Raw genomic sequence first — 57,671 nt, forward strand, 5'->3', positions numbered from 1 at the left:
AACGCGCCGATGGTAGTGTGGGGTCTCCCCATGTGAGAGTAGGTCATCGCCAAGCGCCTAATTATCTCATTGAGATGTAACCAAGCCAGCTGAATAAGCTGGCTTTTTTGCTTTTATAATCTGTAACATTATTTGCACTAATAGCAATGCTGCCGACTGTAAGTATTGCTATTAGCTTTGTTGACGAGTCTTTTTTTCCCCTCAATACACAAGCTTTACTTCCAGATTTTTTCACTATTCATCGATAAAAAAAGCAGCCAGAAGGCTGCTTTGAGGTGGTGCTTTTGCATTAGTTTCGCATTAGGTTGCTTAAGCTTCTTTTTTAAGCCACTGGGCAGCACGTTTAGCGAAGTAAGTTAAAATACCGTCTGCGCCTGCGCGTTTAAAGCAGAGTAGGGACTCCATGACGATGGCCTTTTCGGCTAACCATCCATTCTGGATTGCAGCCATATGCATGGCGTATTCACCACTGACTTGATAGGCGAATGTTGGCACTGCAAGTTCAGTTTTAACGCGATGCACTATATCTAAATACGGCATACCTGGCTTAACCATCACCATATCGGCTCCTTCTTGGATATCGAGTGCGACTTCATGCAAAGCTTCGTCACTGTTCGCTGGATCCATTTGATAGCTATGCTTATTGCCACCTTTGAGGTTACCCGCTGAGCCTACGGCATCACGGAATGGGCCGTAGTAGTTTGAAGAGTATTTTGCCGAGTAAGCCATGATTTGGGTGTTGACGTGCCCTGCCGCTTCTAATGCTTGGCGAATCGCGCCAATGCGGCCATCCATCATGTCCGATGGTGCAATGATGTCAGCTCCAGCATCGGCGTGTGACAGTGCTTGCTTCACTAAAATCTCGGTGGTGATATCGTTAAGGATATAGCCCGTTTCGTCTATGATGCCGTCTTGACCGTGAGTGGTGAAAGGATCTAGTGCCACGTCAGTCATGATGCCTAGCTGTGGAAAGGCTTTTTTTAGCTCGCGCACTGCACGTTGCACTAGGGCATCTGCGTTATAGGCTTCTTCTGCCATTAATGTTTTTTTCTCTGCAGGTGTCACAGGGAAAAGTGCGATCAATGGGATACCTAACTCAACCAGTTCTTCAGCTTCTTTCAGTAGCAAGTCTATCGAGTAGCGCTCAACACCGGGCATAGAGGCTATTTTTTCACTGCGATTAGTGCCTTCTAGAATAAACATTGGGTAAATCAAGTCATTGACCGTTAGATGATTTTCGGCCATGAGGCGACGGCTAAAATCATGTTTACGCATGCGGCGCATTCTACGCTGAGGGAAGGCACTGGTAATGATATTCACATTTGACTCCTAATTAGGTACTGGTCTTGCTTGATCCGACAAATACAAGCTGACTTGATTACGTCCACCGTTTTTTGCTTGGTAGAGGGCTTTATCTGCTTGTTCTAGTAATTTAGTACTGTGTTGATCGTGGGTCACGATATCGGCACTGACTCCGATACTGATAGTCAAAGGTATCGCTTCACCTTCCCATTCAAAATGAATAGAGGCAACAGCGTCTCTTATTGTTTCAGCAACTTGGAGAGCACCTTCTGCAGTTGTATTAGGAAGGATGATAGCAAATTCCTCCCCCCCAAAACGTGACACTAGATCCGTTGGCCGTTTTAAATGGTGCTGTAATGTTTGAGCTATTGTACGTAATGCTTGATCGCCTGCAAGATGACCGAATCTGTCGTTGATCAGCTTGAAGCGATCAATATCAAGCATTAACAGTGCTATGGGTGTTTCTTGTCTGCGACTGATCCGGCTTTCAGCGATCAAACGTTTATCAAAGGCACTGCGGTTTTTGACCCCAGTTAAACTGTCGATAGTGCTTTGTTCTGTGAGCTTTTGATTCACCTCATGCAATTCTCTGAGGGTGATTTCCAGTTCTAAAGTCCGCTCTTGCACCATTTGTTCGAGTTTCTCATTGCTCTCGGCTTCCGCTTTTAGGGCTTCTTCCCGCGCACTACGAATTTTCTGTGCTTGTTTCAAGGCTTCTTGCTGGATACGTAGTTTAGCTTTGCGCTCATCGTTATAGCGGATGGCGAGCACCAGAGACATGAAGATAATTTCAAAAGTCAGCCCAAGCATCACAGGCGTTTGCGGTTTTAAATTTAAGTCGATCACGCTGAGATAAAGCAAGCTACTGATGCAGGCGCCTGTCAGCATACTCACCCAGCCAATAGTGTACATACGTGCCAGTTTATGGCCATTGATAGCCTGAGTAATGGCAAAGACCATCAGGACTAGGCTGAGTACTGCAACGGAAATGATCTCAATATAGAGCGCCGTTCCATATTGGATAAATGGTGTGGCGAGTCCAACACAGAGGATATACACAGCACTATAGCGACAAGTGAGTAACATACGGCGGTTTAAATATTTGAGCTGTAATATTTTTTCAGTAAACATTAACGCAAATGCCATAACGATTGGCAGTAAAAACGGCACCATAACTTGCTGCAATAGCGGCCAGTCTGGCCAGAGGAATCGGAAGGCAAAACCGTTAATCGTGGCAACGAGTAAGGTCATGCTAAGGACATAGCCAGAGTAATAGCTGTAGCTGAATGAGCCCGATGCTATGGCGATAAAAAGGCTAAAAATGCCAATTGCGGCAAGTACACCAAGTTGGAATCCATGCTCAACGGCGGTAGATTCGGCAATTTGAGCTAAGTCATTAGAAGACCATAGGTTTAATGGTACTGCAGCACTACCTTCCGTTTGAATATGCAGATAGAAAGTATGGGAGTCATCTGTGTTGATCTTGAAAGGATATAGGAAAATATTGCTCAAGAATGGTCGATCCTCATAGGGGAATATATCACCCATCAGCACAGTATTCATGAGTTTATTATTGACTAAATGGTAGATAGTTACCTTGTCTAACAAAGGGTTATCTAGCGCTAAAATGCGCGAAAGTGTTTCGTCAGGGCTGGTTAAGCTGAAACTGAGCCAAAAATCATGGCCGCTGAGTTTTTGAATGTCTTTATTGGTAAAGTTATGCCAATCAGTTTTTGGCAAAGCTTGTATTTCGGCCAGTTCTTTTGCTGGTGTAGGGTGGCTGACCATTAACCAAGGCGTAAGGTTTAAAGGTGTCGTGGTTGACTCGTCAATGCTCAATAGGGTTGCCAAGGCCTGTGTTGGGTATATCCATAGCCACAGCAAGAGTATGAGTGGCATGTTTTTGTTAAGCATGGATTCGATCCAAATTAAAAAACGCTAAGCTATTTTGGTAGCAACGTTTTGCAAACTCATCCGCATCTTCTCCGCGTAGGTTTGCAATATAATTTGCGATATAAGGAAGGTATTCGGGCTTGTTTTTGCTCGATTTAGGCTTGGGCCGCATACTACGGGGGAGTAGGTAAGGGCTATCTGTCTCGATTAAAATGCGATTCTGCGGAATAAAGGGAACGAGTTGCGCTAGTTCTTGGCCGCGTCTTTCATCGCAGACCCAACCTGTTATGCCTAAGTGTAAATCTAGGTCAATATAGGCTTCCATCTGTGTGTGAGTGCCAGTGAAACAATGCAAAAGCGCGCCACTAAGCTGTGGGCGATATTCCCGCAGGATAGCAATAAAGTCTTCGTGGGCATCGCGTTCGTGCATTAGCACCGGCATTTGCAGTTCAACGGCTAAGGCCAGTTGGGCAATAAAAGCTTGGCGCTGGATAGGTCTCGGGGAGAAATCACGATTGTAGTCTAAACCACATTCGCCAACGGCAACCACTTGCGGTGCGTGACAGAGTTCAGCTTGTCGAGCGTTTGAGCCATCATGCCAACCACTGGCATGGTGGGGATGCACACCAGCAGTGCAGTAAAGTTGGTTAGGATATTGCTCGCATACAGCAATGGCTGCCGCACTTTCAGTTAAATCGCTGCCAATAACAATTAACGGCGAAACCCCTTGGTCCGCCGCCGCTTGTATTATCGATACAGTATCTTGTTCGAGTGCGCTGCCAAGTAAATTGACAGCGATATCTATGTATGAGGGCATTATTTTAGACGTTTTACCCGAACCTTGGCATTGCGATCATCGGTTCCCATTAAAAAAGAACCTAAAGCGGCTTTTTCAATATAGACAGTTTCACCTTGCTTAACATTGTACTTACGGCCATCAGTTTGTTTCCATACCTGACCGTTAGTGAAAGTCACTTTAATGTCTCCGTAGGCATCTTCAGCTATAGATTGAATCTCTAAATAAATCTTATCGACAGTATTTTCTTGAACACGCTTGGCTTCCATCCCAAAGTCATCGGCAATTTTTGCCGCTGGTGCTTGGGGGGCGGTTGCCACTATCGCTGCTGCAGTCGTAGGGACTGCAACTGTTGCTACTGTAGCCGGTATCGCTTGAGTGCTAATGGTGTTAGGTGTCATGCCTTTTAGGCTTTCTGCTAGCTTGTCATAGCAAATCAAGCGGTCGAGTTTATCGGCGGTTGCTGCACATTGGGTTAACTGTTGTTCAATGCTGGCATTTGCTTGGACAGATACAAGCATGATCGCTGCCGTGATAAGGGTTAAGCGCATGAGAATGTTCCTTATTATATTATTCCCCTAACGCCTTCGAGGACGTTAGTCGTTTGTTTGTTCAGTATCTTCGTCTGACTCGTCATCTGGTTTGCTGTAGAAACGAGCCGCTAATAAACCGCCTTCGAACAATAACAGCATTGGTACAGCAAGCATAGTCTGGGAAATCACATCTGGTGGGGTTAATAGCATGCCGACGACAAAGGCGCCCACTATGATATAAGGACGTTTTTGCTTGAGATCTTCAGGTGTAGTGACACCTGACCAGCAGAGTAAAACAACGGCAATGGGGATTTCAAAGGATAGACCAAAGGCAAAGAACAGCTTCAGAATAAAGTTAAGGTAACTGGTAATATCTGTCGCAACTTGAACTCCCTCTGGCGCATTGTTAGCAAAAAAACCAAAAACAACAGGGAATACAAGATAATAAGCAAATGCAATGCCGAGATAAAACAATAAGGTACTGCTGAATAGCAGTGGCATCACTAAGCGTTTTTCATGTTTATATAAACCCGGTGCCACGAAGGACCAAATTTGAAATAACACGTAGGGCACTGCCACAAAAAATGATAAAACGAGGGTTAGTTTGAAAGGTGCAAAAAATGGTGCAGCGACATCCGTCGCAATCATGCTGCCACCAAGAGGTAAAGACTGCATTAAAGGTATTGCCATGTAGTGGTAGATATCATTTGCCCAGTACACACTACAAATGAACACTAATAACACACTGGCAATGGATTTTAGCAGCTTGGACCTAAGTTCAAGCAAATGGCTGATAAGTGGCTGCTGTTGCGACATGAATTATCCGTTGGCTTTCGGGTTAGAACTGGTATCCACGCCCTGAGATGCCTCACTTGAAGCAGCGGGAGAGGCCGATGTTGGACTCGCCTCTGCAGTGGCTGTTGGATTAGTTTGGCTAGCTTGAACTGGATTCACTTGAGCAGGTGTGTGAATTTGATTCTCAGGCGCAGGGGTGTCTTTTGATGGATCCTGAACCTGATAAGGGCGGTTCACTGACTGTGCCGCTTGCTTTAGTTGCTCAATAGACTCTTTGAGTTCAGGTGAGAGGTTAGATAAACCTTTGCTCTCTGCTTTTTTAAGATCGGCATGCAACTGCTCGATCTTCAGCTCCTGCTCAAGTTCTTCTTTTACCGAGTTCGCCATGCGTTTCATCGCACGGATCCAACTCGTTACCGAACGCACCGCAACCGGTAGACGTTCGGGGCCAAGAACCACTAGCCCCAAAACACCGATCAGCAGCAGCTCCATAAAGCCGATACCGTCAAACATAAAGAGTTACGCCTGTTCTTTGTTAGACTCAGGTTTCTTTTCAGTCGCCTGTTGAGTTGTTTGCGCTGTTTTAGCCGCTTCGGTGTCTTCTAATGCCTTCTTGTCTTCTTCTGAAGACATGGCGTTTTTGAAGCCTTTAACCGCACCACCTAAATCACCACCCAAAGAGCGTAATTTCTTAGTTCCAAACAACAAGACAACGATTAACGCAACGATAAGCAGTTGCCAAATACTAATACCACCCATGAAGGTATCCTCTTAATTGATATCGGTTCTATTATGAACCTCTGATTAATTAGTGCTAGCTAAAATTTGCGATTCTTTGGCCTAGATCGCCATCCTACAAACCACAATATCATGCCTGAAATTAGACAAACATAAGGGGTCCATAGTGTAGCGTCTCTATTAATCAATAACGTGCCACAGATCAATAAAACGGCAGAAGTGATAAGCAAGTAGTTACTCTTGTGTGCCTGCTGCTGATATTTCAAATACTTATCTAGCATTTGTTGCTGAGAACTCAGCAATTTCCTGCCTAACTTAAGATTATCGTAAATTAGTTCAGGGAATTCAGGTAGTTTATCAGCCCAATATGGCAGTTTTGTGGATACCTTTTTAAACATAGCTTTAGGACCGACTTGGTCGGCCATCCACTGCTCTAAAAAGGGTTTGGCGGTTTGCCATAAATCCAACTGCGGATACAGCTGACGGCCTAAGCCTTCGATGTAGAGTAAGGTTTTTTCCAACAATACCAATTGCGGTTGCACCACGATATCGAAGTGGCGCGCAGTGCGGAATAATTCCAGTAACACATGACCAAAGGAGATCTCGTCGAGCGGCTTGTTGAACATAGGTTCACACACCACTTTGATGGCCTGTTCGAAAGCTTGTAGATCGGTTTTTTCCGATACCCAGCCAGACTCAATATAGAGCTGGGCGATTCTGTGATAATCGCGATTAAAGAAGGCGAGGAAATTCTCGGCGAGATAGCGCTTATCGACTTCGCTGAGTGTGCCCATGATGCCGCAGTCGAGCCCAATGTAGTATGGGTTCTCAGGATGATCGCGGGAAATAAAGATATTGCCCGGATGCATGTCGGCATGGAAAAAGTTATCGCGGAATACTTGGGTAAAAAATAGTTCAACACCGCGCTCGGCCAATAACTTAAAGTTGGTACCTTGCGCTTTAAGTGCGGCAATATCCGAGACAGAAATACCGTAAATACGTTCCATCACCATCAGGCGTGGATAGCAAAACTCTTCATACACATAAGGCACATAGAGCGCATCTGAGTTGAGGAAGTTGTTGCGTAGTTTGACTGCGTTTAAGGCTTCGAGCTTAAGGTTTAACTCGCCTAAAATGGTCACGCGGTAATCTTCGATCACTTCAGCAGGGCGCAGTCGGTTACCTTCACCGAGGAGGTATTCAATCAGTTTGGCAGTTTGCGACATCAACTGCAGATCGGCCTGGATTTTAGCTTCTACATTAGGGCGCAGCACCTTAAGTACGACGTCTTTACCGTTAGATTTGAGGGTCGCGGTATGCACCTGAGAAATAGAGGCTGAGGCCAGTGGTATTTCATTAAAGTCATCAAATAGGGATTCAATCGGCGCTTTTAGCTCAGCTTCAATCGCTTGGCGGGCAAGTGCACCATCAAAGGGCGGCACTTTGTCCTGTAGCATGGCCAATTCACTGGCCCATTCATCGCTGAGTAAATCGCGGCGGGTTGAGAGCATTTGTCCAAGCTTGATATAAACGGGGCCGAGTTCCTGCATCGCCAATTTTAAGCGTTCGCCACCGGGCTTATTTTTATGCTTATTGCGGATCCAGAATAGGCTGTTACGGGCGAGTTTAAAGTACCAAGGTGTCATCTTTGGCGGCAATACGTCATCTAGCCCGTACTGAAGTAAGGTCTTGATGACGTGGTAACCGCGGCGGATACTGGCAAAGGTCATGGCTTAATTTGGTCTCTTAATTGGGCAATCCGTTGTTCAATCGCGCGAGTGTCGGCAACTAAATCATCCATTTGATCGCGAAAGTGCATTAACTCAATTGGGTGCGGTGCGAGGCGATACTCTTCAACTGCGAGTTGCCCTAAGTGGGAGCGGGTTTTACGCAACACTTCGAGTGCAAAGTCTTTTACCTGATGGCTAGAACAGATGAGTTTGTGAGTGGGGCCATCACCTAAATAACGGGAAACTGGCTCGGCAAAGTCAAACTCGATACCGCGTAGATATTGGCTAAAGCTTTGTAATAAATTGAGATCGCCCTCAAGCTTGAGTTTATCTTGCTTGATTAGTTCAGTTAGGTTGGCGCCTTCGGACACGCGGTAAAGCGTCGTCGCATCGGCATGTAGACTGACATCGACATCGCCTTCATAGCGGCTCAGTACTTGGATCTCTTTGGCAAACACTAAATAGAATGGCCAGCTGAGCTGTGATAATTGGATACGAAACACTTTGCCATGCAACTGGCGCTGGCGCGAATAATCGTCGCCCGCTTGGGCCTGAAGTTTTTTCAGACCCGTTTCAATTGCGGCGCAGGCAAGCAGCACAACTTCTTGCGGCATCATTAGAATTTATAACCACGGTGCAATGCGACAATGCCGTCGGTCATGTTGGTGTAGTCGACTTGTTCAAAGCCTGCATCAACCATCATTTGTTTTAATGTGTCTTGATCTGGGTGCATGCGGATCGATTCAGCCAGATACTCGTAGCTGTCGGCATCTTTAGTGATGAGTTCACCCATCTTAGGTAAGACTTTGAAGCTATATAAATCATACACTTTACGCATAATTTCATGCTGAGGCTTAGAGAACTCTAGCACTAATAACTTGCCACCGGGCTTAAGCACGCGATTCATTGAACGCAGCGCCGCATCTTTATCGGTCACGTTACGCAGACCAAAGGCGATGGTAATGATGTCGAAGTGGTTATCGGGAAACGGCAGTGCTTCGGCGTTGGCTTGCACATAACTGACATTGTTGACTATGCCCTTGTCGCGCAACTTAGTGCGCCCGACTTTTAACATGGAATCGTTAATGTCAGCTAAAACTACTTCACCTTTATCACCCACTAAGTGAGAGAATTTTGCGGTTAAGTCACCTGTACCGCCGGCCAAATCGAGCACTTTCATGCCAGGGCGGGCGCCAGAGACTTCAATGGTGTAACGTTTCCAAAAACGGTGAATGCCGAAGGACATCACATCGTTCATTATGTCGTACTTAGCGGCAACAGAATGAAACACGCCGGCAACGAGTTCAGCCTTTTTATCGGCCTCTACGGTTTTGTAACCAAAGTGGGTACTTTTAGATTCGCCCTCAGACATCAATGTGTTCCTATTGTTTTGCAATGTATTAGTTGCGAGTGTAAGCCATCGCCTGCATTTGCTGAATCTTTGATCTATCACTCTGTGATCGAGCTAGTAAACTAACTGCAATGCCTTAGCTTGATGCACTCCTGAACAGTCGTAGGATTAAGTGCTTAGCGACCACGTAAAATGGACTGGCATTAGACCACAATATCAGGATTTGGTGAATAGCTTAGCGCCCAGTTGGGTGCAACTGGTGATATTCATTGTGCCAAAAATTGCATGCGAGCCTGCACATAAGCGTAGATAAGCTCGCTTAGGCTTTGGCCAACATCCCTAAAACCGGCTTCAATCCCAGCTTCGTGGCAACTTGGTGCAGCCTCGGCTAAATGCAAATAAGCACATGGGCAGTGGCGAGCGATATAACTGACATAATGCGCCGCATCGAGTAATGGCACACCTGCAGCGGTTGAAGCGCTACTGGGCATTTTAGCGATAGCATCTACGTCAAGTTCTAATCCTACGGGTAAACCTGTGTCATTTAGTTTGGCGGCGATTTCAAGTAAAGCTTGGTTAAGGCTGATTTCACGGCGAACCCAAATTTGTTGCAAGCTATGCCAAGTTCCCCCAAATTCGCTGAGTTGGCTTAGGTTTGCTTCGCTGTTTTTTAACTCGTGTAAACCCAGTACATGGTAGCAACCTAAGGCGCCGCGATCGGCTGCGTAACTAAAACCATTGCCGCTGTGACGGCCTTCAAGCAAACGAAAATCCGAGTGAGGATCGAGATTCACCGCGGCGACTTGGCGTTGGTAGTGGCCGTAGGTTGCCATCAACAAACCATAGGCATTGTTGTGGCCGCCGCCGATGAGTATGGGTTCTAAACCCGCTTTTAAAATCGCACTGACGATACGGATCACGCGCTCATCGAGTTGTTCCACTGCATCGCGTAATTCATCTAAGGTGACGTCACTATTAGCTGTTGTATTGCTCGCGGTTTGTTGTTGCAGATCGGCTGTATTCACTTGGCCTAACACTAGGCATTCGGCGCCAGAAAGAAAACGATTCGATTGTAAATTGAGCCATTGGCGCATACTGGTTGTGAACGCATCGGTTGCACCGCCGCGGCCTAAATTGGCACGTGGGCCTATATCTTCGCCAACGCCGATAATGGCAAAGCTTGCACCGTGGGCTTTTGCAGTGGCGAGTATGGTCTCTAACATGTGTTCGTGATTGGCCAGATGGACGCATTGGCCTAGCTTAGTTTCGCCAGTTCTTGTGCTGACGAGTGAGGCGATATCGGTATGGGTAAAAGGAATAAATTCAGGCATAGATTGATATTCTTATTCGGCCAGAGTCGAGCTATTGTGGCCAGAGTAGGGCGAGGATTCAATGGGGAAACGCTGAAAATAGTGAATAAAAAAGCCAGCTTAGCTGGCTTTCTTGACTGAAGAGTGAGATTACTCAATGTCGAGTGGTTCAGGTGATAAAATCACACCTGTGTTATCAGCATAAATGTGATCACCGGGTAAGAAAGTCACACCGCCAAAATTGACTGGAATTTCCACTTCGCCTACTGAATTGCCATCAGCACCCACTGGAATAGAGGCAAGGGCTTGAATACCAATGTCTAATTCTTCCAATGCATCCACATCGCGTACAGAACCGTAAACGATAATGCCTTCCCAGTTGTTGCTGACCGCAAGTTCTGCGATAGCGCCATCGATCAGCGCACGGCGTAATGAGCCACCGCCATCAATGAGTAAGACTTTACCTTGACCATCCTCTTGTAGGACTTCGGTAATTAGGCCGTTGTCTTCAAAGCACTTGATGGTGCTAATAGAACCGCCAAAAGAGCTACAACCACCGTAGTTACTGAACATGGGCTCGACTACATCTACGACATCTAAGTACATGTCACATAGTTCTGAGGTGTTGTATTCCATATTTACACTCCTATTGATCCGCGTTGCGTACAGTTTAGCGAGTTTACGCCAGTATAAAAGGGATTATTGAAAAGAAAAGTGTTATCAATCACGGTATTGTTGCCACTTGGCTGTTAACACATCTGTAGTAAATTTTCGTCACACTATAGAATTTATTTGGTAAAACTTGATATTGGTCATTAAATAACGGTTTTTTATTACAACTCTGTTGCGCGTTTTGGTATTATATCCCAAGTTTAAATTAACTTACTTAACTTAATTTGCTTTAGGGGCATGGACCCCCCGTTACGCTTATGGACGGTAGAGGGCCTTCGAGAGGTGCCTATGGAAGCTGTAAATACGATTGAAATTATTGGTTATTTTGCCTCTATAATGGTGGCGATCTCTCTAATGATGAAGAATATCATTTGGTTGCGATGGTTGAATTTTGTAGGATGCACTCTGTTTGTGGTTTATGGGGTGTTTATTTCTGCTTGGCCTGTGGCCGGCATGAATGCGTTTGTTGCTTGTATTAATATTTACCATTTGACAAAAATTTACCGTGCTAAGGCAAATACTCCCGCTGCAGCCTAAGTTTTATTGGATTGTGTTGCTCTTGAGATTAACGTTTAGAGCAACACAATATCCTGTCTCAGTCCTATCGCTATTCCTAAATAAATCCCTTAGCCCCAGCATAACGTCTCTAGAATCCTTCTAGATCAAAACCTCAGCCATGCTTCTTGTCATAAAACCTTCGAGCAGATGTCACTTAGCCGTCACAGGTCTTTCTTAGTCTCAAGCTATCTAATAGTGCTTTAGCTAATGTGATTTAGGTTTAACTATTAGCAAACAGTAAATTAGCCGTGAGCAGTCAATAACGAATTCAATCGTGAATAGAGCCTTGGTGAGTCGGTTGGTTTCAGACTAAGCACTCTAAGCGTCGTCGAGAGAATGCACAGATTAACATCACAGTAAAACTCGCTGGTATGCCAGCAAGGAGCCTGTTTTATGTTGAGTTACGTTGCAGACTTAGATAAGCGAATGTTTTGCCATATCGTGAGCTTCACCCAGCACCATGGTTTATATGCCCATGCAAAGCGGGTGTCAGCGAGTGGCGATGGGCATGTGTATTTATATTTGTCCGTGGGTTTGATGCTAACGCACGCTCAAGGACAGGCTCTATTTAATTTGATGTTAGCGAGTTTTTTGGTTGAGTTACCTCTGTATTTACTATTGAAAAATAGTATTCGTCGGACACGGCCATGCCATGCATTAGTGGGATTTGAGAGTGGTTTTGAACCATCGGATCGTTTCAGCTTACCGTCTGGTCATACAGCTGCGGCCTTTGTGATGGCAACGAGCGTGGCACAAATTTATCCTGCGGCGGCTCCTGTGGCGTATTTATGGGCTTTTAGCATAGGGGGCTCACGTATTGCACTTGGCGTGCATTATCCCTTAGATATTCTGGCGGGAGCCTCATTGGGAATTGGGTCGGTATTGCTGGTTCATCCAGTGATTTAATTCAAATATGCGCCTGTTAATCATTTCATTAGTGGGAATTCTCCTTCACTCATCAGTTTAAGGATACGTAATGCGAATACTCTACGGAGTTCAAGGCACAGGGAATGGCCACTTAAGTCGTGCACGCGTCATGGCTAAAGCATTGATGAAACAAGATATTGAAGTGGACTTTCTATTTTCGGGGCGTAAGCCTGATCAGTTTTTCGATATGGAGTGCTTTGGCGATTATCGCGTTCAAGCGGGAATGACGTTTGCGACGCACTCCGGGCGCGTGAATGTGCCACAAACTGTCCGGCAAAATTTGTCCTTGTCGTTATTTAAAGATATTAAAGCATTAGATCTTAGTTGCTACGATTTAGTACTCAACGACTTTGAACCTGTGTCGGCTTGGGCTGCGCGGCGCCAAGGCGTGCCATCCATTGGTATTAGCCATCAGGCGGCGTTAACTCATCCGGTGCCAAAACTCGGTAGCACTTGGTTTAATGAGATGCTGCTCAATTATTTTGCTCCAGTGGATGTGGCGCTGGGGTGTCATTGGCATCATTTTGGCTTCCCTATTTTGCCGCCTTTTGTCGAAGTGGATGCCAGCCCATTCGAACACACGCATCAGATTTTAGTTTATTTGCCTTTTGAAGATGCGGATATGATTGCTCACTTTCTGTCTCACTTTACTGATTATCAGTTTTTGGTATATCACAGCCAACAACCTAAAGGCCAAGTTGCTGAACATATTAAATGGCACGGTTTTAATCGTGAGGGGTTTAAGCAACATCTTGCCAGCTGCGGCGGTGTGATAGGCAATGCGGGCTTTGAGCTTGCCAGCGAAGCATTAACCTTAGGTAAAAAACTCTTAGTCAAACCACTGATTGGCCAGTTTGAGCAGTTATCGAATGTGGCGGCGTTACAACTTTTAGCGGCTGCAGATAGCATGATGAGTCTCGATGTGAACATAGTTAAGCGCTGGCTTAAAACGGCATCGCCTAATCCAATCGCATATCCAAAGGTGGGGGATACGCTGGTTAAATGGATTAACGGTGGCGACTGGCACAATAGTCAGCCGCTGTGCCAAGAGTTATGGAGCCAAGTCACGCTTCCCGATACTTGGCGTTAAACAGCGTTGCTGTTCAGATGAAAAGCAACTTAGGCACTAGCTGGCTTAATTGCGTTAGCGTATAATTTCGTCAATTTTGCTGTTAGTCCCTTTCAGCACGTCTATTTTGGCCTAGCCTGGCCGTTAATTATGTTGTTATAAATGAGCCTGAAAAAGTTTACTCAGTACAAGTTACTGTTTTTAATGTTGTTATTACTTTGTGTCCTACTTCCTTTTATTCCAGATCAGGCTTACCACATCCCCGGCCCTGATATCGCTAAGCAAAATTTTCATGTGATTGAGTTTAATGATAAAGGTCAGCCCCACGACGAAAGGCAATGGCAAGGTTTAGAGACGCGAATTTTACACCCAGAGCCTGCACAGATCCCTGAATTATTGATTTTTGTCCATGGCTGGCATCATAGCGCTGAGCCTAAGGATGAAAACTTTATTGCCTTTGAGCAGTTTTATCAGCAAATGGCCGCGTCCGATACCCAGCGCAACTTGTTGGGTTTGTATATTGGCTGGCGGGGCGATAAATACGATCCTTTTTGGATCGATGGCTCAGATGATGCAAAAAGTTGGATAGAACCCTTAGATTTTCCTACTATTTTACAGCGTAAACGGGTTGCTAAACGTATCGGGCAGTTAGGTCTATCACAGCTGCTGGATAAGCTTGATAGCTTAGTAACACAGCATAAACTGCTGCGTTACACTGTGATTGGCCATAGTCTTGGCGGTGCTGTTGTTTTGCATGCGAGTAAAGATCGCATCAAAGCCGCCATTGATAATCAGCAGGATAATCCTAATTTATTCTTACTGTTAAATCCCGCCGTACCTGCTAAAGAGTATCAGCCATTAGATACGTTGGTGAGCTTAGATAGACAAAAACCGAGTATGGTGGTGTTGCAATCGAAGGGGGATTTTGCAGTAAAAGAAGCCTTCAATTACATCAAGGACGGCGAGCGCGCTGTCGGGAACTCTTGGGCTATTACTCACGATATTGACAAATGCTCTGGTGGCAATTGCACCACGCCAATGAAGATGCCTTCGGCCTTGATGGCGCACGATCAAATCCCTGGCTGTATGATGACGCTGCCTCAATCGGGCTGGAAAATTCGTGCTCGCCTGCAGGCTCGTCGTACCGTGCAAACCTGCCCCGATGCCAATATGCAAGCCGTATGGGTACTGGCCGTGTCTGACGAAATCGTCTCTGGGCACAATGGCATTCTCACTCCAGAGCATGGTAAAGCCTTGTCTGAGGTGATGCGTATGATTGATTTATATCGAAATCAATTACCTAAACATGCGGTGGAAAGCCCTGCAAACCAAGATCTCGGCACCTTAGCGCCAGAGTCAGAAGCTGCAACATCTACCGAAGGTGAAACGCCTGTGCCACAAGAGCCAGTGATTATTGTCGAGCCTTTACCTGAAGAGCAGAGTTCACCGACACCTAAGGTTAATGCACCATTGCAGGAGCCAAACGTATCACAGGAACAAGATAAGCCTGCTGCGACTGAGGCGTCACCCGCGCCAATTAAAGCGCCGGAATCAAAGCCTGAGGCTAAGCCAAATGACGGCGCAGAGTCTCAACCTAAGGTTGAAACTGAAGGCATAAAGTGATCGGTAGCTGTACGGAGTAAGTGATAGGGGATACATCTAGTGTTGTATGTCATTGAAAATAGGTAATAAGCTGGTGAATAAACTTTATGAGTCAATATGAGAGCTGAGTTAAGAGCAAAAATCATCACTGTTTGTCATAAAAAAATTGAGACTAAAGGCGATAATGTCGGCCTCTCATTTTACGCTTTCTTTGCGAATAAAAATGATAATCCAGAGCTACTTATGGAAGCCGCAACTTGGTGGATTCAAACTCATCGTTTAGACCATTTTGTTAAGGCTCATAAGGTGATAGAGATGATCCAAAAGGAATCGGAAGAATAGACTCTAAAGCTGTTACTGCGGATTTTTGGTTTGCCACCTGCGCCAAGTAAAAGTGATTAGTGCGGCGAGTATCAGACTGACCATGGCCCATGTGGGGTATTTATGCTGGTGGTAAAACGCCAGCATGGGAGCGATTTCATCGCGGATTAACACTGGGCCTAATCCAAAGAGCGTCACCCAAATGCTGGTGGCGAGAGCATTGCCAATCACAAATTGTTTTAGTGGCATTTTAGCGAGACCGCAGCCGATAAACATAAATTGTTTTAATCCCTCAACAAAACGACTCAGCACTAAAGCGGCAATGCCATATTGACCGATAACGCTGTGGATTTTATTTTCCAATGGCGGCTTTATCCACCCTTTTTTGAGTAATACGTCGCCAAAGCGCCAGCCGATAAAATATCCTAAACAGTTACCGCAGAGTGCTCCGCAAGCAGCGACGATTAATACCAATGGCAGTGACATTTGCCCTGTAGCGGCTAATAAACTGGCGACAATTAATAAGGATTGTCCTGGCGCCGGAATGCCAAAACCCTCGACAGCAATCGCGACAAATAGCAGAACATAACCATATTGCTGCAGCCAAGGCGTGAGTTCTGTGATGATATGTTGTAGCGCTTCTGGCATAGATGAAAGTGATCAAATCAATGTGACGATAGGGTCATCATACTCGCCAACTTCTCTGGTTGGATAGATTTATGAGCAAAGTTTCATGCCCGTTTTCATTTGCAGTGATTAGCAGGGCTAAGGCACTGAGGATATCAATTTTGTCTTAAAAATATAAAAGGCCGAATTGAGTTCGGCCTTAATACGCTATTACTGTTGCGATTCGGCGACGATATTATGTCTAGGCGAATGCTGCTTGTAGCTGTGGTACAACTTGTTTCTTACGGCTTAATACGCCGTCTAACCACACTTTGCCATCAACGGTATCTTTACCATAGGCACGTTGGGTCAGCTCCGCATCGTCAGACACAATCAACAACTCTGAACCTTCTTTCATGATGTCAGTCAGCAGCAATAAAACGCTGTGGCGGTTACCTTCCACTTTGAGCGCTTTGATATCGGCTTCTAGCTCGGCCTTGATATCGTCAAATACTGACAGGTCGATCACTTCTAACTGGCCGATACCGACTAAGTTACCGTTCATGTTGAAGTCTTTGAAGTCGCGCATTACTAAGTCACGTGCTGGTGTGCCTTGCACGGCTGATTTCACTTTGAACATTTCCATGCCCAGTTCTTTGAAATCTTCAACTCCGGCAATTTCAGCTAATGCTTCAACGCAGCGAATGTCTGCAGTGGTGCAAGTCGGTGATTTGAAAATCACGGTATCGCTCAAAATGGCGCACATCATGATGCCAGCGATATTTTTAGGGATAGCGACTTGGTAAAAGTCGAACATCATCTTGATCACTGTGTTGCTGCAACCCACTGGGCGGATCCAGCATTCTAGCGGGGTATCTGTGGTCAGATCGCCAAGTTTGTGGTGATCGACAATCCCGACGATGGTCGCTTGGGCGATATCATCCGGTGCTTGAGTCAGTTCTGAATGGTCAACGATATACACTTGCTCACCAGCGTAGCTGGTTTTGTATTCTGGAGCTTCGAAGCCGAAACGTTCCAAAATAAAAGCAGTTTCGGGTGACAATTCACCTAAACGTGCGGCAATGGCTTCTTCACCGATTTGGTTTTTTAAATAGGCTAACGCGATAGCACCGCAGATTGAATCTGAATCGGGGATCTTGTGACCGACAACGTAAATGGGCATTTCAGGGACTCTCCTTTAAATTTGTGACAATTTTAGCAATATTTGGCTTTAATCGGAAATAGCCAAAGCGCATATCACTGCGCTCTTCAGTTGCTATTTCTCTAAAAATCGAACGCTCAGGTTCGGCAAAGATGGCTTAAGGTTTAGATCTTCACTTTTATCACGACTTTACGCACCGCCGTGGCGATATCGCCTGTGCCGGGCATATGCATGTCACCGGGGAAAAATAACGCAAACATGCCTGCTTTGAGTTTGATATAAGAGGCATTGGCTTGGTTTGCCTCGTAATCAAACTCGGCGTAATCGTGTTTTTCAAAATAGGGTTTCGAGGGTGTTTGCTCCGCTAGTGGCAAGTAACCAAACTCTTCTTCACCGCTGAAAACATATTGCACATCGATATATTTTTGATGAACTTCAAAGGGTTCTGTCGACTTATGCTTGGTTTGATAGTCATTCACTATCACAAAAATATTGTCGCCATCGAGGGGATAATTGCCTACGGGTAGCTGACTAAAGTCGGTCGTCGCTAGATGTTCTAATGCAGTCGCAAGCCGAGGGCTTAACGATTGATAAATATGGCGGTTTTTTAAGGTATCGACGATCATCGGCTACTCGACATGGTGGAAGTGAAATGGGCGAATGGTAAAGATTATAATCCGATCACCACAGTTAGGACATAAGCTTTGTCGATTGGAAGCAGGTCTAAACATGTCGGCATAAAAAACAGGCCATTGAATGACCTGTTTCTACATCAAGTATGGCTAAACTTAGCTAAAACGAGTTTAGTAAGTGTATTTGGCTTCTAAAAAGTAGTAACCACCATTAAAGCCAAAAGGTGTATTGGTTAATGGGTATACAAAGATACCATTGAAGTTATTGTTATCAGGTCGTTTTTCTGGATACACATCAAACAAGTTTTGCACCCCAGCGGTAAAGCTTAGCGCATTGGTGGCGGCGTATCTTACCGACAGATCCATCACCCACTGATCGCTATAGTTCACATCACCCGTTGAATAACCTTCACTGTAGTCACCAAAGTAGTTTAAGCGGATATTGGTTTTAAAATCCCCGAGTTCATGGGTCAGCCCAATACTGCCCGTGTTATGCGGCGTAGCAGACGTCATGCGGGTTCTTTCTATACTATCAAAGAGTTTCTTGTCTAATCCGCCTAAAATAGACGGTAGATTGATGTCTTGGATCTCGGTTTTATTATAGGCATAGGCTAAGTTCGCCCGTAAATCGCCCCAAGTGCCAATATCAAAGTCTTGGCTAACAACAAGATCGACCCCGCGAGTTCGGCTATCGACGGCATTGACGAAGAAGCGTGCTGAATCAGCATTGGTACCTGCTAGTGCGGTCGCAACCGCGGGGCTATCAGCGGGTCTTAGAGCGCCAGATAAAATGATGCGGTCATCAATCTCTATTTGGTAAGTGTCGAGCGTTACCGCTAGACCAGCGTTATTGGTATAAACAAGACCGAGACTAAATGATTGAGATATTTCAGGTTCTAGCTCGTTAATCCCAAGTGCCTTTGTTACTGGTGATAAGGTGTTGAAAGTACCTGATTCAATAGGAACCAGTTGCCCCGTCACTGGATCGGGATTAAATAACGTCGAGATATTGCTGAAGTACAGCTGTTGTACGCTCGGCGCTCTAAAGCCTGTATTGATAGTGCCACGCAGGGCTAAGTTGTCGGTAAAATCGTAACGACCCGCGAGTTTCCAGCTCGTGTTGCCGCCAAAGTCAGAGTAGTTTTCGTAGCGTAGCGCTGCCGCCCAGTAAAACTCGTTGGTTAATTGGTTTTCAAGTTCGGCATAAATGCCTGTGTTATCGCGCGTTTCATCAACCTCAGACTCAGGGGTAAAACCGGTGAAGCCTTGGCTACCCGCTGCTTTGCCATTATTGCCACCATTGATATACGAATCTTCTTCTCCGGCTTCAATTTCATAGCCGTTTTGGCGCCATGAAACACCGGTCGCAAACAGAATTTCAGAATCGTTTATAAAGGCAAAATAACGGGAAATATCCAAATTGATATTGGCTTCACGGGTCGATAACGTTCCTGCGTCGAACTCGGTAGGAGTTTCAGGGCCTAAGGAAGCATTTAAGGTATTGACGATATTATAGTTAAATGAATTCTTGCCATATCCCACTGAGGCATCAATATCCCAGTCACTCAGGTTGAATTCATAGCCTAGGGTAAGAGACGTATCGATAATTTTGGGGTTAATTTGTGGTAAAAAACCGTCGGGATACACTTCGGGTAAGTTACGGGCATCGAGAGCTAAACGGTAAAAAGCACCCGATTTAGTTTCACGTTGGCTAATACCACCAAAGGCATACAGTTTTCCGTCGGTAGATATAGGCTGAGCCGCATTGATAAACAAACCGACATTATCATATTCGGCATCACCAACGTGGTGGCTCTTACGGTTAAATGTCGCTTCGCGCGGATCTGTTGAGCCATCTGCTAACTTAGGGTATTGCTGCCGTGGATCTAACCCTGCGCGGTTTGTGCTGTCTTTGTGATGCGCTTCGAGGGCGGCATTCACAAAGCCATCATTGCTTAAACTGATCCCATGGTTAACGCCTACACGCCATTGCTCACCGTCACCTTGGTAGGTTTGTCCGGCTTGCGCCGAGACGCTTCCCCTTTGATCGCTGTCCTTGAGTACCACGTTAATCACGCCAGCAATCGCATCTGAACCGTATTGTGCCGAGGCTCCATCTCGGAGAATTTCAATGCGTTTTATCGCTGTCATTGGAATCGCATTTAAATCGACGTTAGAGGAGCCTTTTCCCATAGTGCCACTTAAATGTACTAGGGCAGAACCATGGCGACGCTTGCCATTTACGAGTACTAAGGTGTGGTCTGGCGACAGGCCACGTAAGCTCGCGGGGCGCACCGCATCTGAACCGTCAGTCACCGAGGAGAATGGGAAGCTATAGCTTGGCGCCGCAAATTGCAGCGCTTTAGCGGTTTCGGTCATACCTGTTGATTCGAGTTGTTCGGCAGTAATGATATCGACCGGCGCAACACTGTCAGTTGCCGTGCGTAGTGCTATGCGTGAGCCTATGATCTCGATTTTTTCGAAGCCGGTTTGTTGCTCTGCGGCTTGGACTGCTGGAATAACCAGTGTGGATGACACTGCCAATGCGATAACGGCTAGACGCATAAAAACCTCTCAATGATGTTTGTAACCCAACACTCGAACTTAGGTGTGCAGATTAAAGATAAAATAACAATCTGATGCCGAGAAGGTTATCATTGTAACAATTGTTACATTTAGACGTAAATGTGCTAACTCAGAGCCTAGTGTTCTAAATAATATTCAAAATGCAGTTGAATATATTGATGAAAACCTCCCTATCGACCTGCGTGCTTTTGAGGCATCGTACGGCAAAATACACGTTGTCGCCTGCACATTGCGACTGAGTTAAGTCGATGATATGAATTGTTTATTGACGTATACCTTCGTGGTTTACTATTTTATTTTGCTCTAATGGCATTGATTTGAAGGAACACAGATTTGTCAGCGTTACGATTTCTCGCGGGAGCAACGGCATTTAAGACCTTGGCAGAACAAGGTCTTAAATCTGAGCATTTTACCCAGTTGCTTGCCGCCTCTGGTGGACCTAAGTGGCTTGGTATCGCTGGGTTAGATAAGTATCTGTTTGCTGATTTTTTCAAAGACAGGCAAACGCCTTTATATACATTAGGCGCTTCCTCTGGGGCTTGGCGTTTAGCGTGTTTGGCGCAGCAAGATCCCCTCATAGCCTATGGCCGCTTAGAGGATTTTTATATTGGTCAGCGTTACGACAATATGCCAACACCGCAGGAAGTCAGTGCGCAAGTTAAAGGCGTAGTGCAGGGCATTTTAGGGGGCAATGGTGGCAGGGAAATCGTTAATAACGCTCATATTCACAGTCATTTCGTCGTGTGCCGTGCTAAACATTTAAATCGTTTAACGGCAAAGCTTCCGCTTGCGGCGGGGCTGGCGATGGCGGCGGCGACCAACTTAGTGAGCCGTCGGAGTTTAGGTTGGCATTTTGAGCGTGTGGTCTTTAGCCAACAAGCTGCAGCATCTCCCTTTTTGCAACTCAACGATTTACCCAGTCAGCAGGTTGAATTAACTGAGGCTAATGTCGATGCTGTGATGTTAGCTACGGGGTCGATTCCTTTATTGCTGGCCCCTGTGTCCCAAATTGAAGGCGTTGCCGATGGGCAGTATTACGATGGCGGCATTACCGACTATCACTTTGATTTGCCTTTATCCTGTGCCAAGGGGCTGACGTTGTATCCGCATTTTTATCCGACCATCAGCCCTGGATGGTTCGATAAATCCTTGAAGTGGCGCCAAGGTCACGCTAATTATCACAATGCGCTAGTGTTGGCGCCATCGGCCGAATTTGTCGCTTCATTGCCCTTTGGCAAAATCCCCGACCGTGAAGATTTTAAGCAACTGGACCCTGCGCAGCGGATGCAATATTGGCGTACGTCTGTGGCTTTGAGTGAACGTCTTGCCGAGGAGTTTGCCTCGGTTGTTGCGAGGGGAAATGTGCTGGATCGGCTAGAGCACTTCTAGGTTGAAGTGATTTGGTCTCGAAAACTGGGTTTGACATGACGTGGTTGAAATGCCCTGATTCAAAATAGCGGGGTCGCAAATTTCTTTGTGCGGTCAGCGGCTTCAGGAAGGAAATTCTTTCACCTGCTACACTCTACAATAATAGGAAATACGAATGCATTGAGTTCGTTTCCTTCTATTTGGGGCAGGAGGTTGCTATGCAAACACGAGAAATGGCGTTACTCATGCGCGATGCCTTGTTACTGCCACAGGGACGGGTGGAGGTTCGCGTGGTTGACCCTGGTCATCTGCGCATGGTGGCCGATGTATTCAAGGGAAAGTATGTGCTCGCCTTTGCCACCATTAGACCCAGTGGTAGTCCGCCCTGTTATCCCACTGCCACCCAATGTGACATTATCGATTTTAATCAGCTAGAAGATGATTCACTCAGCATAGTGCTCGAAGGGCGTCAACGCGTCAGCATCCTCTCAGCGGCGCAGGCCAAAGATAAGCTGTGGATGGCGCGTACTTTACCTTGCCGTAACTGGCAAGAAGAGCCGATTAAAGGTGAATTTGAGTTGATAAGCGCCGCATTAGAGCAATTTTATGAAGTGAATCCCGATCTGTTTGAGCTCTATTCTCAAGTGCATTTGGAAGACGCCGCTTGGGTGAGCCAACGCTGGCTCGAGGTTTTGCCTATGTATAACAAAGATAAATTAGTGTTAGTGAATCAGCCAGATTGCCATAAAACCTTGGACTTCGTGCTGCAACTCATCAAGTCCCATGTGGACTGAAAAACCACAAAAAGGCTAGAATAGCGGCTTTCTATAGCCGCTTTTTTTGTGATATGACAGCATCTGCCCGCGCCGCCCAACCTTCTTACATAGTGCTTCCTGTGAATTTCACAGATAAACCCACAGTGTTTGCCTTTCTTGCACAACATTTTGCCCGTATAGGTGAAGATGTATGGCGTCAGCGGATCCTCGATGGAAAAGTGCATTGGCGGGATGGCAGTTTGATCGCCTTGGACACTGAATATCGCCCTGCGGCGCGGGTGTATTACTACCGTGAAGTGCCGGTTGAAGCGAAAATCCCCTTCGAAGAACAGATCCTATTCCAAGATGACAATGTCATTTTGGCCTACAAGCCGCACTTTTTGCCTGTGACGCCAAGTGGCAACTATGTGAACGAATGTTTGGTGCATAGACTAAGATTGCGTACTGGCATTGATACTATCGCGCCCGCTCATAGGCTTGATCGTGAAACAGCTGGAGTGATCCTGATGACTGTCGCGCCTGAAACCCGCGCGCTCTATCATCAACTCTTTATTGACGATGCGATTCGTAAAGACTATCAAGCGATTGCCAAGTTGACTCCTGAGATTATTGAACAATATCAACAGGGCTGCTTAACTTTGCCATTGCACTGGACGGTAACAAACCGCATGCAGCCGAGCGACCCGAGTTTTACCATGAAAATCGTTGAAGGCGAGGCGAATACCCATTCCGAAATCAGTTTGGTGGCCATAAAAGGCGATGTCGGTTTATTTCATTTGAGCCCGATTACCGGTAAAACTCACCAACTTCGTGTGCATATGCAAAGCTTAGGTATGCCATTGTTAAACGACAGATTTTATCCAAGCTTATTACCTAAAGGGCCGGATAACTTTGCGACGCCTCTTAAGTTGATGGCACAGCGGTTACGTTTTATTGACCCAGTGAGCGGGATGCACCACGACATGCAATGTCAAGGTTTTGAGTTTTAGTCAGCGGAAAGCATTATTTCCAGTCTGTTTAAAGGAAATAATCGGGTGCAATTGTGTGCTTGGCTCTGTGATGGTATGAATACAATCTGCAGTATCTGAGTCTCTGCCATAGGGAGCCATATTACGATTGTTTAAAGGAAGTCCATTATGACCAAATCTGCGATCTTCTCTATCTTGCTTTGCGCTGCAGTATTAGTGGGGGCCATGTATTTTGGTGACTGGACTAAGCAGCCTTATCTGAATGATATTGCCGCCGAGATCCGTAAGGCGAGTGCGGTGATTGAACCGAAGAAACCAAGTTCGTCAGGCGCATCGACAGCAGAAGCCGATGCCGAGCGAGATCAAAGCCCTAAGATCATTTGGGATCAAATGGCGCATGAAAAACCGTCGAATAAGTCGCAGCCAGAAGCACTGATTTTCAATCAGGCTCAGCCAAAACCTGCCAAAACCGATGAGGCGTTATCCAAAAATACGCCCTTGATGGATTCTGGCTCTGGTGCCACTCAGCCTGAAACGGTTAAACATAATAAACCCGTTTAATCTGTTATTCCTGTTTGGGTGGTTCGAACAGGGTTTCGCTCATATCGCCATGTAAAACCGCAATTTTTGTTGGTGCACCATCATCTGCTAATTCCAACATACCTATTCCGCTTTTATTCACTAGACGTTTACTCGGCTCATCATTTGGTCGCCTGCCGCGCAGCAACATACGTTTACGTTTTGTCAGCAAGTTAAGTGGTGAAAAGTGGCCATAAAACCAGCCATTGAGTTTATCGAAAATCGGTAACAGCTTCTCAGGGAAGTGATTTTTTATACCGCTGCAGGTGATTTGGTAGATGTTAGGGCTACTACGTCTAAAACGAATACTGATGTCGTAACTAAAGGAGTAATGCACATCGCCGGAGAGGATCACAAACTCCTCTGGGGTTTTACGGTGCATAAAAATACTCAGCAGTGCATTGGCGGCGCCCGGGTGGGCCATCCAGTTTTCGGCGTCTACTAACAGGGAACCGCCGATTAGAGTGGCTGTACGCTGCACAGCTTCAATCAACTTGACCCCAAACATGGGCGCAGGTGAGACGATAATGACCTTCGACTGGCCGAGTAACTCTTGCTGTAAATCCATTAACGCCTCCCAATCCATCAAGCCGGAAGGTTTTGCGAGATTAGATTCACTGCGCCAGCGGCGGGTACGCGTGTCGAGCACGACCAGTTTGGGTGAGGACTCTAAGGTGTAATGCCACTGCTCAAATTTAAGTAATTCATCGATGAGCAGATCCTGACTTTCGCTTTCTTGTCGCGCAAAAAACGCATCGAGCAGCGGGCGGATATCGGCGGTAAATTTATCAGGCGCGTTGCCAAGTCCTTGGAATAAGGTGTAGCCGATTAAGGCATTACCAATGATGCGTTTCGAAAATGCGTGTTCGTAGGCCGCTTGTTCCCATTTAGCCGTAAGGTTCCAATCATCGGTGACGTCGTGGTCATCAAACATCATATAAACGGGAATGTGCGCCATAAAGCGCCTGACTTGCCCCAGCCCAGCTTTAAAGCCAAGCAAGTGTTGCCACTCATTTTGCCAGCGGGCGATATTGGCGGGTGATAAGCCGTCGACATCCTTCGAGATATTCACTAATTCCCACAGCTCAGGTGACCAAGTGAGTAAATACAGGGCGATGATTTCATTTAGGCTGACCAAATGATTTACGGCGATGGAGGAGGTAAAAATGGGGTGATTGCGATACCAACGCCACAGCGCGGTTTTGGCCGGATATTGGGTATGAGGCAACAGGTTTTTATGCCGTTGATACAAATATGCGGGCTGATAATGAATGTCTTCACTAGTGGTGATGCTCGCGCCTTCAAATTGCTCATGTTTAAGACCAAGCAAATCGATGACTTGCCCTATGGCGCTTAACATAGGTCCCGCAACATCATCAATATAGACCTGATCACCACTCATTATGATAAGTGCTGGGCGATCCTCCTCCGCACCCCTGTTGATTATCTTGGCTAAATGGGTATCGGCGGCGACCAGTGCATCGTCACTGTGGTGATGCGGATTGCGGCAGGAACCGTGGAATACTTGGGTTAATTCAGGGGTAAAACGTACACTTGGCGTCGACGCATCGCCGTAGTTTAGCTGGCTTATCGTGGCAAAAATATCACCATGCTGAGCGGCAGACACTTGGTAAGGTGTGACGATATTGGGCGCGAGCAACTCTGGGCGCGACAGTATTATTAGATATTGATGGGCATGTTGCCCAAGTGGCACATAGTGTAAATCGGCATCCTGCAACAGGTACTCTTGCTCACCAAGACGCAGCTTAAGTTCAGTTAATGGCTCACGACTCACAAACCACAGGGTAAAGTGTGAGGCATCGCAGTGGCGCAGCATGGGGCCAGCTAATATCAGAGGAAGTGTCGTACTCAAATTCTGCCTATGGGTATTTGGGTTAATCTTGCATGAGTTAACCCTAAGTAAGTTTGGTTTAGAAGAGTAAACAAGTGCGTTGAATATGAAAAGCTTTTAGAATTGTTAGCCATAAATATGCGTTGAAACTGAATGGGGCGATATGGCTAAGATTATGGTCACGGGGGCGACTGGGCTACTCGGCAGAGCTGTCGTAAAACAGCTTGAATTAACAGGACATGAGGTTGTGGCCACAGGTTTTAGCCGCGCAAGTGAACGAGTGCATAAACTCGATCTTACCGCCCCTTTAGATGTCGAGGCATTTATCGCCCGCGAGCAACCGCAAGTGATAGTGCACTGCGCCGCCGAGCGTCGCCCCGATGTTTCCGAGCAAAATCCGCAGGCGGCATTGGCGCTTAACTTAGCCGCCAGCCAAGCCTTAGCTATGGCAGCTAAGGCCAATAATGCTTGGCTTATCTATATTTCCACTGACTATGTGTTCGATGGCACTCAACCTAAGTATGCTGAAGATGCAGCAACTCATCCGGTTAATTTTTATGGTGAATCTAAGCTAAAGGGCGAGGAAATAGTGCTAGACACTAGCGCTGATTTTGCCGTGCTACGTTTGCCAATCCTTTACGGTCAAGTAGAAAAGCTGAGTGAATCTGCTGTGCTAGTGCTGGTTAACCAATTGATTGAGCGTCGCGTTCAGGGTGTTGATCATTGGGCGATACGCAGTCCAACCTCGACCGCCGATATTGCCCAAGCCATAGACAAGATGATTGCACAACATATTGTAGCGCCAATAGTGCAGGGGATTTATCATTTTAGCGCCGCAGAGACTATGACTAAGTATCAGATGTTGTTGACCTTAGGGGAGATTTTACAACTCAGTACCGCGCACTTAACGCCTGAGTCTACGCCGACAGATAACGCCAAGCGGCCAAGGGATTGCACCTTAAGCTGTGCGCGTTTAGCTGCGCTGGGGATTTGTTCTGAAATTAATTTTGCCACTGGCGTGCGCCAAGCATTAACACAATCGAGTGGTGCACTTGCCACGCTCGGACTCACTCTGTAGGAATCGCCATGGCTAAGATCTTAGGGACCAGTCTACAGGCTGCCGACCAAGTCGCATTACTGCGAACCTTAGGTTTGCTGCTGCAAATAGGCTTAACCACGTTTGCCGCCGATACTTTTGGTCTTAGCCTGCAAATGGAGCCGTTAGTGCATGTGTTAGTGCTGGAGGTGTTATACCTTTCGCTCACATTGGCGCTACGTAAACCCTTATTTGCTAAGGAGCGCGGCCTCTTTATTGCGCTCAGCTTAGACACGCTATTTTGGATATCTTGGTTGCACTTTTCCGGCGGTGCGACCAATGCGTTTATCTCGTTATTACTGTTGCCGATTGCACTTGCGGCTGTGACTTTGCCAATCTGGGCGCCTTGGGCACTGACGGCAATTTCAACCTTTGCCTACAGCCTGATGATCTTTACTGTGCCCGAATCCCCCATGCAGCATCACGGTATGGACATGAGTTCCCACTATTTAGGCATGTGGTTCAACTTTGTGATTTCAGCTTTGGTGATGACAACTAGCGTGGCGTTAATCACTAAGCGTATGCGCCGTCAAGATGCGCAGTTAGCCTATATGCGCGAAGGGCAATTGCGTCAGGAGCAACTCTTAGCCCTAGGCACAGTATCGGCGCAGATGGCACATCAATTGGCCACACCGCTCTCGAGTCTGAGGTTATTACTCGATGAAGTAAAAGAAGACATGAGTGATACCTCGATAACGATTGTCGAGATGGAAACTGCATTAGGTCGCTGTGAACATACGCTTGCCGAGCTGAGATTAGCGACAGAGTCGATCCGCGATCGCCGCCAGCGCCCACTAAAGATCATTGAGCTGGTGGATAGTTTAAAGCAAAAAACCTTGTTGTTAATGCCGCAAACTGAACTGAATTGGTTGGTCACTTGTATGCCTGAACAACTGGCAGAGCAAAGTATTCTGACTGATATGACTTTAACGCCAGCCATCATGGCCTTGATTGAAAATGCTGCCCGCGCTAGCGCCGAAACCATAGGTGCGCCGCAGGTGGATATCAGTTTAGATATAGCGCCAAACGAAGAGCAGATCTACTTGCAGATCCGCGATTATGGCACTGGTATCGCGCCCGATTTATTGCCACAGTTGGGCACCTTACTCATAGAAAGTCCCAAGGGTTTAGGTGTCGCTTTGCTACTCAGTCATGCCAGTTTAGAGCGTTTGGGCGCAGAGTTGATTTTGGCAAATCATCCCCAAGGTGGCACTGTGGCGCAAATTCGTTTCACTATATTAAGGGAGCTGGCGCCGCCTGTATCGCACAAGACTAAGGCTAGTGACGAGGTAAGTTCATGAAACGTTTGTTGATTGTTGAGGATGACCTTTCCCTTGCGAGTATTTTAGGGCGCCGATTAACACGCCATGGCTTTGAATGCCGATTAACCCATGATGCCAGTGATGCTCTGCTGGTGGCGCGGGAATTTCGTCCTAGCCATATTCTTTTAGATATGAAGCTTGCCGAAGCCAATGGCCTAGGGTTAATTGTGCCGCTGCGTCATCTGCTACCCAAGGTGACTATGGTGTTACTCACCGGCTACGCCAGTATCGCCACTGCGGTGGAAGCGATTCGTCTCGGCGCCGATAATTATTTAGCTAAACCTGTGGATACCCAAACCTTGCTCGCCGCACTGGAAATGGATGGACATTCCCATACTCTTCAAGAAGATGAAGTCGACGATTCGCCACTGAATCCTAAGCGTTTGGAGTGGGAGCATATTCAGCAAGTGCTCAATGCTAACCAAGGCAATGTGTCCGCCACGGCTCGCCAATTGGGAATGCATCGCCGGACGTTGCAACGTAAATTGCTGAAGAAACCAGTGGGTGAAAGTGGACATTTGAAGTAACGATTCATCCACGTGTGAGGCAAGGGACAACAGCTTAAGGCAAACCTGATGAGGTGCTGAGGCTGAGCGTTTGACCATAAAAAATGCCACTCAAAAGGGCTGAGTGGCATTAACAAGAAAACGAGAAGTGAATCGATGAATTAGCGCTAGGGTTTTACGCTAGCGCCACGATACGATTATCTTATGTGATTAAAAGTTAACGGTTTCTTCGTTTGAGCAAGGGCCGTTAGTTTCACATACTTTATAGGTGAAGCTTGCGCCAGCTAGGTCGGTGAAACGGTCAATAAACGATGAGCTGCTTGAAGTACCCACCGCAACACCGTTACGGAAGATAGTATACTCATCAGCGTTGTGACCATCCCATTCGAGTGCAACACGTATGCTACCGCGACGAGATTTGTTAGCGTTTTTCACTGTCATTTCTAACGCCACTTCTGGCACTTCAACTGCAAATTCTGCCGAAGTGCTTGCTGTTGCGCCATCGTTGTCAGTTACAGTCAGTGTGACTGTGTAGCTGCCTGACTCGGCATACTGATGATTGACACTCGCACCTGCGGCATTTGTACCATCACCAAAATCCCAGTTCCATGATGTCAGGTCGCCATCGCTGTCAGTACTGGTGCTTGTGAAGCTGCCGTTACCGTTAGCAAAGCTTGCAGTAAAGCCTGCAGTTGGAGCTTGATTTGGTGTGTCATCGCCGTCATAAGCACCCACTAGGCTTACACCTGTGTAGCTGCTATAGCCGCTGACCATCACCCAATAAGTTCCCGTTTGAGCAGGATCAATAGCACAGCTTTCGGCATTACCTGACTTGTATGGACGACAGTCATAGCTGCTAGACGTCGGCGCTTGACCAAATTTAACATACATGTCCGCATCACCTGTGCCGCCTGACATATTGAAGCTCAGGTTAGTTGCACCGCTAGCGACGTCTAGTTTGTAGTATTTTTTGCTACCTGACGCACCGGCTAAACCTGCCACAGCGACACCGTTGGCGAGTTCAGTAGCTTCTGGTGGTGGCGGTGGTGGTGGCGTTTCACAAGGTGTGATACCCACAGCGGCAAACGCAGTAACCACATCGTCAGCACTTAAGCCTAAGTCAGTTGCGGCCGATTTAACACCACAGGCGCCTTGCCAGAATAAGCTGTCCGCCGTCCAATATAATTGGTTAGCGACTACAAATGTTTGGAATGCTTTGCGCGTATCCCAACCCGGTAAGTTAGCTAAAGTGTAGAAAGCTTTATTGAATACACCTGAACTGTGGTGCACATCGATGCCATCATAGTAATCGTCGATATGACCGATTGAGATACCGTCTAAGGTTGGATCTGCCATGTAGCGCAGTGCACCACTGCCTTTAAAGATATCGGCGCCGACTAACCAGTCGTTTGTGCCGTGCATGTAAAATTCAGCGGCTTCACCCGCCATATCTGAGAAGGCTTCGTTCATGCCGCCAGATTGATCTGCGTAAACCAGCCCTGAGTTTTGTTCAGTGAAACCGTGGCTCACTTCGTGTGCCGAGACATCTAAGCTCACTAATGGGTGGAAGGTTGTTGCGCCATCACCGAAGGTCATAGCGCTGCCGTCCCAGAAAGCGTTTTCGTAGTTGTTGCTGTAGTGAACTCGCATCGTTAACTGAAAGGTTAACGGTGCAGTGTTGTACCACTCGCTATACATCTTGTAGATCACGTTGCCGAAGTAGTGCGCATCGTTTAATGGCGAGTAAGCACCGTTGATCTCTTTGACTGTGTTTCGCGGACAAGTGTAAGAGAAGGGGGTGGCGCCTGATGTGGCACCGTTTAGGTTAACGGTTTTCACGTTAGGTGAGTTCATGGTGCAAGTGTCACCACTCACTTCAACGTCTAAGCTAGAAAAATCCGTACCGTATTCGTATTGGCCAGTCTTAATGTTACCGCCTGGGCCTGTGCCCGTTGCAGCGTGATTAATCCCTTCCCAACGCTTGAGCACTTCACCTGAGTGCGCGTCAACCATAGTGAATGGGCGGCTTGGTTCATCGCCATATACTACAAATGAAGTCACATAAACGAGGCGAGTTTTAGCGGCATCATCGAGGTAAAGCCATAATTTTGCTTGTTTGTTTTCAGCTTTTAGGCCTGCAACGGCTTTGTCAGACTTGCCACGGATCGCAATATCTAACGCTTTGTTAGCCGTTAAAGTGGGTTTGACAAAATCAGCCGACTTTTCAATATTTTTTAATACGCGCCCAGACATGTCGCTGTAAAAGCCCATGCTCGATTGTGACGTCGCAACAGAGAAACCATAAACAGGTACGCCATGGAAATATTGTTGTAAACGTTGTTTTTGCTTGCCTTGACCTAGGTTGAGTTTTTTCTCGACTTTGAGTTGGCTACCTGCGTCTAAGCTGAACTGAGACACTAAGTTATTGCTTGAAGACGCGCTTCTAAGAGTGCCGACATCGACAACATCGGCAGCAAATGCGGATGTGCCTAAAGTGGCCGACACAGCAATGAAGAGTAGCGACAGTTTTTTGTTTAGCATCATGCTTGAAATCCTTTTTCCGTTTTGTAAATAACGTTGGAATGCCATACAGCTTAACTGGCTCGGGCGAGCGTTTTTTATTGTGATTTCTACAGGGTCGTCGGCATCCCTCTGCCATGGCCGCATAGAATGAGCTGTTGCTCAGGCGGAAATTCTCAGATTTTTATTCTGTGCAAAGCGTGAATAACCGCATGACCCTAGATGTTATTTAAATGTGAAAATGTTAACAATCGTACAAAGGAACTATCTTCATCGTTCATTTAGACGCTTTTAAATCTGAATTAGGACTTTTGGGTAATAGCGATTTAGCCAAGCGGAAGGGTGATGCACTTGAGTGTTTTAAAACAATTTAATGATTTATTTCAATTGTTTATTTTTTCAGTGTTCTTGAAAAGGCTTGATTAAGGATGGGTTGTGCGTTGGGGTCATCATCCTATCAAGGTGTTGAGACCCTCTGCTTTGATTTATTAACTTAGAAAGACTCCATCGGAGTTGCCGCTGCTTGACTTGCTCTTCAGCTTATTTCACCAAGGTAACTCTGTGCCATCGTAGGCAAAAAAACGCCCTGTTTGTGCGGGTGTAGCATTGGCAATGATGGGCAGTAAGCAGTTGGCGACATACTCAGGTGTAAACAGTTTGCCTTTGGGGACACTCTGTTGAAATGGCTGAGATAATGGCGTGTCTGTCGTGCCCGGATGCAGAGACAACACCACGCCGTGTTTCATGGTGCGTAACCATTCAATCGACAGTGTTTTGAGAAACATATTCAGCGCGGCTTTTGAGGCGCGATAGCTGTACCAGCCCCCTAATTTATTATCGGTAATACTGCCGACTCTCGCCGATATCACCGTAAATCTTGCCGAGTGGCTTTGTGTTAATGCCTTAGCAAAGTGCTTCGCCAACATGATGCTGGGCAGGGTATTCAGCGTTAAATTGTGCTGGAAAAAGTCGATATCCAGTGACTGTAGGCTTTTTTCTGGCCCTTTATCTTGGGTGTGTAAGATGCCGACACAGTTAATAATCCAATCTAATTCAGTGAGTTGTTCACTTAGCTGTTTAATCTCAGCTTCATTGGTCACATCTAATGCATGCCATTGGAGCTTCTCTCGCATGTCTTGGGGAAGATGATGCCAGTAGGTGGTGTGCACAGTGGCGTCGGGATATGACTCTTGAATTCGCTTAACCATGGCTTTGCCAATACCCCCACTCCCGCCGACGATAAGTACTTTCATAGCAAACTCTCCCTATCCAAATATCTATATCAAATTCTTTATATCAAACTCTTTATATCAATGAGTCACGCTTAGCATTACTCCGCTACAAACGGTTTAGGTGAACGAGGTTGTGCTCGGCTGTGGCTAATATGGCGCTTCTTACGGACTCGCCCATTTTGTCCCAAGTCTGGTATAGCATGCCGATCCTAGGGTTCAGCGACAATCGCGCGCGGTGTTTGTCCATAAAGCGCCAATAAAAGCTATTGAACGGGCAGGCGAGTGCACCGCTGCGCTCTTTTATCTTGTAATGACAGCCGCTGCAGTAATCACTCATTTTATTAATGTAAGAGCCGCTGGCGGCGTAGGGTTTAGTACCGACAATGCCGCCGTCGGCAAACAATGCCATGCCGCGAGTGTTGGGCATTTCAACCCATTCGATGGCGTCAACATACACGCCTAAATACCACTCATCGACTTGATTTGGCTCGATTTCGGTTAATAAGCAGAAATTGCCGATCACCATTAAGCGCTGAATATGATGGGCGTAGGCAAAATCTAATGATTGAGATAAGGCTTGTCGCATGCAGCTCATCTTAGTGTCGCCATGCCAAAAATAATCGGGCAGCGTCCCATGGGCATCGAGCGCATTAGTGCTGGCGTACTGCGGCATATTGGCCCAGTAAATGCCGCGAACATATTCTCGCCAACCTAATATCTGTCGTACAAACCCTTCAACTTGGGCGATATCAATCTCAGCATTCGTTTGATAACTGTCGATGGCCGCATTGATGACTTCTAACGGGCTGATTAATTTACTGTTAAGGCTGAATGATAGTCGACTATGGTACAAGCTCCACTTGGCGGGATGTTGCGCTGTCATGGCATCTTGAAAACGGCCAAAGGAAGGCAAGCAAACCTGACAAAAATACGTTAATAGTGTGAGGCTTTGCGCACGGTTTATCGGCCACAGCAATGGCGCATCAATACGACCCATGGTCGGAATTTGATGACGCTCAAGCCTAGCGAGAATTTCAGTTACATCGAGGCTAAACATCAATGGCGCTGGCAAGACTTTTATATCTTGAGTTTTAAGTTTCTGACGGTTGCTGGCATCAAAGTTCCATTGCCCGCCGAGTGGCTTTCCGTCTTGCATCAAGATGTTGAAGCGTTTACGCATACGGCGATAAAAGTGCTCCATCATAATGTGTTTGCCGACGGGGAACTGCGCATCGATTTCGTCAAAGGGCAAGATAAAGTGCTCTGTATCGACACAGTTCACCACGGCTGTGTTGAGCTTAAGTCGGCTCAATTGCTTGAGTAAGCGGTATTCATCAGGCCTTTGGTATTCAAACTTGATCGCGCCAACCTGTGTTACCTGATGTTGAATTAGCCCCAGTAGATCGCTAAAGCCTTGGGTGCCATCATGAGTGTCATCCAGATTCAAATAGAGCACTTGATGCCCTTGTGCGCGCAGCTCTTGGGCAAATTGCGCCATTGCCACAAAGAAGGCACATATTTTTTGCACATGGTGGGTTACATAAGTGTTTTCTTGGTGCAATTCTGCAATCACATACAGCACTTGATCATCAACACGGTTAAACCAAGAATGCTGGGCATTGAGTTGATCGCCTAAAATTAACCTGACTGTATGGAATTGCTGTAATTGCATTAAGTGGACTCGTTGAATGACTTTCGCGGTTAAGCATTTCGCGATGTAATATTGCCTGACATTACGAATTGGGTTGCAGTGAGGATCACAAAGCAGGGTATTTGTCGTGATTTCGACAAGGAGGTTTATCTAAACTTGGTTTGATAGCTTTTAAAGCAAAGTCAAAGTCGTGGGGCTTCCCCATTGATTTTCAATCAAGAGCCCTTGCCGAACAACGTCGATGTCTAACTGCCAGTTCACAATCTTTGGCTCTCGTTCGTACCGCTGTTTTCGCAGCACTCACCCTAGCGAAGTTACATGCATTAACTCTTTATTTATAAGCAGGGCTTCGTGCTTATTTGAAATAGCTAACGTTTCCGATGGTACATCCCCTATTAATCAAATAAAGAATCCGAAAGCTAACTCGGCATCCATGCCTCGCTCACGCGATTTTCTTCAACGCCCTTCAGCAACTTCGCAGGGGAAGATGAACTTCTGAAGTTTTAGTGTTGTTTGTTAGTATTTAAAAAGAGTACTAACACTCCATTTTTAAAATTTAACAATGGGAGTCTAAATAACACGAGCTAATTCATATAATAAGGCTGGGGGAGCACGTTTTATATTACAAAAATGAGATTGGGTATCCTTAGATATAAAAACATCGGCCTAGACCGATGTTTTGGGGTTATCTGATGCAATAAAATTCACATAAACAGTGAGATAGCTAACCACTAATCCCAATATACTGTATAGACATGATAGCCAGCATACGGCTTAGGGGATAGTTGATGTTCGCCATAGGGCCAGCCTGTCCCCATTCCATCTGCCGCGATTCCTTCAATCCATTCTTCCACTTCCGCCAGAGGCGCACAGGTAAGAATATGAATGTTCTCAGCTGCAGGCCATAGCTCATCATCCTCAAGTGCTTCGGACCATTCATCGTGCATCCCAACATAAATACCTTGCACATCTGACCTATGTTCGATTTCTTTCAAGCAACGATAGATTTCTTTGATGGATGGTCGACCATAACCCCAATTATTGGGTGCGATAGACTCTTCATCTTCGTTTTCTAAAAAGTACTCATTTAATGTCACTACCGGACAGTGCTCTGGATCGGCGGTCGATAAGGCGCTTAATTTATTGAGTAATTCCGTTCTCGTTGTCACTGACAATACTCCATTTCTAAGATTTGTTTCCAGCGAAGGTTTAACTGTTTTATCACATATGCAGGGCTAATAATAAATCTGGCCATCCATTTTAGAGCAACAATATAATGCACTTTCAGGTTGCTTACAAAGAAGCTGTTTTCAAGACACCCAGCTTAAATGGCGTGGTAGTTAACCTCCGACTATAAGCATTAAACAAGGAGGTTTATATGCCGCGTCCTCTCAGAACTCAGATAAGCCTTGAAGACACTCCCTGTTACCATTGCTATAGCCGCGTTGTGCGGCGTGCTTTTTTATGTGGCGATGATGCCTATTCTGGGAAAAATTATGACCATCGCCGTAGTTGGGTTGAGTCACTACTGTTTGAACTTGAAGCCGTTTTTGCTATCGATGTTGCAGCCTTTGCGGTGATGTCGAATTATCTGCATGTGGTGCTGCCAGTCGATATCGACAGTGCCAATCGTTGGACTGACCGCGAAGTACTTGAGCAGTGGCATAAGTTGTCTAAAGGCGATGAATTAACGCAAAAATCCGTTCAAGGAGAGCTAGTTGAGGCGCATGAGGTCAACCGATTAAAGCATTCAATCGCAATTTACCGCAGGCGATTATGCGATATTTCATGCCTAAGTTTTCAAAAGAGCGCGATGTTTGATTGAGCTAATAGCAAGACAAGCAAATCAAGAAGATAACTGTACAGGCCGCTTTTAGCAGGGACGGTTTAAACCACAGGCCTTACTTGATGAAGTTGCTGATTTAAAATGGTAGGCCTGATAATTTTCATTCCATTATCCTTGACCATGTGCTCGCGGTGTTCGCGCTTCCTTATGCTGCAAATGGCGCCATCGAGCGCTTAGGGATAACTCATTTTTAAATCAAAGTCGGCGAGTCACTGGCGTAATAGTCTTAATCGTTGGGTACATTGATCAAAAAGTTATTATTTTATAGTATGTTACTCAATTTTAATGTGTCACTTAACGCAGCAGGAGCTTAGTTCGTATGCGGGAATATGATGGGATTGAAAAGCGTTACCAAAGGCCAGATGCCGATTTAGCTAAAAGTTTAATGATTATCGAAAATTTATTGGGTTTTACGCCGCTAGAGGATAGGTTGGAATTTGATTTGTCTTTTTGGGCTGGCGGTTCAGGTGTATTCGATAAGTTGGCGGTTTCATGTTCTGTGACTCCCGAGCAAATGAAACTCGCTCAAGATAAGTTGAGACTCAATTCCCCAGAGGCAGCGATAGCATTGGATGAATGGCGTGATGATTTTATTTGGTTAGTGGAGGATGAAGACGTTTGTACTGATGTGTTGGTTAGGTCGGCGCATTTTATTAATCAGAATAAAGCGCCATTTCAAGATGTTTGTCTTAAAACGCAATCCATTTATTTCGCTTACATGAGTGATGTGAATGGCTGGACTGCGGTATGGGGTCAGCAAGATAGGCTCAATTATGCTTATTTCTGCCAAGGATAGCCTTTATCTTTAAGTGATTACCGACAATCGCCAGTTAAGTCTTATTTACCAGTCCGTAATCAAGGGCGTAGCTTTTAAGCTTGGCATCGAGATCATCTAGATCTTTATAAAACTCGTCATCGAGCTTATCGAGTACGCTGTACAGGTCTTGGTTATCGGTTGCGGCTAAACGACGATCTCTGTCTATTGGTACTGGCTTTTCGCCAAACACGGCCTGTTTTGCTTGGTGCAATAAGTTTAACGAGTGGCTTGCTCCCATTTGGATAAGTCCACGCTCAGCGAAGGCGTAATGCTCACCTGAAGAGTTGTCGAAATACTGAATAAATCCACCATTATAGACCTCGCCAGATAAGCAGTTCACCGCATAGTAGTTTTGTTCCTCTGGTCTAAGCGTATAAAAACCTTGATCTTTGTTATGTACCCTTACAACAAGATCTCGCCAAAAGGCTCGAAAGGGACAGGTTTTATCGAGTTCACGCTCTTGTTGGTAGTATTCCTTCGCACGCTCGAGATTTGCACGTATGCCATTTTTGCAGGGCATGCATAAACCCTCATTTTTCTCGGCGGTACTCGGAAGGATTAAGGTGTTACATTCTTGGCAGGGGATTTTTTCCGACATGGTCTTTCCTTTGATACTCAAGTCAGTAAGAGAAGTCACAGCTTCACAAGCTACCCATTGTTAAATTCTCTGTTTCTAGAGTTTACATCGCACAATTAAGCGTCTATTTACCTAACGTACTAGTTGTACTTTATATTCATCGCGATCAGCGGCTCGCGGGAGGCTTTTTCGGCGCGTAGGCGGGCGAGGTATTTTTCCCATAGATCCACCTGGTGGGTGGCGAGATCGTAGAGTACTTTCCACGAGAATAGGCCTGTGTCGTGGCCGTCATCGAAGACGATTTTCACTGCGTAGTTGCCGACGGGTTCAATGGCGCTGATGTTGACGTTTTTCTTGTGGGTGACCAGCTTTGGATTACCGTGACCATGCACTTCGGCCGAGGGCGAGTAGACTCTGAGCATCTCGCAGCTGAGCTGATATTGCTCACCATTATCGAAACTGATTTCTAGAATGCGCGATTTACGTTTCAGTTTAAGATCGGTGACATTGGGCGTTGCTGTGGTCATAGGTTGGCTACCAAGAAAATGCTAAGGATAGGATAACGACTCATTAAAATAACACCTGACTAATGTAACCACTCGCGGCCAAGGATACAAAGGGTAAGCGAGAGCCTTGGTCAGGCTTTTTCGTTTAAGTCACACTTTTGCATTTGAGTCGTTCACCGCCAAGTCGTTTGGGCTTTGGCGGTGAGCGGGTTTTGCACTAGAGGATAAAGCGGCTGAGATCTTCGTCTTGGACTAAGTTGTCTAAGTGGGCACTGACATAGTCGGCGTCGATAACAAAGGCGGAGCCTGATTTTTCCGATGCCTCGTAGGAGATATCTTCCATCAGCCTTTCCATCACAGTGTGTAAACGACGGGCGCCGATGTTTTCGGTGCGCTCGTTCACTTGCCATGCGGCTTTCGCAATGCTGTCGATACCCGATTCGCTGAATTCAACTTTCACGCCTTCTGTGCCCATCAGCGCGATATATTGCTCGGTGAGCGAGGCGTGTGGCTCGGTTAAAATGCGTTTAAAATCATTGGCTGATAGCGCATCTAGCTCGACACGGATTGGTAAACGACCCTGTAATTCAGGAATTAAATCCGACGGTTTAGACATCTGGAATGCGCCAGAGGCGATAAACAGTATGTGGTCGGTTTTTACCATGCCGTGTTTTGTGGTAACAGTGCAGCCTTCGATGAGCGGCAGTAAGTCACGTTGTACGCCTTCACGGGAAACGTCTGGGCCTGAGGTTTCGCCGCGCTTACAGATTTTGTCGATTTCGTCGAGGAACACTATGCCGTGTTGCTCAACCATTTCAATGGCTTGTTCTTTTAAATCTTCTTGATTGACCAGTTTGGCCGCTTCTTCTTCGATCAATAGCCTAAAGGCTTCTTTGATCTTCATCTTGCGACGTTTTGCTGGTGCTTGGCCCATGTTTTTAAACAGACTTTGCAGCTGGTTGGTCATTTCTTCCATGCCTGGAGGCGACATGATTTCAACACCAATTTGCGGTTGGGCTACATCGATATCGATTTCTTTATCGTCTAATTGACCTTCGCGTAGCTTTTTGCGGAAGACTTGACGGGTATTTGAGTTGGAATCGGTTTCAGTGCTTTCCCAGTCGTTTTTCGGCTTAGGCAACAGGGCATCGAGAATGCGCTCTTCGGCATTTTCTTCGGCGCGTTGGCGACATTTGCCCATTTGCTGTTCACGGGTCAGCTTGATGGCTATATCGGTCAAGTCGCGGATGATTTGCTCGACTTCCTTACCGACATAACCCACTTCTGTGTATTTAGTCGCTTCGACCTTGATAAAAGGTGCGTTCGCCAGTTTGGCTAAACGGCGGGCAATTTCAGTTTTACCAACGCCCGTTGGGCCAATCATCAGAATATTTTTTGGGGTGACTTCTTGACGGAAATCCGCGTCAAGTTGCATCCGGCGCCAGCGGTTGCGCAGGGCGACAGCAACAGAACGTTTGGCCTTTTGTTGGCCAATAATGTGTGCATCCAGCTCGTGGACAATCTCACGGGGGGTCATTTCAGACATAATATTCCTCACGGGCTGTTTAGTAATTGAGTTCTTCAATCGTTTTGAATTGATTGGTGAATACGCAGATATCCGCGGCAATGGTCAGGGATTTTTCGGCGATTTCTAAGGCTGACAGTTCAGTGTTTTGCAATAGCGCAAGGGCCGCCGCTTGGGCATAGTTGCCGCCTGAACCAATGGCAACTAAGTCGTGTTCTGGCTGAACGACATCACCATTACCTGTGATGATCAGCGAGGTTTCCGCATCGGCCACGACTAACAGGGCTTCGAGTTTACGCAGCATACGGTCGGTACGCCAATCTTTGGCGAGCTCAACGGCCGAGCGCAATAAATGGCCTTGGTGCATTTCGAGTTTGGCTTCGAAACGCTCGAATAGGGTGAAAGCATCGGCGGTGCCGCCTGCAAAACCTGCCAGTACCTTGTTGTGATATAAGCGACGCACTTTTTTGGCGTTACCTTTCATGACGGTATTGCCTAGGGAGACTTGGCCATCGCCGGCGATGACAACTTGATTATTACGGCGTACTGATACGATAGTGGTCACAATGAATCCTCTTCTGGCCCGCAGCAAAAGTTGCGGTGGATGATGGGATATATATGGGGATGGATGACAATAATTCAAGTAATCGCGGCAAATGCCAAAGGAGTTTGCGATCTTTCGCGCTCCTTTAGCAATAAAAATAAGCGCTTACTGGGAAAGGGTGGATCGACCTACAATAGTACGGCCATCGAAGGGATAGTATTTAAGATCCCAGTTTTCACTGCCGAAGCTGCGATCGTCCGAGACATAATTGAAAATGCAGTAAGCATTGGGATCGGTAATGTCGACGGCACCATACCAGTAAACAATGTCGACATTGGGAACTGTGCGCCAAGAGTATTGATCGGCAATGACAAATTCATTATTAGCCAAAAGACCTTGCCATAACTGACCACAATAATCGCCCTGCAATTTAGCACCGGCATCAGCGGTTGCAGTCTCTATTCCCAGTGGAAATCCTGTGGTGGTCGAGTCGAGTTTTCCGTCACCATAACAGGCGAGATCTTGGGTATAACCAGAGTGACCGCCCGCAAGCCAGCAACTGTGATAAAGCTTAACACCAGAGGTAAAGGCCGCAAATGTGGTTTTGGCTCTGGCATCGTGGGCATCTTGGCCTAGGTTTAAAAACCGTGGTGCTGCGACGACGGCCAAGATCCCAAGGATGATAATGACCACAACCAGCTCAATTAATGTAAAGCCCTTCGATGACTGCAAACGACTCATATTGCTCACCTATCTGTTAGAGGACAATATTCTAACGGAACTTTGATTTGCAATCAGTAAGTCATTGATAATATTTAGTTGTTTAACATTGTTGTTACATGGCTCTACAGTAAGATGGCAAGCCGCAAAATGGCAAGCCATCACTTCATCTTTCAATGCCATCTGCCGAATGTAAACGGCTTATAAAGCCGTTTTGTCTATAACACGATAGCGGGTTTGTACGTAGCCATTGTCGTATTGCTGCGTGTGAATTGGCATTAATTGAATCGCTTGAGCTAAGTCGCCAAAGAGGGGAATACCTTTACCCAGTAAAGTGGGGATGCGAGTGAGCGTGAGTTCCTGAATTAGCCCTGCCGCTAAAAAGCCTTGGATTGTTTGGCCGCCATCGATATAGAGATGCTTAAAGCCACGGGTTTTGAGTTGTTCGCTAATGCTTGCCGCATCGCCATTTAGCACTTGTACGTGCTCACTTAACGCCGACGGTACTGTTACGCCGCTGCGACTTAATACAAATACTGGGATATTTACATAGGGCCAATCACAATCGAAGGAGAGGACTTTTTCAAAGCTTTTTCGTCCCATTACAATCGCATCGATAGTGTCGATAAAAGCATGGTAACTAAAATCTTCATCGGGATTAGTACTGGGATGCTGGTTTAAAAAGTCGATATCCCCATCGGGAGTGGCGATATAACCATCGAGGGTCGTGGCAATAAAAACGGAGGCTTTCATTCATCTTCCTTAATGCTATTTTCGAGCGTGTTTCTCTAGTGATTCTTTCAGTGCCTGTTGCTGAGCGAGGCAGTCTTGTTTTGCTTTGCCCGACATATCGTTACACGTTTGACCTTTATCTGGGCCTTCCAATATGGCCGCCGCAACATAAACTGCGGCGTCGGCTGCATTGCATTCTTGTTTGCTGTAGGGGGAATTTGTATCACATTTTGAATTAAGTGGCCCAACGCAGCCACTCATACAGGTCAAGACTAAGGTGCTAAAGCTGAGTAATATTAAAGGTTTGAACATTCGCTCTTCCATGATTCATATTATTTAAGGCGGTTGGAAAGTATATAACTGCTTTGCAGACGGAACTTGAACTGGATCGTTCTATTTTCTACTTTAGTTGTTATTTTGGAGGAAGGCATTCGCGGATGGAAGCAAAAAAATCCCCGAGGGTATAGTTACCCTCGGGTGGAGGTTCAAAAAGCAGTGGATTTCTTGAGCGCCTGCGGGGCACAAAGGAAGGAACCTATGGTGTGATTGTGCGGGCTGATACGATATTTCACAAAGCCAAATGCGCAAACTGCGACAGCTTGTCGCAGGTAGGATGAAAACTGTGTCGTTACGGTATCTTGAATGGGCGGGGTAAAAAGGGTTTAACGTTTAAATCCTTATGCGTGGCGAGAAGGCTTAACGATTGTTTAGTGACCACGGGTGATTGACTTATAAGACAGAATTCAGATTGCCTAAGTGTTGCACTAGCTCTGCCATATTGTTCACTTCGAGCTTTTTCATGATTTTTGCGCGGTGTACTTCAATCGTGCGCAGGGATAAAAACATCGCCTCCGATATTTGCTTGTTAGTCATGCCTTGGATCACATGGGCTAACACTTGCTGTTCGCGCTCGGTCAGTTGGTCAAACTTATGCTGCAGACTTTGCTGCTCGAAGGCCGCTTGGCTTTCACGCTGCGCCTTTTCAATCGCTTGTACTAATGCCTTACCCGATACGGGTTTTTGAAAAAAATCGCAGGCCCCCTTACGAAAGGCGCTTAACGCCATAGGTAAATCACCGTGGCCAGTGAGAAATATCACGCCTAGCGGGCTGTGGGTTTCCAGTAATTTTTGCTGCACTTCTTGGCCGGTGATTTCCGGCATTCGACTATCTAAAATCACGCAGCCCGCCTGTGATAATGCACAGTGCTCAAGAAAGTCGCGGCCGCTGTTGAAGGTTTGCACTTGATAGCCAAATTGTCCGAGCATAAAGCCCAGTGAATCCAGAATCGCTTCATCGTCATCGACTAGATAGAGTGGCAATTTTATCGACATTGTGTTCCTTGTGGGGCGGTAAGCATGCTATCAGCTTAAGCTGGGTATGGAGTGGGCTCAATTTTAAGCCTAGGTCTTGGGAGATACATCACTAAATTAGCCGATTCCCTCTGGGCATAAACTAGAGTTTGGCGGCATTTCACAGCTTGATTTTTATCTGCGAGCTAAAGTCGTTCCATGGCAATGGCATATAAGAGTGGGTAATAGAGGCGATGACGATTGACTCTTGGTGTAAAGCGATATTAATGGGATTCTTGCTGAGTATCATTGGGCTTAATCCGTCCTATGCCAACGAAGCGACAGAAGTGAACCATTTTAGAGTCGGAGTGCTGGCAAATCATGGCGTGTTACAGGCCAAGCAGCGTTGGCAACCTATGATGGATTACCTCAGTGAGCAAGTACCTAATAGTCATTTTGAAGTCGTGCCTGTGGATTTTAATGGCATGCGTAGTCAGTTACTTGAGCATGATTTGCAGTTTATCGTCACTAACCCTGGGCAATATCTGCATCTAAGTAACAACTTCCCGCTGTCTTGGCTCGCGACAATGAAGAGCCGTAAGCATCAAGGCAGCACTTTTACCATAGGCGCGACCATTATTGTCCGCGCCGACAGCCCTATCCGCACCTTGCAGGATTTGCGCGGGCGCAATGTGGTCGCCAGTGATCCGCAGGCTTTGGGGGGGTATCAAGCGGCCATGGGGTTACTGCATAAAATGGGTTTTTTACCCGAACAGTTTTTTGGGCAAGTGCGCTTCCTCGGTTTCCCGTTAGAACCGCTTATCTATCAAGTCAGAGATGGCAGTGCCGACGCCGCAATAGCGCCTTTTTGTACCTTAGAGGAAATGATCGCAACGGGTCTTGTTAATCAGGGCGATTATCGGGTTATCCATCCTGCAACGCCTGCAGGATATGATTGCGAGGTGAGCACTCAGTTATACCCAAACTGGTCATTCGCTGCGGCGGATACGGTTTCTCCTAAGCTGACGATGGCGATTACCCGCGCCTTATTCGATTTACCCGCCGATCATATTGCAGCAATTACCGCCGATACTTTGGGCTGGACTGCGCCCGTGAGTCAGTTAAAAGTGATTGAGTTATTTAAAGAATTACAACTACAGGGAGCATCACCACCACTTTATCAAACCGTATACAAATGGATGGCAAAAAATAAAGAATGGGGGGGCGCACTGTTGTTAATTTTCATTATTTCCACCATTTATCACCTGTGGCTTGAATATAAGTTTCGCCAGAAAAGTGAGTTTTTAGTTAGCACTGAGCGTCAATTAAAGGACAAGGCACTGCAGCTTGAGCGACTGCAAAGTGCGGCGATTCTTGGGGAAATAGGTGCAGGACTTGCCCATGAACTCAATCAACCCATAGCCGCCATTACCCAATACAGCGAAGGTGCCATGCTACAACTGGAAAGGCTTGGGCAAGATAATCCTGAACTCTATGATGTACTCGGTAAAATTAATGCGCAGTCGATTCGCGCCGGAGCGGTTGTGCATCGTATTCGCGGTTTACTCAAGCGGCGTCAGGCCAAGACCGAACCTTTAGATATAGTGCCAGTGGTGAAAGAAGCTTTAGCTCTGTTGCGGCGCGAGCTAGACCGAGCGAATGTGCAAGTGAATGTGCGAGTGCAGGGTGAGCCCTTTGAACTGATGGGCGATAGCGTTGGTTTAAGCCAAATGTGGGTCAATTTAGTAAAAAATAGCTTAGATGCGTTAGAAACCTGCGGCGATAATCGTGTGCGTCAATTATGGATCGATATCTATTATCATCCAAATGAAATCAAAGTGTTAGTTATTGATAATGGAGAAGGGCTACAGGGGCAGGCGAGTGAGTTGATGGCATCTTTTGCCTCAACCAAAGATGCGGGATTAGGCCTAGGTTTAGCTATCTGTAAGGATGTGGTCACCCGCCATCACGGCAGCATTCAAATCGAAAACTGTCAGCAATCCACGCAAGCTTTACTGCCTTGGCAACAGGGCTGTGTGGTGACAGTCGTGCTTCCCAAGGAATAAATTACCATTAGGGCAGTGGATAGTTTTGGGAGAACTGGCTGAGCTTTTCTACTAAAAACTCTATGGTGCGACGGACCTTATGGCTGGGATAATCGGTTTGTAGGTATACCAATTGCAGTGGGATCGGTGGGGCTATTTTATCGGCTAGCACTAAGTGGAGTCTGCCTTCGGTCACATCTTGCGCCACATCGAGCCAACTCTTATAGGCAATTCCACGACCTGAGAGTGCCCAGTCGCGGATCACTGCGCCATCGTTACAAAAACGTTGGCCCCTGACTTCGATTTCAACGGGCGCGCCGTTATGACTTAACTTCCATTTCTGCCACGGCTCACCGCCGCGATTTAAGATCAGTACTGCGTGTTGGCTCAGTTCATTTAGCGTGCTTGGTGTGCCGTGTTGTGCCAGATAAGCGGGTGAGGCGACCAGTACCCTTGGGGTCATGGCGAGCTGACGCCTTTTAAGGTTTGAGTCGTCAAGTTGGCCATAGCGCAAAGCCAAATGGATATTTTGGTCGATTAAGTCTGTCATATGATCGCCAAAATACAGCTGCACTGTCAGTTCTGGGGCGCTGTCCATCAATTCATCGAGCCAAGCACGGATCTGGCTGCGACCAATATCCGAAGGTAACGCGAGGCGTACTTCACCCTTAAGCTCACCCCTGTGTTCGGCTAAATTGGCGCTGGCGGTTTCGAGAATCGCCAGTGCGGGTTTCGCAGAATCGAGAAAAATCCGCCCTTCTTCTGTGAGCTGTAAGCGCCGCGTCGAGCGAGCAAATAGCTGACATCCTAGCTTTTTCTCTAATCTTTGCAGCGCGGCACTTGCCGCTGCCGGCGTCATGCCTATTTCTTTACTGGCTGCCGAGAGACTCTCTAAGGCTGCGATACGCAGCGCTAATTGCAGATCGTTTAAATGATACATATCAAATTATTTTTGAAAATGATTTTAATAATAGCCTGATTATCAATATAGATTAACTAATGCACAATTGCACCACTGATGTTTCATCTTAATTTCTGGTTCGGAGTGTGTATGAGTCTATTCATGTCTTACAAATTAGCGTCACTGGCATTAAATAATCGCATCGTGATGGCCCCTATGACTCGGGCGCGTACTACGCAGCCAGGTAATATTCCTAATGATCTGATGGCGCAATATTATGCCCAGCGCGCCTCTGCGGGGTTAATCATCACAGAAGCGACACAAATCTCCGATGACAGCCAAGGTTATTCATTTACGCCGGGCGTGTATACCGCTGAGCAAATTGAGGGCTGGGAAAAAGTCACAGCGGCAGTGCATCAGGCTGGTGGTAAAATCTTCAATCAAATTTGGCATGTTGGCCGTGTATCGCACCCGATTTTTCAGCAAGGTAATGCCCCTATTGCGCCATCAGCTATTGCGCCCGTTGGCACTAAAGTATGGATTGTGGATGAAGCGCATCCTGAAGGGCAAATGGTGGATTGCCCAGAACCTAGGGCTATGGTGCAAGCCGATATCGACCGCGTTGTGGCCGATTTTGCACAGGCGGGAGTGAATGCGGTTGCGGCGGGTTTTGATGGCATCGAAATTCACGGCGGCAATGGTTATCTGATTGACCAGTTTTTACGCACCAATTCAAACCACAGAACTGATGCCTACGGCGGTTCTCAGGAAAATCGCATTCGTTTTTTACTCGAAATTGTCCAAGCAGTGAGTGCGAAAATTGGTGCCAATAAAGTTGGGGTTCGCCTCGCCCCTTACGTGACGTTTAAAGATATGGCGTGTCCTGAAATTGTAGACACTATTCTGTTAGCGGCTAAGCATTTATCGGCATTGGGCGTGGCATATTTACATCTTTCAGAGGCTGATTGGGATGATGCGCCGCAGGTGCCAGAGTCCTTTAGAGTCGAGCTGCGTAAAGTCTTTAAGGGCAGCATTATTGTTGCGGGTCGCTATGATGTGGCGCGTGCCAATGAAGTGATTGATAACGGTTATGCGGATTTAGTTGCCTTCGGTCGACCTTTTATTGCAAATCCTGATTTGCCTTACCGTTTAATGCATCAATTGCCTTTATCTGCATTCGACAAAGGGCCCTTGTTTGGCGGTAGTGCAGCGGGTTATACCGATTATCCTACACACAACGAAGCATTGAGAGCCGTCATCCGATCCGCTGACGATGAGGTGGCATAATGGATCGGGTTAACACTTTGTATGTTCAGCGCTTATCCGCTTGGCTTAGTTTAAGTCTATGGTTTTCAGGCTTTATAGGTATCGCTATTGTGGGTTTTAGCTTAGCAAGTCTGAGCATGGATGCGTTAGCCGCTCAAGGGGCAACAACACAGGATAGTGCTAAAGTGCGAGCGGCGTTAGTGCCAAAAGTGGCGGCAATGGAAACGATTTCTGATGAATCACCGCAGGCACTGGCTATCGCCCGCGCCGCTTTGTTATATGCCAGTTTTTGGAACTCGGGCGATGCAAGTTTTGCCCACGGCGCATTGGCGACTGGTTTTATCGACCGTACTCTGCCCGCTGGCCGCGCACAGGGAATCACGGGTCCACTCGAAGCCTCAAAGGCATTTAGGGCGGCGGTCCCCGATCTCTCTGTTTCAGTTGAGCATTTGCTAGTCGTTGGCGATCGTGCAGTGGTACGTCTGCGTTTTAATGGCCGCTTTACTGGTGTCTTTGGTGAGCAAAAAGGCCAAGGGCAGAAAATCGATTTTCGTGCTGTTGACATGTATCGAGTACGGGATGGTTTCATCACAGATAACTGGCACCTCGAAGATTATCAAACGCTATTTTCTCAATTAGCTGCAGGGACTCAATCATGAATCAACGTCGACGATTTTTAATGGCAGGTGGCGCCATCGCTGCTGGGTTCGGCCTAAGCCAAACGGCGCTTGCTATTGGTTTACCATCATTAGATACCTTAGAAAATGACTCCAAAAGTTCAGGTGGCAATGGTATGAACAAAATATTTTGGCCAAGTGGTGAGCAGTTAGTGATTTCAATCTCAATGCAGTTTGAAGCAGGTGCTCAAGATAAAAATGCCGAAGGGCCGTTTCCGCCGATGGAAAAGGGCTACCCAGATACCATCACCCCGACTTGGTACGATTACGGTATGAACGAAGGCATTCCAAGGCTGCTGCGCTTGTGGCGTAAGCACAATATCAAGGTGACTTCTCACATGGTTGGGCGCGCCGCCGAGCTACATCCTCAACTTGCCAAACAAGTTGCAGATGAGGGGCATGAGATTTCGGGTCACGGACAAACGTGGACGCCACAATACAGCATGTCGCCAGCAGAGGAACGCGCCTCCTATGTGGCGAGTATTGAGACGCTGCAAAGGATCACAGGTCAGCGCCCCTTAGGTTTTAATGCCTTTTGGATGCGCCACAGCACTCAAACCCTCAATATTTTGCAGGACTTAGGTTTTATTTATCATATCGATGATCTATCGCGGGACGAACCTTCAATTATCCCTGTAGGAAATAAGCCTTTTGCTGTTGTGCCTTACACTTTACGTAACAATGATATCGGACGTTTTGGTGGCAACACAGCTATGACGGCCGCGGCCTTTTTACAGGAACTAAAGGATGAGTTCGATATGCTCTATCAAGAAGGTTCGACGCAGCGACGGATGATGTCGATCAGTGTGCACGACCGTATTGGTGGCGCTCCTGGACTTGTGACCGCTTTAGATAAGTTTATTCAGTACGCTAAAGATCACACCAATGTAGGCTTTATGCGTAAAGATGCTATTGCTAAGTGGGCGCTGGCGCAAAAGGACACACCGACCAATCCTGCAAGAACATTTTAGCCTGCTGTAGCTTTGTTGGAAGAGGTTTTAATGGTTAACAAAAAGCGCGTTGTTTAACGCGCTTTTTGTTTTTGGAAACCCTTATTACTGCGAGTCGAAAGTGATTAACGCATGGCCAACATGGCCCAAGTGCGGCGACCCTGCTCCAGAATTATCCCCACGGCAAGTCCCGCAGCGGCGTTTATAGCGAGGCAAGTCACAGCGGTTGATAAAATCACAAAGATACAGAAGGGCTTACCATCGATTAAGCGTTTCGACCATGCTAATTGCAGCCCCGCAGTGGTCAGTAAACTGCCGAGGATTGCCATAGGAATAAGGCTTAATAGCCAAGCGATATTAGTACCCCAGCACAGGGCTATCATTAAGCACGTACTGCCAAAAATTAACGGCGCCAGATAAGTGCGAGCACCAAAATGGTATTGCACCGCAAGTCCGCCCGCACCGTGGCACATGGCCGAGGCACCAAAGGGCGCGAGCAATAAGTTGGCAAGACCTGAGCTAATGGCGAAGTTTTTGGGTGTGAGTTTGGCGGCATCTTCAGGGAATTTCTCCTGCGCCATTACTGATGTAGCAATCACTGCATTGGTTAAGGTGAGAGCCAGTTGTGGCAAAACCAACAAAAGGGCGGCAGAGGTCCATTCAACTGATGTCGGCCACGCTAATTGAAATGGCGCTGTCATTGCTTGAATATCAAAGTTAGTGGCTAAACTAGTTTGTGTACTTGCTTGCCAAATCATCCCCGCTGCTATGACTAAGGGCATGGCAAGGTAACGCAGCGGCAAAAATTTACTGATAAATAACAGTACAAATGCCCCCACGCCAACCAGCCAAAATTCACTCATCATCTTAGTGCCCATCCACATCAGTTGCAGACCTATGGCGAGTTGAATGCCAACACTCACAGCTTGGGATAACTGTTTGGCTAACCAAGTGATGGCGCCGCTAAAGGCGAGAATTAACAGGATAATGCCCATTAACATGGCGCTTGCCTGCAACATGCCTGGGGTTAAGCCCTGAGCGATCACCAGTGCAGCGATGACTTTCATCGGTTGTACCGGAATCGGGCGACGGTAAAACAGCGCGCTGAGAATAGCGAATAGACCAAACCCCAAAAATATCCCTTGGGGCGAAAATTGATTGAGGGCAATTAGCCCTAGTACTAAAGGTAAAAAAGTGCCTAAGTCGGCAAAAGCGCCACTGGTTTCACCGAGTAAACGGTTGAATGAAGGATTGGATACTGTTTGGGAAATTTTGCCCGAGGTCATACTGATTGCCGTAATTGAACACGCTATGACTACGCAAAATAAATGCCATAAAAATCAGATGATTTGGGGGGTAAACAGAGTCAAACTACCGTATTGAGTCACTCAATGAGACAAACTGGGGCAAGGCCGAAGAATGGCTGAGTCTAATTGTCTTTTTGGGTGAGAGTAACAAGATAATAAAAAAAGAGATCTTAGTAAAAACTAAGATCTCAAAGGGTATTACCGGGAACTCGATTTGGTTCATCAGTTGTGTTCACTTCTATGCCTTACTAAAAGTAAGATATCTGTGATGCTCAAATCAGTGAACGATTCAATCAAGGCTGTTTGTGTTTTGGCCCTTGTTTATTTTTCATCGGGTCACCTTGATAACCTAGGGCTTGCCAATCGAGTCTTGTGCCTTTGTTATGGCAGTCGTTACAATTTAATGCTTGCTCCTTGGGTGACACCATATGGTTTATCCGCCACCACATTTCAGTGGCTGCAAAGTCATATTCACCACTGTATTTGATACCTTTCTCAAGCATAGTCGTGTTCGCTTCCATTCCTAGTTTTGCCGCTAAGTTCCAATCAAACTCGCTCCAGAATCCCCCTTTGCCATAGGTTTTCGGTGTGATAAAAATATTGAGTTTTTTATCGTAAATCTGTTTACCCGTGTGCACTTTGAAAGGATAGATTTTTGCTTTGGCATCATTTATATCGCCAATGGGATAGGTCAATTTAGTGACTGTACTCGGATCCATTTTATCACCTGCCATATAAGCATTGGCTGTGCCGTTGTACCAAGCGTATTGGGGTTTGACCATTTTTTCCCAAACAAAATCTCCTTTTTTCTTTTGGTAGGTATGCTTACCGTATTGGTCGAGTGTTTCTTTTTTATCATCTCCAGCCGTTGACCAGTCCCAGCGCATTTTTGTCGGTTCGTTTTTAGCAAAATACGGAATATGACAGGTTTGACAGGCAACTGCCGCTGTATGAGTATTGAGTTTTTTGTTCGCGTGTGGCGCTGATTCGTGGCAGTTTTCACAGCCAATATGGTCGACACCACCGGGTGAAACCCCCATAGCATTACCTGAGATCATGTGTTTCTCAGTGGTGTGGCAGTTCTGACATTGAAAGTCATTACCGTCGCTATCCATATGCACATCCGTCGCTTTGTCTGGATAAGACATGGATGAGTCTAAGTCCCCATGTTTTACCGCGTCACCACCGCCACCATAGAAGTGGCAACTACCGCAGTTATCCCGTACAGGTTCGCCAACATTTTGAGCTATTTTAGTCAGATCGAGTTTTGCCATAGGTTCACCTGCGCCAGCGGGATCTTTAACATAAGTTCCTGTGGTGTCGTGACAAACTAGGCAGTCGACTTTGGTTTTATCTTTAAAGTCAAAGTTACTGTCTTTCCAACCATAACCCGCGTGACAACTGGTACAGCGGGGTTCATTGCTGGAAATGGCAACGCAGAAGTTATTAATGCTGTTTTTCTTACCTCTTACGACTGTCCTATCGGGAAGTTTTTGTTCTAACTCCCAAGTCCAGTGGGAGGTTTTCATCACGTCAGTCGCTTGATTTTCATGGCAGACTAAACATTGTGTGGTCACCTGTGAGCCTGTGGTAAACGGGCCTTTAAGTGCCTCTTTATGGGGATTAGCGGCGTAGGCATTTAATGTCATGCCCGCTAAGGCAATGAGGATGAGCTTATTCATTTTGTACTCCCGCCCTCGATGTAACCGAGGGCTGATAGTTGTTATCAATGACGGATTAGAAGTTGATGGTGAGTGAGGCGTTGACATCAAACGCGGTATCAACCACTGGCAACATGGAATAAGCAGAGCCAGCTAGCACATCGTCGATTTTTTGTGGAGCACCCACAGGTGTACCGCTGCCTGTGTACTCGTAGTCGTAATAGAGGCCAGCAAGTTTGATAAACATTTTGGGGTTAATATCAAAGATGTAATAGGCTTCTGCTACATGTCCTCGGGTAGCTAACTTACTACCAATAGGGTCATCCTGTGCCTGGGTAAAAGGCGTCCAATATTCGGAGCCATAGTTATATTCCAGACCCAATTTGCCGTAGGGAGCAGGAATTTGTACGCCGACATAAATACCATAACCGTCTTTGGCTTCGGTATCGTCACTGGTTTTTGGCACCATAATAATCTCAGTACCAGTGCTGTTTAGCTCGGCTTCAAATATGGCATCGGATAACATGCCGCCAAACATGCCTGCGTTACCGTTAGGCTCGGCGCGTGTCCAGCCGAATGAGGCAAACCATTTGATATCGTTTGCTTCTTCGCGCGCAAAACCAATTCCTCCTAGATACATGTCGCCGATAACCCCGCTGGGTTGTACTCGGGTAACAAAGTTAAAGTTGTCGAACTTTTGCATATCTTGATACATGGTGGGTGCGAAAATGCCCGCAAGCTGGGTAGGGAAGGCCATGGTGCCTTTAAAGCCGTCATTAACATCTTTGGCGCCAAACAGGGTGAACTGGAGGAAGTTGGTGCCATCGTTGATCGCATCGATATTAAAGCCACCAAGGTGAGTATCTTTGGTGACGATATCACCAAACATTTCGCCATTTCCCCATTGTGATTCAAAGCCTTGGCCGTAACAGAAACGGACGATTTGGCCTTCGATACCTGTGATTTCACCTAGGTTGTAGCCTAAGGTGGCGCCATCGAAGTTGAAGTTGACTAAATGTCCTGAAGGTGTGCCGCCACGCATTTCATTCTCGCGGTAGTGACTGGGTGGACCATAGGTGGAAGGGCGACGACCTATAGAGAGATAAAACTCTGATCCATTAATGTTTTTCCAATCGAAATAGGCGCGTTCGACCCGCAGCCAGTCACCACTGGTATTGCCGCTACTGGTACCATCCATAGTGAAAGACCGCCAAGAATCAAATACTTGAACTCCGGTAGAATCACCCCAGTTTTTATACATACTGAGGCGGCCAGCAAAGCTGACGTTATCCCATACCTTAGCTTTCAGATTTAACCGCAGGCGAGTGGTGTAAAAAATATCGTTATCTATGTCCTGTACACTTTTGGGCGCGAGCACATAGGGCATCACGCCCTGTAACATGCCATTTTGGAAGGCTGCAGCAAGGTCTGGATTAGCTTGCATCATTTTCCCTAGTGGGGAGTTGAGATCGTTGGGCATACCGAAAGCGCCGGACATGGCTTTGGCACCAAAGTCGTTGAAATTGACTTTGATGGCAGGATTCCAGACAACATCGCGGTAATGTAGTGAATGAGCTTTAGTGCGGAAATCACCTGTAATTTCAAGGCGGTCTAACGATGTGTGCCGCTCGGTTTTGTCGACGCGATTATTGAGATCATCCAATTGCTCGGTAATATCGGCAAGATTCTGTTTTAACTCGGTAATTTTTTTATTTTCCTGTTGTACATCATTAGGTGTAGCAAAAGATTGGCCTGACATAAACAAGGCATTGGCAACGAGGATTGAGATAAGAGTACGCATAAGGTTTCTCCCAGAGTTGTTCTGTTGGCATGATTGCGCTAAGTGCATTTCGCCAAATTTACCCAATAGGAGTCCCTGAGGTGTGTTCCCCATTTTTCTCGAATTGGGTTTTTAATTTTTAATTCAATGTGTTAGTGAGCAGTTGCAGGGGAGCTCTCTACCATTGTCTTAGGCCATAACGTTGGCAGAGATCAACCGCAGGTTTGGGGTTGGTCCGAGTCGGCGGCGTGGTCATACAAAAATTGCTGTATATCCTTGAGGTCTTGCTCCGAGAGGCCATTGAATACCTCTGGTTTGAATTTGTGCTTATCTTTATCAAAGAAGCGATCCCACTGGCTCATCGTTTTGGCCATTGGCGTGAGTTCACCACCTTCACCGCCTTGGCTATGGCAGGCTTTGCATTCTTTTTTGTACAAATGTTTACCTTTCTTTGGATTACCTCCCTCTGCGGCATACGCATTAATACTCAAGCTGCCGATCACTGCCATGGCAATTGCTATCTTAGTTGACGTTTTCATCATCTCATTCCTTACTTTTTGTGATCATTTACATTTATTTGTTGGTTAAGTGTTTTTATTGATTCCACTTTGTAAATTAATTTATCAAATCCTACGGTGTGTAAATTTGAGGTATATCACTTTCATTAAAAAAATCTAATTGATAAAAAGTTTATTGATAAAAATCTAATTGATGATGTTGTAGAGTGGTATGATTATTTTTTTCTGATTTAAAAACAATGAACTAGTCTACGTGCTAAATTAGCTCTGATAACTTTGAGTTTCGAGTTTTGCGCCTAAAGCACAAAAAATGGACTGTGATTAAGCTAACACTTTGTAAAATATGCACTCACTAAAGTAGTGATGTTGAAACTTAGCAGCTGTTTGGCAGGCTTTATTGGGAAGTAAATAATGCCAGAGTTGACTCTGGCATTATTGATTTTGGGGATAGGTTTGGTTGTCTTTCGAAGCAAGATAACTTAGATAAAAGTAGACTCAGAACGGATTAAGGTTGCTGGCGCGTTGGTGCTAGAACGATTTCGCGTACGCACACATTTTGCGGTTGTTGCCACGCAAACAGCGCAGCAGCGGCGACATTTTCAGGGGCGATAACGCCGCCCATTTCTTCTTTCCAGTCATGGTAACCCGCTTTAATGTCATCGCTGGTGGTATGGCTCAACAACTCGGTTTCTACTGCGCCAGGGGCGATAGTGATAAGGCGTACGTCATCCATGGCGACTTCTTCACGAATGTTTTCTGTTAAGGCGTGCACGGCAAATTTAGTAGCGCAGTAAGCGGCGTGGTTTGGAAAGGTTTTACGCCCCGCCACTGAGCTGACATTAATGATAGTGCCAGTTTTGCGAGCTTTCATGTCGGCTAATACCGCATGAATACCATTAAGCACGCCCATCACATTGATATTGAGCATGCGGCTCCATTCATTGGGATCTTGCACATCGATTTGGCCTAGTAGCATGATTCCCGCGTTATTGATAAGACAGCCGACCGGGCCAAATTGTGCTTCTGCTTGGGTTATGGCTGTTTTAATAGCTGCACCGTCGGTGACATCGACGCTGATAGAAAGGCTGTTTGGTAATTCAAGCGCTTGCATTGCTTCAACCCGGCGTGCCAGTAATAGCAGCGGATGGCCTGCAGCGCTAAAGCTTTTGGCCATAGCGGCGCCAATACCCGATGAAGCGCCCGTGATGACAACCAGTGATTTAGTAACTTGATTCATTAGTATTTCCTATTAATTGGAGCCAATGTAAGCCGTAAACAAACTGTTGTTCGGCGTCTTGAACTTGTTAACCAGTATAGACTGGGGATTTTCAGTCGAAAAATACTTATTCCAGCTGGATATGATAGGCTCAGCCTATGGCACTATTGTTGAAACTTTGTGCTGAACTCGTCGGTTGTCGGAGAAGATTAAATGGTCGATTTGCGTTTGCTGCGTTTCTTTATCGCAATTTTTGAAGAGAACAATATTACCTCGGCGGCTAACCGTTGCTTTGTGAGCCAGCCTTCACTGTCTGCTGGGTTAAAGCAACTCGAAGAAGAGCTTGGTGGTCAGTTATTTGAGCGCAGCAAAAAAGGCGTTAAACCTTTGGACAGCGCGCACTATCTATACCCTTTGGCGGTTAAATTAGTCGAGGAGGCGAGTAAGTTACCAGGCTTGTTTATGGCGAAGGCAAGCCGGCAAAAGCTACGTTTGGCTGTGATGCCAGACTTAAGCCAGCGGCGTTTGGCAGGATTTTTACAACAGGTGAATCAAGCCATTGATAAGCTAGATCTGGAGCTGGTGGACTATCAAAGCCCTGCAGATTGCCGTTTAAGCATCGACAGCTTGCGCCATGAAGATGAAGTATTTTTTCCGCTGTGGGAGGAGGATTATGTGCTCTGCGTCCCCAAGGATCATACCCTCGCCCAAGTAGATAGCCTACGTCCCGAGCAGCTCAATGGCTTTGACTTTATTGAGTGCCCACCCTGTGAAGCCCATCAGCAAACGATAGGTTTATTGGCGTGCAGCAATATGTCGCTTAATTTGGTCGCTAAGGCTGAGTCAAAATCTCTAGTGATGTCGCTAGTGTTAGCCGGATTTGGCGTGAGTTTTTTACCCGATGGTTTGATTGAAGATGAGCCTAGGCTCAAGCAAGTGAAATTTGATGGTCCGAGAATGTTCCGTCGTATTGGTTTGTGTTATCCCTCCCATCAGGCAGTTGCGCCAACACTGGCGACCTTGTTACGGCATTTAGCCGCTCGATCGAATTAATTCCAAGTTAGTTTTGGGTTATCAGCATTCAGATTAGTGAGTTGCTAAGGGCGATTCAGTGAGATTAAGTGGAGGCTCGACGCCGTAGGATTTAAATAGTTGAGTAATTTCACCTGAGGTGCGCATGTCGTCGACTATCTGGTGAACTTGCTTAGCATATTGATGCTGCGGCGACATGAGCGGAATACTGAAATAGCGGCCATTTTTGCTGATATCTACGTATGCCATCTGTTTGAGTTGGGGATCTTTGGCAAAAAATTGCATCTCATGCTGTTCGGAGGTGATGGCTAAATCGATACGCTCAGCCTTCAACATATTGATTAACTGACCGTTATCATTAACAAAAGACACTTTTAGTTGGTTTTGATTGTCATTGAACTGCGGACAGTAAAAAGCGCCTCTAAGTGCGCCAATGATATGAGGTTTTAGTTCATCGAAATGTTTGACTTCAAGTTGTCTATTCGCAAGGGCAAAGTAATAGACGTAGCGCTTGTCGTATCCCAGTAGCATAGGGTCTAGAAAATCGTTGCGCTCTGGCGTCATCGAATGGACAGGGATTAGGTCGACTTGTCCCATTTCTGCCACTTTAATTGTGCGTGCCCAAGGCACATTACTCCAATTTATCTTATGACCTAGGCGGGCGATGACTTCATTGATGACAGCTGCACCTGGGCCTTTGCACTCACCATTTTCGACATAAATAACAGGATGCCTATCGCGGCAGTGTGCTTGCCAGACAACAGCAGAGGTTTCTGCCCTTGCTTGGGGCAGAAATAAGCATGAAATGACAATGATCAGTTTCAGCATCATTCATCTTGCCTATTAAAATGCTCAGTTTTAATTATCGGGCTGGACAGTTAATTCGACTAGGTTTTATTTTTGAGTCGTTTAGCTGCGCAGGTTTGGTCAATAATTGATTGTAGTGCTTATACATCCACTGTGCTTTTTAAGTAATTATAAATTCACTCTATTTTGTAACCAAACGGTTTGGCCTGTTAAATCTGACCAAACCTTTTCTGGGGCTCATTCGCTGCTAGGAAACTTACCTATCCGACTCAAGATAGGGCGTTAATTGGGTTTCAATAGCCTCAATTTGAGTTTCGGCGTAGGCAAGTTCGGATTCGGTTAAACATGATTTTGCGGTGTTTTGATGGAGTCGTTGAGCGCTATTCATCCCGTATTTACCAAAATGACGTAGCAATAAACTAGACCAAATAAACATTTGTATAGGTTTATTTAATTGTTCTGCGCCGTAAATATTGACCAGCTCCCGCATAGCAATTTCAT

General features: G+C 46.3%; 55 protein-coding genes and 1 pseudogene (1 of these 56 running past the window's edge). 19 read left to right on the forward strand and 37 right to left on the reverse strand.

The window, feature by feature from the left end; genetic code table 11:
• Nucleotides 1–309: 309 nt before the first annotated feature.
• From hemB to rraA, 12 genes are all read right to left on the reverse strand, one after another.
• On the reverse strand, nt 310–1,320 hold the full coding sequence (gene hemB, locus KO533_RS19940) for a porphobilinogen synthase (protein WP_198573018.1): 1,011 nt from the start codon (nt 1,318–1,320) through the stop codon (nt 310–312).
• 9 nt (nt 1,321–1,329) lie between these two features.
• A complete protein-coding gene (locus KO533_RS19945) occupies nt 1,330–3,216 on the reverse strand; it encodes a diguanylate cyclase (RefSeq protein ID WP_219255827.1) in 1,887 nt (628 codons plus the stop codon).
• Nucleotides 3,209–4,012, reverse strand: a complete 804-nt coding sequence (locus KO533_RS19950) for a TatD family hydrolase (RefSeq protein WP_173496411.1) — start codon at nt 4,010–4,012, stop codon at nt 3,209–3,211. Before KO533_RS19950 ends, KO533_RS19945 begins: the two co-directional genes overlap by 8 nt.
• A complete protein-coding gene (locus KO533_RS19955; protein WP_173496412.1) occupies nt 4,012–4,542 on the reverse strand; it encodes a hypothetical protein in 531 nt (176 codons plus the stop codon). The genes KO533_RS19950 and KO533_RS19955 overlap by 1 nt, the downstream gene beginning before the upstream one ends.
• 45 nt (nt 4,543–4,587) lie before the next feature.
• Entirely contained in the window at nt 4,588–5,340 is a 753-nt protein-coding gene (gene tatC, locus KO533_RS19960) for a twin-arginine translocase subunit TatC (protein WP_113940134.1), read from the reverse strand.
• Between the two features lie 3 nt (nt 5,341–5,343).
• Nucleotides 5,344–5,832: a Sec-independent protein translocase protein TatB gene (gene tatB, locus KO533_RS19965; protein ID WP_173496413.1), complete on the reverse strand. Its 489-nt coding sequence runs from the start codon at nt 5,830–5,832 to the stop codon at nt 5,344–5,346.
• Nucleotides 5,833–5,838: 6 nt separating this feature from the next.
• The gene (gene tatA, locus KO533_RS19970) at nt 5,839–6,078 is read right to left on the reverse strand and encodes a Sec-independent protein translocase subunit TatA (protein WP_006083329.1); all 240 of its coding nucleotides are present in this window, start codon (nt 6,076–6,078) and stop codon (nt 5,839–5,841) included.
• Nucleotides 6,079–6,137: 59 nt separating this feature from the next.
• Complete coding sequence (gene ubiB, locus KO533_RS19975; protein ID WP_105251211.1) at nt 6,138–7,787, reverse strand: ubiquinone biosynthesis regulatory protein kinase UbiB; 1,650 nt, start codon at nt 7,785–7,787, stop codon at nt 6,138–6,140.
• Nucleotides 7,784–8,404, reverse strand: coding sequence for an SCP2 sterol-binding domain-containing protein (locus tag KO533_RS19980; protein WP_219255828.1), 621 nt, complete (start codon nt 8,402–8,404; stop codon nt 7,784–7,786). The genes ubiB and KO533_RS19980 overlap by 4 nt, the downstream gene beginning before the upstream one ends.
• Entirely contained in the window at nt 8,404–9,159 is a 756-nt protein-coding gene (ubiE, locus tag KO533_RS19985) for a bifunctional demethylmenaquinone methyltransferase/2-methoxy-6-polyprenyl-1,4-benzoquinol methylase UbiE (protein WP_006083326.1), read from the reverse strand. The genes KO533_RS19980 and ubiE overlap by 1 nt, the downstream gene beginning before the upstream one ends.
• Before the next feature lie 245 nt (nt 9,160–9,404).
• Nucleotides 9,405–10,469 (reverse strand): formimidoylglutamase, encoded by a 1,065-nt coding sequence (locus KO533_RS19990; protein WP_219255830.1) that lies wholly within the window; start codon nt 10,467–10,469, stop codon nt 9,405–9,407.
• Nucleotides 10,470–10,598: 129 nt separating this feature from the next.
• Nucleotides 10,599–11,084, reverse strand: a complete 486-nt coding sequence (gene rraA / locus KO533_RS19995; protein ID WP_105251214.1) for a ribonuclease E activity regulator RraA — start codon at nt 11,082–11,084, stop codon at nt 10,599–10,601.
• A 324-nt stretch (nt 11,085–11,408) separates the two neighbouring features.
• Between rraA and KO533_RS20000 the strand changes: the two genes are divergently transcribed.
• The 5 genes from KO533_RS20000 to KO533_RS20020 all read left to right on the forward strand — a co-directional run bounded on the left by KO533_RS20000 (nt 11,409) and on the right by KO533_RS20020 (nt 15,618).
• Nucleotides 11,409–11,657: a YgjV family protein gene (locus KO533_RS20000; protein WP_113940145.1), complete on the forward strand. Its 249-nt coding sequence runs from the start codon at nt 11,409–11,411 to the stop codon at nt 11,655–11,657.
• A 414-nt stretch (nt 11,658–12,071) separates the two neighbouring features.
• Nucleotides 12,072–12,584: a phosphatase PAP2 family protein gene (locus KO533_RS20005; RefSeq protein WP_105251216.1), complete on the forward strand. Its 513-nt coding sequence runs from the start codon at nt 12,072–12,074 to the stop codon at nt 12,582–12,584.
• A 70-nt stretch (nt 12,585–12,654) separates the two neighbouring features.
• The gene (locus tag KO533_RS20010; protein WP_219255832.1) at nt 12,655–13,695 is read left to right on the forward strand and encodes an MJ1255/VC2487 family glycosyltransferase; all 1,041 of its coding nucleotides are present in this window, start codon (nt 12,655–12,657) and stop codon (nt 13,693–13,695) included.
• Nucleotides 13,696–13,836: 141 nt separating this feature from the next.
• Nucleotides 13,837–15,297 carry a thioesterase gene (locus KO533_RS20015; protein ID WP_173247305.1) on the forward strand — a complete coding sequence of 487 codons (1,461 nt, stop codon included), beginning with the start codon at nt 13,837–13,839 and terminating at the stop codon, nt 15,295–15,297.
• 96 nt (nt 15,298–15,393) lie between these two features.
• Nucleotides 15,394–15,618 carry a DUF6500 family protein gene (locus KO533_RS20020; RefSeq protein ID WP_173247302.1) on the forward strand — a complete coding sequence of 75 codons (225 nt, stop codon included), beginning with the start codon at nt 15,394–15,396 and terminating at the stop codon, nt 15,616–15,618.
• Between the two features lie 12 nt (nt 15,619–15,630).
• On the opposite strand, the gene KO533_RS20025 is transcribed toward KO533_RS20020, so the two are convergent.
• From KO533_RS20025 to KO533_RS20040, 4 genes are all read right to left on the reverse strand, one after another.
• On the reverse strand, nt 15,631–16,245 hold the full coding sequence (locus KO533_RS20025) for a DedA family protein (RefSeq protein ID WP_173247299.1): 615 nt from the start codon (nt 16,243–16,245) through the stop codon (nt 15,631–15,633).
• A 220-nt stretch (nt 16,246–16,465) separates the two neighbouring features.
• Nucleotides 16,466–17,386, reverse strand: a complete 921-nt coding sequence (locus tag KO533_RS20030; protein ID WP_212600488.1) for a manganese-dependent inorganic pyrophosphatase — start codon at nt 17,384–17,386, stop codon at nt 16,466–16,468.
• Nucleotides 17,387–17,529: 143 nt separating this feature from the next.
• The gene (locus KO533_RS20035; RefSeq protein ID WP_105251222.1) at nt 17,530–17,991 is read right to left on the reverse strand and encodes a YhcH/YjgK/YiaL family protein; all 462 of its coding nucleotides are present in this window, start codon (nt 17,989–17,991) and stop codon (nt 17,530–17,532) included.
• 177 nt (nt 17,992–18,168) lie between these two features.
• A complete protein-coding gene (locus KO533_RS20040; protein WP_219255834.1) occupies nt 18,169–20,562 on the reverse strand; it encodes a TonB-dependent receptor in 2,394 nt (797 codons plus the stop codon).
• 354 nt (nt 20,563–20,916) lie between these two features.
• Here KO533_RS20040 and KO533_RS20045 point away from each other — a divergent pair, with 354 nt between their 5' ends.
• The 4 genes from KO533_RS20045 (at nt 20,917) to KO533_RS20060 (ending at nt 24,256) form a co-directional block, all read left to right on the forward strand.
• The gene (locus KO533_RS20045) at nt 20,917–21,972 is read left to right on the forward strand and encodes an alpha/beta hydrolase (protein ID WP_219255836.1); all 1,056 of its coding nucleotides are present in this window, start codon (nt 20,917–20,919) and stop codon (nt 21,970–21,972) included.
• Between the two features lie 197 nt (nt 21,973–22,169).
• Nucleotides 22,170–22,745: an LON peptidase substrate-binding domain-containing protein gene (locus KO533_RS20050; RefSeq protein ID WP_105251225.1), complete on the forward strand. Its 576-nt coding sequence runs from the start codon at nt 22,170–22,172 to the stop codon at nt 22,743–22,745.
• A 53-nt stretch (nt 22,746–22,798) separates the two neighbouring features.
• A complete protein-coding gene (locus KO533_RS20055) occupies nt 22,799–23,716 on the forward strand; it encodes a pseudouridine synthase (RefSeq protein ID WP_219255838.1) in 918 nt (305 codons plus the stop codon).
• Between the two features lie 147 nt (nt 23,717–23,863).
• Complete coding sequence (locus KO533_RS20060) at nt 23,864–24,256, forward strand: hypothetical protein (RefSeq protein WP_173247280.1); 393 nt, start codon at nt 23,864–23,866, stop codon at nt 24,254–24,256.
• A 4-nt stretch (nt 24,257–24,260) separates the two neighbouring features.
• Here the strand turns inward: KO533_RS20060 and KO533_RS20065 are convergent, their stop codons facing one another.
• The gene (locus KO533_RS20065) at nt 24,261–26,111 is read right to left on the reverse strand and encodes an alkaline phosphatase D family protein (protein WP_173248710.1); all 1,851 of its coding nucleotides are present in this window, start codon (nt 26,109–26,111) and stop codon (nt 24,261–24,263) included.
• Nucleotides 26,112–26,289: 178 nt separating this feature from the next.
• Here KO533_RS20065 and KO533_RS20070 point away from each other — a divergent pair, with 178 nt between their 5' ends.
• From KO533_RS20070 to KO533_RS20080, 3 genes are read left to right on the forward strand one after another with little or no spacing between them, the layout of a single operon-like run.
• A complete protein-coding gene (locus tag KO533_RS20070) occupies nt 26,290–27,204 on the forward strand; it encodes an SDR family oxidoreductase (RefSeq protein ID WP_173247277.1) in 915 nt (304 codons plus the stop codon).
• Nucleotides 27,205–27,212: 8 nt separating this feature from the next.
• Entirely contained in the window at nt 27,213–28,523 is a 1,311-nt protein-coding gene (locus KO533_RS20075; protein WP_219255840.1) for a HAMP domain-containing sensor histidine kinase, read from the forward strand.
• The gene (locus KO533_RS20080) at nt 28,520–29,071 is read left to right on the forward strand and encodes a response regulator (protein WP_105251231.1); all 552 of its coding nucleotides are present in this window, start codon (nt 28,520–28,522) and stop codon (nt 29,069–29,071) included. Before KO533_RS20075 ends, KO533_RS20080 begins: the two co-directional genes overlap by 4 nt.
• A 189-nt stretch (nt 29,072–29,260) precedes the next feature.
• Here KO533_RS20080 and KO533_RS20085 read toward each other — a convergent pair whose 3' ends face one another.
• The 4 genes from KO533_RS20085 to KO533_RS20100 form a co-directional block, all read right to left on the reverse strand.
• Nucleotides 29,261–31,594, reverse strand: a complete 2,334-nt coding sequence (locus tag KO533_RS20085) for a M4 family metallopeptidase (RefSeq protein WP_219255842.1) — start codon at nt 31,592–31,594, stop codon at nt 29,261–29,263.
• A gap of 521 nt (nt 31,595–32,115) precedes the next feature.
• Entirely contained in the window at nt 32,116–32,823 is a 708-nt protein-coding gene (locus KO533_RS20090) for an SDR family oxidoreductase (RefSeq protein WP_173247268.1), read from the reverse strand.
• An 85-nt stretch (nt 32,824–32,908) separates the two neighbouring features.
• Nucleotides 32,909–34,474, reverse strand: a complete 1,566-nt coding sequence (locus KO533_RS20095) for a cryptochrome/photolyase family protein (RefSeq protein WP_173247265.1) — start codon at nt 34,472–34,474, stop codon at nt 32,909–32,911.
• Nucleotides 34,475–35,184: 710 nt separating this feature from the next.
• On the reverse strand, nt 35,185–35,622 hold the full coding sequence (locus KO533_RS20100; protein WP_173247262.1) for a hypothetical protein: 438 nt from the start codon (nt 35,620–35,622) through the stop codon (nt 35,185–35,187).
• 209 nt (nt 35,623–35,831) lie between these two features.
• Between KO533_RS20100 and KO533_RS20105 the strand changes: the two are divergent.
• Nucleotides 35,832–36,327 (forward strand): annotated as a pseudogene (locus tag KO533_RS20105) (transposase); the annotation flags it as partial.
• Nucleotides 36,328–36,618: 291 nt separating this feature from the next.
• On the forward strand, nt 36,619–37,095 hold the full coding sequence (locus tag KO533_RS20110) for a hypothetical protein (protein ID WP_219255844.1): 477 nt from the start codon (nt 36,619–36,621) through the stop codon (nt 37,093–37,095).
• Nucleotides 37,096–37,129: 34 nt separating this feature from the next.
• On the opposite strand, the gene KO533_RS20115 is transcribed toward KO533_RS20110, so the two are convergent.
• The 8 genes from KO533_RS20115 to KO533_RS20150 all read right to left on the reverse strand — a co-directional run bounded on the left by KO533_RS20115 (nt 37,130) and on the right by KO533_RS20150 (nt 43,052).
• Nucleotides 37,130–37,714 carry a DMP19 family protein gene (locus tag KO533_RS20115; protein WP_219234482.1) on the reverse strand — a complete coding sequence of 195 codons (585 nt, stop codon included), beginning with the start codon at nt 37,712–37,714 and terminating at the stop codon, nt 37,130–37,132.
• Between the two features lie 119 nt (nt 37,715–37,833).
• A complete protein-coding gene (locus tag KO533_RS20120) occupies nt 37,834–38,220 on the reverse strand; it encodes a DUF971 domain-containing protein (protein ID WP_063883307.1) in 387 nt (128 codons plus the stop codon).
• Nucleotides 38,221–38,416: 196 nt separating this feature from the next.
• Nucleotides 38,417–39,745 carry an HslU--HslV peptidase ATPase subunit gene (gene hslU / locus KO533_RS20125; RefSeq protein WP_219255846.1) on the reverse strand — a complete coding sequence of 443 codons (1,329 nt, stop codon included), beginning with the start codon at nt 39,743–39,745 and terminating at the stop codon, nt 38,417–38,419.
• 19 nt (nt 39,746–39,764) lie between these two features.
• Nucleotides 39,765–40,289 (reverse strand): ATP-dependent protease subunit HslV, encoded by a 525-nt coding sequence (hslV, locus tag KO533_RS20130; protein WP_006083300.1) that lies wholly within the window; start codon nt 40,287–40,289, stop codon nt 39,765–39,767.
• 144 nt (nt 40,290–40,433) lie between these two features.
• Nucleotides 40,434–41,009 carry a prepilin-type N-terminal cleavage/methylation domain-containing protein gene (locus KO533_RS20135; protein WP_219255848.1) on the reverse strand — a complete coding sequence of 192 codons (576 nt, stop codon included), beginning with the start codon at nt 41,007–41,009 and terminating at the stop codon, nt 40,434–40,436.
• A 180-nt stretch (nt 41,010–41,189) separates the two neighbouring features.
• Nucleotides 41,190–41,741 carry a dihydrofolate reductase family protein gene (locus tag KO533_RS20140; RefSeq protein ID WP_219255850.1) on the reverse strand — a complete coding sequence of 184 codons (552 nt, stop codon included), beginning with the start codon at nt 41,739–41,741 and terminating at the stop codon, nt 41,190–41,192.
• Between the two features lie 15 nt (nt 41,742–41,756).
• A complete protein-coding gene (locus KO533_RS20145; protein WP_173247249.1) occupies nt 41,757–42,032 on the reverse strand; it encodes a hypothetical protein in 276 nt (91 codons plus the stop codon).
• A 417-nt stretch (nt 42,033–42,449) separates the two neighbouring features.
• On the reverse strand, nt 42,450–43,052 hold the full coding sequence (locus KO533_RS20150; RefSeq protein ID WP_105251242.1) for a response regulator: 603 nt from the start codon (nt 43,050–43,052) through the stop codon (nt 42,450–42,452).
• A gap of 212 nt (nt 43,053–43,264) precedes the next feature.
• Between KO533_RS20150 and KO533_RS20155 the strand changes: the two genes are divergently transcribed.
• Nucleotides 43,265–45,076 carry a PhnD/SsuA/transferrin family substrate-binding protein gene (locus KO533_RS20155; protein WP_219255852.1) on the forward strand — a complete coding sequence of 604 codons (1,812 nt, stop codon included), beginning with the start codon at nt 43,265–43,267 and terminating at the stop codon, nt 45,074–45,076.
• Nucleotides 45,077–45,083: 7 nt separating this feature from the next.
• Here KO533_RS20155 and KO533_RS20160 read toward each other — a convergent pair whose 3' ends face one another.
• Entirely contained in the window at nt 45,084–45,995 is a 912-nt protein-coding gene (locus tag KO533_RS20160) for a LysR family transcriptional regulator (RefSeq protein ID WP_219234490.1), read from the reverse strand.
• 111 nt (nt 45,996–46,106) lie between these two features.
• Between KO533_RS20160 and KO533_RS20165 the strand changes: the two genes are divergently transcribed.
• Genes KO533_RS20165 through KO533_RS20175 form a run of 3 tightly spaced genes read left to right on the forward strand, consistent with a single transcriptional unit; the run spans nt 46,107 to nt 48,870 of the window.
• Complete coding sequence (locus tag KO533_RS20165) at nt 46,107–47,243, forward strand: alkene reductase (protein ID WP_219255854.1); 1,137 nt, start codon at nt 46,107–46,109, stop codon at nt 47,241–47,243.
• Complete coding sequence (locus KO533_RS20170; protein WP_219255856.1) at nt 47,243–47,881, forward strand: ester cyclase; 639 nt, start codon at nt 47,243–47,245, stop codon at nt 47,879–47,881. Before KO533_RS20165 ends, KO533_RS20170 begins: the two co-directional genes overlap by 1 nt.
• On the forward strand, nt 47,878–48,870 hold the full coding sequence (locus KO533_RS20175; RefSeq protein WP_198573045.1) for a polysaccharide deacetylase family protein: 993 nt from the start codon (nt 47,878–47,880) through the stop codon (nt 48,868–48,870). Before KO533_RS20170 ends, KO533_RS20175 begins: the two co-directional genes overlap by 4 nt.
• Nucleotides 48,871–48,974: 104 nt before the next feature.
• On the opposite strand, the gene KO533_RS20180 is transcribed toward KO533_RS20175, so the two are convergent.
• From KO533_RS20180 to KO533_RS20200, 5 genes are all read right to left on the reverse strand, one after another.
• Complete coding sequence (locus KO533_RS20180) at nt 48,975–50,135, reverse strand: putative sulfate/molybdate transporter (protein ID WP_106649267.1); 1,161 nt, start codon at nt 50,133–50,135, stop codon at nt 48,975–48,977.
• 314 nt (nt 50,136–50,449) lie between these two features.
• Nucleotides 50,450–51,838 carry a tetrathionate reductase family octaheme c-type cytochrome gene (locus KO533_RS20185; protein WP_219255858.1) on the reverse strand — a complete coding sequence of 463 codons (1,389 nt, stop codon included), beginning with the start codon at nt 51,836–51,838 and terminating at the stop codon, nt 50,450–50,452.
• A gap of 55 nt (nt 51,839–51,893) precedes the next feature.
• A complete protein-coding gene (locus KO533_RS20190) occupies nt 51,894–53,618 on the reverse strand; it encodes a DUF3373 domain-containing protein (protein WP_219255859.1) in 1,725 nt (574 codons plus the stop codon).
• Nucleotides 53,619–53,809: 191 nt separating this feature from the next.
• A complete protein-coding gene (locus KO533_RS20195) occupies nt 53,810–54,139 on the reverse strand; it encodes a cytochrome c (RefSeq protein ID WP_105251249.1) in 330 nt (109 codons plus the stop codon).
• 481 nt (nt 54,140–54,620) lie between these two features.
• Nucleotides 54,621–55,352: an SDR family oxidoreductase gene (locus tag KO533_RS20200; protein ID WP_105251250.1), complete on the reverse strand. Its 732-nt coding sequence runs from the start codon at nt 55,350–55,352 to the stop codon at nt 54,621–54,623.
• Between the two features lie 192 nt (nt 55,353–55,544).
• Between KO533_RS20200 and KO533_RS20205 the strand changes: the two genes are divergently transcribed.
• Nucleotides 55,545–56,384 carry a LysR family transcriptional regulator gene (locus tag KO533_RS20205; RefSeq protein WP_212600507.1) on the forward strand — a complete coding sequence of 280 codons (840 nt, stop codon included), beginning with the start codon at nt 55,545–55,547 and terminating at the stop codon, nt 56,382–56,384.
• Nucleotides 56,385–56,417: 33 nt separating this feature from the next.
• Here KO533_RS20205 and KO533_RS20210 read toward each other — a convergent pair whose 3' ends face one another.
• Together KO533_RS20210 and KO533_RS20215 are read right to left on the reverse strand one after the other, a co-directional pair.
• Nucleotides 56,418–57,194: a transporter substrate-binding domain-containing protein gene (locus KO533_RS20210; protein ID WP_219255861.1), complete on the reverse strand. Its 777-nt coding sequence runs from the start codon at nt 57,192–57,194 to the stop codon at nt 56,418–56,420.
• Between the two features lie 232 nt (nt 57,195–57,426).
• On the reverse strand, nt 57,427–57,671 hold the 3' portion of the coding sequence (locus KO533_RS20215) for a tetratricopeptide repeat protein (protein WP_219255863.1). The gene runs 1,294 nt beyond the window's last position; 245 of the gene's 1,539 nt are visible here — the last part of the coding sequence; its start codon lies off the right edge, out of view; its stop codon occupies nt 57,427–57,429.

It is taken from the genome of Shewanella sp. NKUCC05_KAH (assembly GCF_019345585.1).
GTDB lineage: Bacteria > Pseudomonadota > Gammaproteobacteria > Enterobacterales > Shewanellaceae > Shewanella > Shewanella oncorhynchi.

Excerpts from the sequence above, each read along its gene's own strand:
- KO533_RS20015 (WP_173247305.1), top strand. The coding sequence starts at position 13,837 with ATGAGCCTGAAAAAGTTTACTCAGTACAAGTTACTGTTTTTAATGTTG.
- KO533_RS20040 (WP_219255834.1), bottom strand. The coding sequence starts at position 20,562 with ATGCGTCTAGCCGTTATCGCATTGGCAGTGTCATCCACACTGGTTATT.
- KO533_RS20185 (WP_219255858.1), bottom strand. The coding sequence starts at position 51,838 with ATGAATAAGCTCATCCTCATTGCCTTAGCGGGCATGACATTAAATGCC.
- KO533_RS19990 (WP_219255830.1), bottom strand. The coding sequence starts at position 10,469 with ATGCCTGAATTTATTCCTTTTACCCATACCGATATCGCCTCACTCGTC.
- KO533_RS20055 (WP_219255838.1), top strand. The coding sequence starts at position 22,799 with ATGACAGCATCTGCCCGCGCCGCCCAACCTTCTTACATAGTGCTTCCT.
- hslU (WP_219255846.1), bottom strand. The coding sequence starts at position 39,745 with ATGTCTGAAATGACCCCCCGTGAGATTGTCCACGAGCTGGATGCACAC.
- KO533_RS20000 (WP_113940145.1), top strand. The coding sequence starts at position 11,409 with ATGGAAGCTGTAAATACGATTGAAATTATTGGTTATTTTGCCTCTATA.
- ubiE (WP_006083326.1), bottom strand. The coding sequence starts at position 9,159 with ATGTCTGAGGGCGAATCTAAAAGTACCCACTTTGGTTACAAAACCGTA.
- KO533_RS20155 (WP_219255852.1), top strand. The coding sequence starts at position 43,265 with ATGACGATTGACTCTTGGTGTAAAGCGATATTAATGGGATTCTTGCTG.
- KO533_RS20085 (WP_219255842.1), bottom strand. The coding sequence starts at position 31,594 with ATGATGCTAAACAAAAAACTGTCGCTACTCTTCATTGCTGTGTCGGCC.
- KO533_RS20150 (WP_105251242.1), bottom strand. The coding sequence starts at position 43,052 with ATGTCGATAAAATTGCCACTCTATCTAGTCGATGACGATGAAGCGATT.
- KO533_RS20005 (WP_105251216.1), top strand. The coding sequence starts at position 12,072 with ATGTTGAGTTACGTTGCAGACTTAGATAAGCGAATGTTTTGCCATATC.
- KO533_RS20020 (WP_173247302.1), top strand. The coding sequence starts at position 15,394 with ATGAGAGCTGAGTTAAGAGCAAAAATCATCACTGTTTGTCATAAAAAA.
- tatA (WP_006083329.1), bottom strand. The coding sequence starts at position 6,078 with ATGGGTGGTATTAGTATTTGGCAACTGCTTATCGTTGCGTTAATCGTT.
- KO533_RS20025 (WP_173247299.1), bottom strand. The coding sequence starts at position 16,245 with ATGCCAGAAGCGCTACAACATATCATCACAGAACTCACGCCTTGGCTG.
- KO533_RS20140 (WP_219255850.1), bottom strand. The coding sequence starts at position 41,741 with ATGAAAGCCTCCGTTTTTATTGCCACGACCCTCGATGGTTATATCGCC.
- ubiB (WP_105251211.1), bottom strand. The coding sequence starts at position 7,787 with ATGACCTTTGCCAGTATCCGCCGCGGTTACCACGTCATCAAGACCTTA.
- KO533_RS20195 (WP_105251249.1), bottom strand. The coding sequence starts at position 54,139 with ATGATGAAAACGTCAACTAAGATAGCAATTGCCATGGCAGTGATCGGC.
- KO533_RS20050 (WP_105251225.1), top strand. The coding sequence starts at position 22,170 with ATGCAAACACGAGAAATGGCGTTACTCATGCGCGATGCCTTGTTACTG.
- tatC (WP_113940134.1), bottom strand. The coding sequence starts at position 5,340 with ATGTCGCAACAGCAGCCACTTATCAGCCATTTGCTTGAACTTAGGTCC.
- KO533_RS20115 (WP_219234482.1), bottom strand. The coding sequence starts at position 37,714 with ATGTCGGAAAAAATCCCCTGCCAAGAATGTAACACCTTAATCCTTCCG.
- KO533_RS20165 (WP_219255854.1), top strand. The coding sequence starts at position 46,107 with ATGAGTCTATTCATGTCTTACAAATTAGCGTCACTGGCATTAAATAAT.
- KO533_RS20075 (WP_219255840.1), top strand. The coding sequence starts at position 27,213 with ATGGCTAAGATCTTAGGGACCAGTCTACAGGCTGCCGACCAAGTCGCA.
- tatB (WP_173496413.1), bottom strand. The coding sequence starts at position 5,832 with ATGTTTGACGGTATCGGCTTTATGGAGCTGCTGCTGATCGGTGTTTTG.
- KO533_RS20090 (WP_173247268.1), bottom strand. The coding sequence starts at position 32,823 with ATGAAAGTACTTATCGTCGGCGGGAGTGGGGGTATTGGCAAAGCCATG.
- KO533_RS20200 (WP_105251250.1), bottom strand. The coding sequence starts at position 55,352 with ATGAATCAAGTTACTAAATCACTGGTTGTCATCACGGGCGCTTCATCG.
- rraA (WP_105251214.1), bottom strand. The coding sequence starts at position 11,084 with ATGGAATACAACACCTCAGAACTATGTGACATGTACTTAGATGTCGTA.
- KO533_RS19955 (WP_173496412.1), bottom strand. The coding sequence starts at position 4,542 with ATGCGCTTAACCCTTATCACGGCAGCGATCATGCTTGTATCTGTCCAA.
- KO533_RS20030 (WP_212600488.1), bottom strand. The coding sequence starts at position 17,386 with ATGCCCATTTACGTTGTCGGTCACAAGATCCCCGATTCAGATTCAATC.
- KO533_RS20170 (WP_219255856.1), top strand. The coding sequence starts at position 47,243 with ATGGATCGGGTTAACACTTTGTATGTTCAGCGCTTATCCGCTTGGCTT.
- KO533_RS20205 (WP_212600507.1), top strand. The coding sequence starts at position 55,545 with ATGGTCGATTTGCGTTTGCTGCGTTTCTTTATCGCAATTTTTGAAGAG.
- KO533_RS20110 (WP_219255844.1), top strand. The coding sequence starts at position 36,619 with ATGCGGGAATATGATGGGATTGAAAAGCGTTACCAAAGGCCAGATGCC.
- KO533_RS20080 (WP_105251231.1), top strand. The coding sequence starts at position 28,520 with ATGAAACGTTTGTTGATTGTTGAGGATGACCTTTCCCTTGCGAGTATT.
- KO533_RS20180 (WP_106649267.1), bottom strand. The coding sequence starts at position 50,135 with ATGACCTCGGGCAAAATTTCCCAAACAGTATCCAATCCTTCATTCAAC.
- KO533_RS20135 (WP_219255848.1), bottom strand. The coding sequence starts at position 41,009 with ATGAGTCGTTTGCAGTCATCGAAGGGCTTTACATTAATTGAGCTGGTT.
- KO533_RS19980 (WP_219255828.1), bottom strand. The coding sequence starts at position 8,404 with ATGATGCCGCAAGAAGTTGTGCTGCTTGCCTGCGCCGCAATTGAAACG.
- KO533_RS20095 (WP_173247265.1), bottom strand. The coding sequence starts at position 34,474 with ATGCAATTACAGCAATTCCATACAGTCAGGTTAATTTTAGGCGATCAA.
- KO533_RS20190 (WP_219255859.1), bottom strand. The coding sequence starts at position 53,618 with ATGCGTACTCTTATCTCAATCCTCGTTGCCAATGCCTTGTTTATGTCA.
- KO533_RS20160 (WP_219234490.1), bottom strand. The coding sequence starts at position 45,995 with ATGTATCATTTAAACGATCTGCAATTAGCGCTGCGTATCGCAGCCTTA.
- KO533_RS20065 (WP_173248710.1), bottom strand. The coding sequence starts at position 26,111 with ATGCTGCGCCACTGCGATGCCTCACACTTTACCCTGTGGTTTGTGAGT.
- KO533_RS20175 (WP_198573045.1), top strand. The coding sequence starts at position 47,878 with ATGAATCAACGTCGACGATTTTTAATGGCAGGTGGCGCCATCGCTGCT.
- KO533_RS20035 (WP_105251222.1), bottom strand. The coding sequence starts at position 17,991 with ATGATCGTCGATACCTTAAAAAACCGCCATATTTATCAATCGTTAAGC.
- KO533_RS19945 (WP_219255827.1), bottom strand. The coding sequence starts at position 3,216 with ATGCTTAACAAAAACATGCCACTCATACTCTTGCTGTGGCTATGGATA.
- KO533_RS20070 (WP_173247277.1), top strand. The coding sequence starts at position 26,290 with ATGGCTAAGATTATGGTCACGGGGGCGACTGGGCTACTCGGCAGAGCT.
- KO533_RS20210 (WP_219255861.1), bottom strand. The coding sequence starts at position 57,194 with ATGATGCTGAAACTGATCATTGTCATTTCATGCTTATTTCTGCCCCAA.
- KO533_RS20060 (WP_173247280.1), top strand. The coding sequence starts at position 23,864 with ATGACCAAATCTGCGATCTTCTCTATCTTGCTTTGCGCTGCAGTATTA.
- KO533_RS20145 (WP_173247249.1), bottom strand. The coding sequence starts at position 42,032 with ATGTTCAAACCTTTAATATTACTCAGCTTTAGCACCTTAGTCTTGACC.
- KO533_RS20010 (WP_219255832.1), top strand. The coding sequence starts at position 12,655 with ATGCGAATACTCTACGGAGTTCAAGGCACAGGGAATGGCCACTTAAGT.
- KO533_RS19950 (WP_173496411.1), bottom strand. The coding sequence starts at position 4,012 with ATGCCCTCATACATAGATATCGCTGTCAATTTACTTGGCAGCGCACTC.
- KO533_RS20120 (WP_063883307.1), bottom strand. The coding sequence starts at position 38,220 with ATGACCACAGCAACGCCCAATGTCACCGATCTTAAACTGAAACGTAAA.